This is a genomic window from Pseudomonas sp. NPDC088890 (genome assembly GCF_044900155.1).
Classification (GTDB): Bacteria; Pseudomonadota; Gammaproteobacteria; order Pseudomonadales; family Pseudomonadaceae; genus Aquipseudomonas; species Aquipseudomonas urmiensis.
In genome coordinates this window covers 289,398-347,068 of record NZ_JBJDNG010000005.1, presented here as the reverse complement: position 1 = coordinate 347,068, position 57,671 = coordinate 289,398, and the positions used below count along the sequence as shown (strand labels likewise).

Sequence of the window (57,671 nt, the reverse complement as noted above, 5' to 3'; positions counted from 1 at the left end):
ACACCTGTTCAACGTCGGCCCTGGGGCGTTCAACCCGCCGCCGAAAGTCGACTCGGCCATCGTGCGCCTGGTCCCGCATGAAGTGCTGCCGTTCCCCGCCAAGGATCCGCTGCTGCTTGAGCGGGTGGTGCGCGAAGCCTTCAACCAGCGCCGCAAGACCTTGCGCAACACCCTCAAGGGCCTGCTCGACAGCCAGGCCATCGAAGCCGCTGGGGTAGACGGCAGCCTGCGTCCCGAGCAGCTCGACCTGGCCGCGTTCGTGCGCCTGGCCGACAAGCTGGCTGAGCAACAGCCGAGCAACTGACCGCGACTGATCGCGGGGCAGCCCCTGCCCCGCGATCGACTGCCCAAGGGCAATAGTTCCACAACTGGCTTCCAGCCCCTCCAATGGCCTAGACTGCATCCATTGCCGCAATTGCGTGTTTGCTCAAGGCCCTTGCATGTCCGACCCCCGCTATCAGATCGACGTCAGCGTCGTCACCCGCTATCTCAAAGAACAATCCGATCCCGACAACGAGCGTTTCGCCTTCGCCTACACCATTACCGTACAGAACAACGGCACGGTATCCGCCAAGCTGATGTCCCGGCACTGGCTGATTACCAACGGTGATGGTGAAGTCGAAGAGGTTCGCGGCTCAGGCGTGGTTGGCCAGCAGCCGCTGATCGAGCCGGGCCAGAGCCATACCTACAGCAGTGGCGCTGTGATCAGCACCCGCGTCGGTACCATGCAGGGCAGCTACCAGATGTTCGCCGAAGACGGCAAACGCTTCGACGCCGCCATCGCGCCGTTCCGCCTAGCCGTACCCGGGGCCCTGCACTGATGGCTGTGTACGCCGTCGGTGACTTGCAAGGCTGCCTGCAACCGCTTAAATGCCTGCTCGAACGTGTGCACTTCAACCCCGCCGTCGACCGCCTGTGGTTGGTCGGTGACTTGGTCAATCGCGGCCCTGAGTCGCTGGAAACCCTGCGCTTTTTGTATTCGATCCGCCAATCGCTGGTGTGCGTGCTGGGTAATCACGACCTGCATCTGCTGGCCGCCTGGCACAATATCGAGCGCCTGAAGAAAAGCGATACCCTGCGCGAAATCATCGAAGCACCCGACGCCGACCAACTGCTCGACTGGTTGCGCCAGCAGAAGCTGTTGCATTACGACGAACCCCGCGGCGTTGCCCTGGTGCATGCTGGCATTCCGCCGCAATGGACCCTGGGCAAAGCCTTGGAGCTGGCCGCAGAAGTTGAAGAAGTGCTGCGTGACGATGCACGCCTGAAGCTCTACCTGGATGGCATGTACGGCAATGAGCCGAATAAGTGGAGCAACAAGCTGACCGGCGTCGAGCGCCTGCGGGTAATCACCAATTACTTCACCCGCATGCGCTTTTGTACCGCCGAAGGCAAGCTCGACCTCAAGAGCAAGGAAGGCCTGGACACCGCGCCCAAAGGTTACAAGCCCTGGTTCGCCCACAAGGACCGCCGCTCGCGCCACGTGAAGATCATCTTCGGTCACTGGGCGGCCCTCGAAGGGCGTGTTCATGCGCCCGGCGTGGTAGCCCTGGACACCGGCTGCGTATGGGGCGGTGCCTTGACCTTGTACAACGTCGACAGCGGCGAACTGCACCGCTGTGACTGCGCCGACGACGGCACTCCACGCCAGCCAGCACAACCCACTAGAATGAACGATCAGTCCTGAAGGAAACCGCCCCCATGAGCGAATTCAAGCGCATCCCTCCCGAGCAGGCCCAGACCCTGCGTGAGCAAGGTGCGGTGGTCGTCGACATTCGCGACCCGCAAGCCTTTGCCGCTGGCCATATCAGTGGTGCCACGCACCTGGATAATCACTCGGTCGCCGATTTCATCCGCAATGCCGACCTCGACAAGCCCACCGTGGTGGTCTGCTATCACGGCAATTCCAGCCAGAGCGCAGCCGCCTACCTGGTCGGCCAGGGCTTCTCCGAGGTCTATAGCCTCGATGGCGGCTTTGAGCTGTGGCGTGGCACTTATCCGGCCGAGATCGCCCAGGGCAGCGCCGAATAATTTTTTCATTTCCCTCGCAGCCCGCGTCCCGTGCGGGCTCGCGCCAGACCTGACGAACGGTCGTGGCAAACTTCTGGGCCTTGCGCCCTTGACCTCTCGTAGAACCAACTATCCTTAAGCCCAGGCCATCCAAAAAGGGGAGAGCCGGTACACCGGCGTGCGGGTCATCGGTAGCGTTTCAAGGGTGTTCTGGGGGGTATACAGCAATCGGCGAACCCGGTTGCATGCCAGCATCAGCTGACTGATCCGGCGTCGGCTCCACGTATCGAGCGAGGTGACGTCATGAGTATCTTTAGCCACTTCCAACAACGTTTCGAGTCAACCCGCCAGGAAGAACTCTCGCTGCAGGAGTACCTCGAGCTGTGCAAACAGGATCGCAGCGCCTACGCTTCGGCGGCCGAACGGCTGTTGATGGCCATCGGTGAGCCGGAACTGATCGACACCTCGAACAACTCCCGACTGTCGCGAATCTTCTCCAACAAAGTGATTCGCCGCTATCCAGCGTTTGAAGACTTCCATGGCATGGAAGAATGCATCGACCAGATCGTCTCGTACTTCCGGCATGCCGCGCAGGGCCTGGAAGAGAAGAAACAGATCCTCTATTTGCTGGGCCCGGTGGGCGGCGGTAAATCGTCGCTGGCGGAAAAACTCAAGCAACTGATGGAGAAAGTGCCTTTCTACGCGATCAAGGGCTCGCCGGTCTTCGAGTCGCCACTGGGGCTGTTCAACGCCACCGAAGATGGGGCCATTCTCGAAGAAGATTTCGGCATCCCGCGACGCTACCTCAATACCATCATGTCGCCTTGGGCGACCAAACGACTGGCCGAATTCGGGGGCGATATCAGCCAGTTCAAAGTGGTCAAGCTGTACCCTTCGATCCTCAACCAGATTGCCGTGGCCAAGACCGAGCCGGGCGATGAGAACAACCAGGATATCTCCGCGCTGGTGGGCAAGGTGGATATTCGCAAGCTCGAGGAATTTCCGCAGAACGACGCCGACGCCTACAGCTACTCAGGTGCGCTGTGCCGGGCCAACCAGGGCCTGATGGAATTCGTCGAGATGTTCAAGGCGCCGATCAAGGTGCTCCACCCACTGCTGACCGCCACCCAGGAAGGCAACTACAACAGTACCGAAGGCCTCGGTGCGATCCCCTACTCCGGGATCCTGCTGGCCCACTCCAACGAGTCGGAGTGGCACACCTTCCGCAACAACAAGAACAACGAGGCGTTCATCGACCGGATCTACATCGTCAAGGTCCCGTACTGCCTGCGCGTCAGTGACGAGATCAAGATCTACGACAAGCTGCTGTTCAATAGCTCCCTGGCCAAGGCCCATTGCGCGCCTGACACCCTGAAGATGCTTGCCCAGTTCACTGTGCTGTCGCGCCTCAAGGAGCCGGAAAACTCGAATATCTATTCGAAGATGCGCGTGTATGACGGGGAAAACCTCAAGGACACCGATCCGAAGGCCAAGTCGATCCAGGAATACCGCGACTCAGCCGGCGTCGATGAGGGCATGACCGGCCTGTCGACCCGCTTCGCGTTCAAGATCCTCTCCAAGGTGTTCAACTTCGACCCCCATGAAGTGGCTGCCAACCCGGTGCACCTGCTGTATGTGCTGGAACAGCAGATCGAGCAGGAGCAATTCCCGGCCGAGGTGCGCGAACGCTACCTGCGCTTCCTCAAGGAATACCTGGCACCGCGCTACATCGAGTTCATCGGCAAGGAGATCCAGACCGCTTACCTGGAGTCCTACAGCGAGTACGGCCAGAACATCTTCGACCGCTACGTGCTGTACGCCGACTTCTGGATCCAGGACCAGGAATACCGCGACCCGGAAACCGGCGAGATCCTCAACCGCATCGCCCTCAACGAGGAGCTGGAGAAGATCGAGAAGCCTGCCGGCATCAGCAACCCGAAAGATTTCCGCAACGAGATCGTCAACTTCGTCCTGCGTGCCCGCGCCAACAACAATGGCAAGAACCCGACCTGGCTGAGCTACGAGAAGCTGCGGGTGGTGATCGAGAAGAAAATGTTCTCCAACACCGAAGACCTGCTGCCGGTCATCAGCTTCAACGCCAAGGCCAGCAAAGAGGATCAACAGAAGCACAACGACTTCGTTACCCGGATGGTGGAACGTGGCTATACCGACAAGCAGGTGCGCTTGCTGTCGGAATGGTACCTGCGAGTCAGGAAATCGCAATAAAGCGGCAAGCTGCACGCCGCAAGCCGCGGGCTGTTCAGCGCAACGTTACGACGATGCGCCACAGCTTGCGGTGGTGGGGGCTGCTGTTTCTTGCAGCTTGATGCTTGACGCTTGCAGCTGTTTTTAGCGGAGAGACCATGAGCTACGTTATCGACCGACGCCTGAACGGCAAGAACAAGAGCACGGTCAACCGCCAGCGCTTTTTGCGCCGGTACCGTGACCACATCAAAAAGGCCGTCGAAGAGGCCGTAAGTCGCCGCTCCATCATGGACATGGAGCACGGCGAACAGATCAGCATTCCCGGCCGCGATATCGACGAGCCGGTGTTGCACCATGGCCGCGGCGGCAAACAGACCATCGTTCACCCAGGCAACAAGGAGTTCACCGCCGGCGAACACATCGCCCGCCCGCAAGGTGGCGCGGGTGGCGGAGGTGGCCGCGGCAAGGCCGGTAATTCCGGCGAGGGCATGGACGATTTCGTATTCCAGATCACCCAGGAAGAATTCCTCGAATTCATGTTCGAAGACCTGGAGCTGCCCAACCTGGTCAAGCGTCACCTGGCCGGCACCGACACCTTCAAGACCGTGCGCGCCGGGATTGCCAACGAAGGCAACCCTTCGCGCATCAATATCATCCGCACCCTGCGCTCGGCCCATGCCCGGCGCATCGCGCTGACCGGCAGTAGCCGCGCACTGCTGCGCGAGGCCAAGGCCGAGCTGGCTCGACTGAAAGTCGAAGAGCCTGATAACTTCACCGACATTCAAGCCGTAGAGGCCGAGATCGAGCGCCTCAGCGCCCGCATCAACCGCCTGCCGTTCCTCGACACCTTCGACCTCAAGTACAACCTGTTGGTCAAACAACCCAATCCCAGCTCCAAGGCGGTGATGTTCTGCCTGATGGACGTGTCCGGCTCGATGACCCAGGCCACCAAGGACATCGCCAAGCGCTTCTTCATCCTCTTGTACCTGTTCCTCAAGCGCAATTACGACCGCATCGAAGTGGTGTTCATCCGCCACCACACCAGCGCCCGCGAGGTCGACGAGGAGGAATTCTTCTATTCCCGCGAGACCGGCGGCACCATCGTCTCCAGCGCGCTGAAACTGATGCAGGAGATCATGGCCGAGCGCTACCCGACCAACGATTGGAACATCTACGCGGCGCAAGCATCGGACGGTGACAACTGGAACGACGACTCACCGATCTGCCGCGAGATCCTCTCCAAACAGATCATGCCGCATGTGCAGTACTACACTTACGTGGAGATCACCCCACGCGAACACCAAGCGCTGTGGTACGAGTACGAGCGCATCGGCGAGTCTTTCCCTGACACCTTCGCCCAGCAGCAGTTGGTTTCGGCCGGCGATATCTATCCGGTCTTCCGTGAACTCTTCCAGCGCAGGTTAGCCACATGACCGCCAGAGCACAGAGACGCCAACCCATATCCACCGGGTCCGAGTGGACGTTCGACCTGATCCAGACCTACGACCGGGAAATCAGCCGGCTGGCCGAGCGTTACGCGCTGGACACCTACCCCAACCAAATCGAAGTGATTACCGCCGAGCAGATGATGGATGCCTACGCCTCCGTCGGTATGCCGTTGGGTTATCACCACTGGTCCTACGGCAAGCAGTTCCTCAGTACCGAAAAATCCTACAGCCGCGGCCAGATGGGCCTGGCCTACGAGATCGTGATCAACTCCGATCCGTGCATCGCCTACCTGATGGAAGAGAACACCATGTGCATGCAGGCACTGGTGATTGCCCATGCCTGCTATGGGCACAACAGTTTCTTCAAGGGCAACTACCTGTTCCGCACCTGGACCGACGCCAGCTCGATCATCGACTACCTGGTGTTCGCCAAGCAGTACATCGCCCAGTGCGAAGAGCGCCACGGTATCGATGCCGTGGAAGACCTGATCGACTCTTGCCATGCCCTGATGAATTACGGCGTAGATCGCTACAAGCGGCCTTACCCGATTTCCGCCGAAGAGGAACGGCGCCGGCAGAAAGAGCGTGAAGAACACCTGCAGAAGCAGATCAACGACCTGTGGCGAACCATCCCCAAAGGGGCGGAGAAGGGCAGCGACCGCGACGATGCACGCTTCCCCGCCGAACCGCAGGAGAACATCCTCTACTTCATTGAAAAACACGCTCCGCTGCTCGAACCCTGGCAGCGCGAGGTAGTGCGCATCGTGCGCAAGATCGCCCAATACTTCTATCCACAGCGCCAGACCCAGGTGATGAACGAAGGCTGGGCCACCTTCTGGCACTACACGCTGATGAACGACCTCTACGACGAGGGCCTGGTAACCGAAGGCTTCATGATGGAGTTCCTCCAGTCGCATACCAGCGTGGTGTTCCAACCCGGCTTCGACAGCCCGTACTACAGCGGCATCAACCCCTATGCCCTGGGCTTTGCCATGTACACCGACATTCGCCGCATCTGTGAACATCCAACCGAGGAAGATCGCCGCTGGTTCCCCGACATTGCCGGCAGTGATTGGCTTTCTACCATCAAGTTCGCCATGAGCAGCTTCAAGGACGAGAGCTTCATCCTGCAGTACCTGTCACCCAAGGTGATCCGCGATCTGAAGCTGTTCAGCATCCTCGATGACGATCAACGCGACGACTTGCTGGTGCCAGCGATCCACGACGAATCCGGTTATCGAGTCATCCGCGAGCAATTGGCTGCGCAATACAACCTGGGCAACCGCGAACCCAACGTGCAGATCTGGAGTATCGACCGCCGAGGCGACCGCTCGCTGACCCTGCGCCACCAGCAGCACAACCGCAAACCGCTGGGCGACTCCACCGATGAGGTGCTCAAGCACCTGCACCGTTTGTGGGGCTTCGACATCCATCTGGAAACCGTACAGGGCGACCAGATCATGAAAACCCATCATATGCCGCCACGCGGCGAGCATGGCGAGGCCGGCGACTACGGACGCATGGACCTGGCCGTGGTTCATCACCTCTAGCCAAGCCCCTCCCTTGCTGTCGACAGGTTATCCTGTGGGCAGCAACGGAGATTTCACATGCAGATTTACAAAGTTGGCGGCGCAGTGCGTGACCGCCTGCTCGGGCGTCCTGTCAGCGATGTTGACTGGCTGGTGGTGGGTGCCACTGTTGAACAGATGCAAGCCTTGGGTTATCGCCCGGTCGGAGCCGACTTCCCGGTCTTCATTCATCCCAAAACTGGCGAGGAATATGCGCTGGCGCGCACCGAGCGCAAGAGCGGGCGTGGCTATGGCGGTTTTACCTTCCATGCCAGCCCTGAGGTCACCCTTGAACAAGACCTGATTCGCCGCGACCTGACCATCAATGCCATGGCCGAGGATGAGCACGGCAGCCTGTGCGATCCCTACCACGGCAAGGCCGATCTGGATAAGCGCATACTGCGCCACGTTTCCCCTGCGTTTGCCGAAGATCCCCTCAGGGTTCTGCGTGTCGCCCGCTTCGCCGCTCGCTATGCCACGCTGGGGTTCAAGGTGGCTGAAGAAACCCTTGAGCTGATGCGACAGATCAGCGATTCGGGTGAATTGCAGGCTTTGACTGCCGAGCGTAGCTGGAAAGAGATCGAGCGCGCGTTGATGGAAGATCAGCCGCAGGTGTTCATTCAGGTGCTGCGTGATTGTGCTGCGCTAAAACAGCTGATGCCGGAGCTAGATACCCTGTTAGAAAGCGACCAACAAACCTTGACTGTGCTCGAACAGGCCGCCCTGCATCAGCAGCCCCTGCATGTGCGTTGGGCCTGCTTGACGCATGACCTGGGTGGAGCGATCAAAGCCATCAACCAACGCTTCAAAGCGCCGCGAGAATGCCAGGAGCTGGCCTTGCTCGTGGGCGAATGCCACGGCTATTGCCAACAGGCCTACACGCTCAGCGCATCGAAGCTGCTCGAGTTGCTGCAGAAGTTTGATGTGTATCGAAGGCCGCAGCGCTTCGAAGACTACATCGCGGCGTGCGAGATGATTGCCCGTGGGCGGCAACTGCTACAGGAACAGGGCTATCCACAGGGCGCCTACCTACGTGCAGCAGCGCAGGCAGCCAAGGCGGTGGATGTGAAGGGCTTGGTGGAACGAGGCCTGACCGGGCAGGCATTAGGTGAGGCGCTCAAGGCTGAGCGACTGGCGGCGCTAGAGCGCTTTACCCAGGCTTGAGAATGCTATCGCGGGGCAAGCCCGCTCCCACGCAGTCCCCTCCAACGCCAACTTATCGCTGAAGCACACGCAGGAAGCGCCTGCGCTAGTGTCATCGCTGAAGCATACGCAGGAAGCGGCTGCGCAGGAGCAACTACGTGGGAGCGGGCTTGCCCCGCGATAGCGCCAGTACAAGCCCAGAACAACTCCAGCTCAGCTCACGGACGGGTCAGCTGCAACCCACGCCACTCAAACGGCACTGGCGCCAATACCTGGTCGATGCTCGCCTCCTGCCACAGCTGCGCCATGCGCTTGCCTGCCCCCGGATGCAGCAATGTCGGCGCGATCAGCGACAACGGCCACAGCACGAACGCATTCTTCAGAATCTCCGCCCGCGGCAATACCAAGCCATCGAATGTGCCATGCAGATCGTCATACATCAGCACATCGATATCCAACGGCAAGCCCTTGCGATCCGGCGCATAGCGGCCATTTTCCGCCTCGATGAACTTGAGCCGGCGATCCAGCTCCAGCAGCGGCAGGTCAGTTTGGCCAGTCACCACCAGATTGAAGAACGGGCCGCTCTTGATCCCGACCGCCTGGCTTTCGAATACCGGCGAGCAGCGCATGTCTCGCAGAAAACCCGCCAAGGCATCGAGCCCGGCGCACAGGTGCGTCTCACGCTCGATGTTACTGCCCAGCCCTAGGTAAACCGTGCTCAAAGACATCCGCGCTCGATCTCCACGCCAACACCACCACGGGCTGCCGGGACGGCGCCCGGCTTGGTCAGCTTCAGTCTCACCCAGGGAATGTGGAACTCTGCCATCAGCACCGCGACCAGCCGCTCGGCGAAGGTCTCGACCAACTCGAAGCGCGCCTGCTCGGCAAACGCCTGCACCCGCGCCGACACACTGGCGTAGTCCAGCGCCAGGCTCAGGTCGTCACCGGCCGCCGCTGGGCGGTTATCCCAGGCGAAGCTCAAGTCCAGGCGCAGGCACTGGCGAATATCCCGTTCCCAGTCATAAGCACCGATCACGGTATCGACTTCCAGGCCTTCGATGAACACTCTGTCCAAGCACTTCTCTCCACAGCACGACAAGGGCGACTGGCGCCGTTAGAATCAGGGCGTCCTCGCCCGGAATAGTTAGCATGTTTTGGTTATTGGCGCTGCTCGCCTACCTGCTCGGCTCTCTGTCCTTCGCCATCGTCCTGAGCCGCCTCAGCGGCAGCCCCGACCCTCGCTCAAGCGGTTCGGGCAATGCCGGGGCGACCAACATGCTGCGTTTGGCAGGTCGCAAAATGGCGATCCTGACCCTGCTGGGCGACCTGTGCAAGGGCATGTTGCCAGTGCTGCTGGCCGACCTGGCCGGTTTGGGCTTGCAACAGCAAGCCTGGATTGGCCTATGCGCGGTGATTGGCCATCTGCTTCCGGTGTATTTCCGCTTCAAGGGAGGCAAAGGCGTAGCAACGGCGGCCGGCATGCTCATGGCGCTGTACTTTCCTGCCGCCCTGCTGGCCATCGTCGCCTGGGGCCTGACCTTCTACCTCACCCGCACCAGCTCGCTCGCCGCGTTGATCGCCACCCCGCTGACCCTACCACTGCTGGCCTGGCGCGAGCCGGAAGCACTGCTGCCCATGACCGTACTCACGATACTGATCGTCTGGCGTCATCGCAGCAATCTACGCGACCTGTTCGCCGGACGCGAACGACATTTCTGAGCCATGCGCGTGAGCCGTATTCAGCTTCAAACCGGCGGCAACTGCTCCATCGGCCAGCGTGCCTGAACACTGATGGCCAGATCCTGTTTCTGTCCGGCCAACAGCCGCTGGCAACCTGCGTAGGCGATCATCGCACCGTTATCGGTGCAGAACCTGGGGCGCGCGTAGTAGACGTTGCCTTTGATCCCGGCAAGCATGCTTTCCAGCGATTCGCGCAGCGCCTTGTTGGCACTCACGCCACCAGCGATGACCAGACGCTTGAGGCCAGTCTGCTTGAGCGCGCGCTTGCACTTGATGGTCAGAGTCTCAACCACCGCCTGCTGGAACGCCAGGGACACGTCGCAACGGGTTTGCTCGTTGTCGTCTCCAGCATCGCGGCACTTCTGCCAGGTATTGAGGGCGAAAGTCTTCAGGCCACTGAAGCTGAATTCAAGGCCAGGCCGATCAGTCATCGGCCGTGGGAAGACAAAGCGTCCAGGCACGCCCTGCTCGGCCAGCCGAGCGATTTCCGGGCCGCCTGGATAATTCAGGCCAATCAGCTTGGCGGTCTTGTCGAACGCCTCGCCTGCCGCATCGTCCAGGCTCTCGCCCAGCAGCTGGTACTGGCCGATGCCATCGACCCGCACCAGCTGGGTGTGACCACCGGACACCAACAAAGCGACGAACGGGAACTCCGGTGGCTGCTCTTCGAGCATCGGCGCCAGCAGATGGCCTTCCATATGGTGCACGCCGATCGCCGGGATATCCCAGGCAAACGCCATAGCCTGGGCGCAGGAAGCGCCCACCAGCAAGGCGCCCACCAGCCCAGGGCCTGCGGTGTAGGCAATGGCATCGATCTCGGTGGCGACTGCCCCGGCTTCGTCCAGCACCTGGCGGATCAACGGCAACATACGCTTGACGTGATCACGCGAGGCGAGTTCGGGCACAACGCCGCCATAGGCGCGGTGCAGGTCGATCTGGCTGAACAGCGCGTCGGCCAGCAGGCCGCGTTCACTGTCGTATAATGCGACGCCAGTTTCGTCGCAGGATGTTTCCAATCCCAGTACTAGCATGGGTCCGTGCCTTGTGGAGGCTGAATTCGAAGGCGCGCATGATAGTCCCCGTGCCCAGTGCCGACCAGCGGTTTTCGATCAGAGGCTTTGCATTCCGGCTAGCTAAGCGTTAACATCCGCAACCCTTGAAAACCGACGTTCTCCAGCGCATCTTTGTTTTGTCAGGAGTACGTCTACCCCGGTAACGAATGAAGGTAGCCCTGGATGCCAGCCGTCAAAGTAAAAGAGAACGAACCCTTCGACGTAGCTCTGCGTCGTTTCAAGCGCTCCTGCGAAAAAGCCGGTGTACTGGCTGAAGTGCGTAGCCGCGAGTTTTACGAGAAGCCGACTTCCGAGCGTAAGCGCAAGGCTGCAGCCGCAGTTAAGCGTCACGCTAAGAAAGTCCAGCGCGAACAGCGCCGCGCCGTTCGTCTGTACTAATACAGACGTTCAACGCAAAGCTTCTGCCCTGCCCGGCTAACCGCCGGGCCGATGGCAGCGGTTGTTTCAAACCTTAAGCGTCAGCTTGAGGCGCTCTCTGCGACTTGCAGTAGAGCAAGCAGCTTGAACACGTCAGAGCTGGTCCTAGACCAGTCGTGCCGTCCCTGTCTGGCGAGCCCTTGTGGCTGGCGACGAGCACACCTCCCTCGCTTTTCCCGTACCGCTGCACTCTCTCCCGCATACTTGCGTTAGCGATTAGACTTGCCAGTTGCCAGATGACGAGACTGTTATGGCCGGGCTGATTCCCCAGACTTTCATTGACGACCTTCTCAACCGCACCGACATCGTCGACGTGGTGAGTTCGCGCGTCCAACTGAAAAAGACCGGCAAGAACTACTCCGCCTGCTGCCCGTTCCACAAGGAAAAGACGCCCTCCTTCACCGTCAGCCCCGACAAGCAGTTCTACTACTGCTTCGGCTGCGGCGCCGGCGGCAACGCCTTGGGCTTCGTCATGGACCACGACAACCTGGATTTCCCCCAGGCAGTCGAGGAACTGGCCCGCAGCGCGGGCATGGAAGTGCCGCGCGAAGAAGGCCGACGTGGGCACAAGCCACGCCAGCCCACCGATTCGCCCCTTTATCCGCTGCTGGAAGCGGCTGCCGAGTTCTACCGTCAGGCACTGCGTAGCCATCAGACCCGCAAGGCGGCGGTGGACTACCTCAAAGGCCGCGGCCTGTCGGGTGAGATTGCCCGCGACTTCGGCTTGGGTTTCGCCCCGCCAGGTTGGGATAACCTGATGAAGCACCTGGGCGCCGACAGCTTGCAGCAAAAGGTGATGATCGACGCCGGCCTACTGATCGAGAACGCCGAGAGCGGCAAGCGCTACGACCGCTTCCGCGACCGGGTGATGTTCCCAATCCGCGACAGCCGTGGCCGAGTGATCGCCTTCGGCGGTCGGGTGCTGGGCGACGACAAGCCCAAGTACCTGAACTCGCCGGAAACCCCGGTGTTCCACAAGGGCCAGGAGCTGTACGGCCTGTTCGAGGCACGCAAGCACAACCGCAGCCTCGATGAGATCATCGTCGTCGAAGGCTACATGGATGTCATCGCCCTGGCCCAGCAAGGCTTGCGCAACGCGGTGGCGACGCTGGGCACAGCAACCAGCGAAGAACACCTCAAGCGCCTGTTCCGGGTCGTGCCTAGCGTGCTGTTCTGTTTTGACGGCGACCAGGCTGGGCGCAAGGCGGCCTGGCGCGCCCTGGAGTCGACCCTGTCGAGCCTTCAGGACGGGCGCCGTGCACGCTTCCTGTTCCTGCCCGAGGGGGAAGACCCAGACACCCTGGTACGCGCCGAAGGCACTGACGCCTTCCAGGCCCGCATTAACCAGCATGCGCAACCGCTGGCCGACTACTTCTTCGAGCAATTGAGCAACGAAGCCGACCCGCGCTCGCTCGAAGGCAAGGCGCACATGGCCACTCTGGCTGCGCCGTTGATCGAAAAAATCCCCGGCGCCAACCTGCGCCAGCTAATGCGCAATCGCCTGCGGGAAATCACCGGGCTCGATCCGCAGCAGATGGAGCAATTGGCGCAAAGCGCACCAGCACCCAGCGTGCCGGACTACGACCCTGGCTACGACTACGACGCCATGGCCAGCTACACCCCGGACTACGGCGATCAGCATCAGCCCGACTATGGCCTAGCTCATCAAGGCCATCAGGAACAACGGCCATGGACGCCTAAACAGGGCGGCGGCAAGAAACAGTGGGACAACAAACCCTGGGACAAGAAGGGTGGCAAACCCTGGCAACGCGATGGCCAACGCGATGCGCCGCCGCGAGTGCCGGCACCGGTTGAACCGCCGATGTTGTCGGCCCTGCGCACGCTACTGCACTACCCGCTGCTGGCCGGCAAAGTGGAAGACGCCAGCCATTTCGCCGACGAAGAACATGTTTACAACCAGTTGCTGGTGGCCCTGATCGAAGCCGCGCAGAAGAATCCTAAGCTAAGCTCAATGCAGCTGATTGCACGCTGGCACGGCACTGACCAAGGCCGCCTGCTGCGCGCCTTGGCAGAAAAGGAATGGTTGATCGATGCCGACAACCTTGAACAACAGTTTTTCGACACCATTACTAGTTTATCCGCCCGCCAACGCGAGCGCAGCCTGGAACATCTGATGCGCAAAGCACGTCAAAGTGAGTTGAGCACAGAGGAAAAATCTCAGCTTTTAGCCCTGCTGAGCCGCAATGTTCCCGCACAAAACCCGACCTCATCTGGCGCGTGAGGTCCTAGCTCGGGTATAATCCTCGGCTTGTTTTTTGCCCGCCAAGACCTTCAGTGGATAGGGTGTTATGTCCGGAAAAGCGCAACAGCAATCTCGTATCAAAGAGTTGATCACCCGCGGTCGTGAGCAGGGTTACCTGACTTACGCGGAGGTCAACGACCACCTGCCTGAGGATATTTCAGATCCTGAACAGGTGGAAGACATCATCCGCATGATCAACGACATGGGGATCAACGTATTCGAGACTGCTCCGGATGCGGATGCCCTGTTGTTGGCGGAAGCCGACACTGACGAAGCCGCAGCCGAAGAGGCCGCCGCAGCGTTGGCCGCCGTTGAGACCGATATCGGCCGCACGACCGACCCGGTGCGCATGTACATGCGTGAAATGGGTACTGTCGAGCTGCTGACCCGCGAAGGCGAGATCGAAATCGCCAAGCGTATCGAGGAAGGCATCCGTGAAGTCATGGGCGCTATCGCTCACTTCCCGGGTACTGTCGACTACATCCTTAGCGAATACGACCGCGTCACCACCGAAGGTGGCCGCCTGTCCGACGTTCTCAGTGGTTACATCGACCCTGATGACAATATCGCCGCACCGACCGAAGAAGTGCCGATTCCTGGCGCCAAGGCCGCTGCTGCGAAGGAAGAGGCAGACGACGAGGAAGAGGAAAAGGACGGCGATGACGAAGAGGAAGAGGCCGAAAGCGGTCCCGATCCGGTCATTGCTGCCCAGCGTTTCGGCGCGGTTTCCGACCAGCTCGTCATCACCCTCAAGGCGCTGAAAAAGCACGGCCGTACCCATGCCGAAAGCATCGGTGCCATGCAGGCCCTGGCTGATCTGTTCATGCCGATCAAGCTGGTGCCCAAGCAGTTCGAAGTGCTCGTCGAGCGCGTTCGTGGTGCCCTGGATCGCCTGCGTCAGCAAGAGCGCGCGATCATGCAACTGTGTGTTCGTGACGCTCGCATGCCGCGTGCCGACTTCCTGCGCCTGTTCCCAGGCAACGAAGTCGACCAGACCTGGAGCGGTGACCTGTCCAAGCGCAGCACCAAGTGGGCCGCCGCGCTGGGCGAGAAGAACGACGCGATCGTTGCCTGCCAGCAGAAGCTGGTCGACCTTGAAACCGAGACTGGCCTGACCGTCGCCGAGATCAAGGAAATCAACCGTCGCATGTCGATCGGCGAGGCCAAGGCCCGTCGCGCGAAAAAGGAAATGGTCGAGGCCAACCTGCGTCTGGTGATCTCGATCGCCAAGAAGTACACCAACCGTGGTCTGCAGTTCCTCGATCTGATCCAGGAAGGCAACATCGGCTTGATGAAGGCGGTGGACAAGTTCGAATACCGTCGCGGCTACAAGTTCTCGACCTACGCCACCTGGTGGATTCGCCAGGCGATCACCCGCTCGATCGCCGACCAGGCGCGCACCATCCGTATCCCGGTGCACATGATCGAGACGATCAACAAGCTCAACCGTATTTCCCGCCAGATGTTGCAGGAAATGGGTCGCGAACCGACCCCGGAAGAGCTCGGTGAGCGCATGGAGATGCCTGAGGACAAGATCCGCAAGGTGCTCAAAATCGCCAAAGAGCCAATCTCCATGGAGACGCCGATTGGTGATGATGAAGATTCGCACCTGGGCGACTTCATCGAGGACTCGACCATGCAGTCCCCGATCGATGTAGCCACGGTCGAAAGCCTCAAGGAAGCCACCCGTGACGTGCTCGGCGGCCTGACCGCACGCGAAGCCAAAGTGCTGCGCATGCGTTTCGGTATCGACATGAACACCGACCACACCCTCGAAGAGGTCGGCAAACAGTTCGACGTGACCCGTGAGCGGATCCGTCAGATTGAAGCCAAGGCGCTGCGCAAGCTGCGCCATCCGACCCGAAGCGAGCACCTGCGCTCCTTCCTCGACGAGTGATGACGAACCCCGGCCCAGGCCGGGGTTTTTCTTGGGCGCAACACTGCAAGTGCGATCAAACTTAAATCACCTCCCCCGCCACTGCCCGCACGATGCCCGTCTACACTCGAATTCAGACCATCTGACCGAGAGGCAGCCATGCCGATAATGCCGGCCATTCTGTTGCTGATCCTGTCCATTTGGAGCGCAACGGCCGGCGCCCTTACCCTGACCGACGAAGAGAAAGCCTGGCTCAGCGAACACCCACAGCTGCGGCTGGGTGTCGACGCTTCCTGGCCCCCGTTCGAGTTCCGCGATCAGGAGGGCCGCTACCAGGGATTGGCCGCCGATTACATCGCCCTGATCCAGGAGCGCCTGGGTGTGACGCTCAAGCCGATCGAGCCCACCAATTGGAGTCGGGTCCTGGAACAGGCGCGGCATAACCAGCTCGACCTGCTGCCCGGCATCATGTCGACTCCGGAACGGCAGAATTACCTATCGTTCACCCGCCCGTACCTGGACTTCCCGATTGTCATCCTCGCCCATGAGGGCGGCCCGCAACCGCGCACCCTCAAGGACCTGTACGGCCTGAAAATCGCCGTGGTGCAAGACTACGCCCCCCACGAACTACTGCGCACTCACCATCCCGACCTCAACCTGGTGGCCCTGCCCAATGTCAGCTCGGCTCTGCAAGCGCTAGCCACTGATGAAGTCGACGCGGTGGTCGGTGATCTCGCTTCAAGTATCTGGAGCTTGCGCCAGCTCAAACTCGATGGTCTGTACGTCAGCGGCGAAACGCCCTATCGCTATCAGCTGGCCATGGCTGTGCCACGCGAGAACAAGCAATTGGTCGGCATTCTGGACAAGGTCCTGGCCGACATGAGCAGTGCGGAAATCAGCCACATCCAGCAGCGCTGGGTAGGTAACGTGGTCGACCAGAGAAGCTTCTGGCACGACATGCTCCTGTATGGCCTGCCGGGCGTACTGCTGCTGGTAGCGATCCTCGCTGCGATGATCCGTGTCAACCGCCGCCTGAGCTCGGAAATCTCGCGGCGCATCGCCCTGGAGCAAGAACTGCGCAGCAGCGAGTACCACTACCGCAGCCTGGTGGAGAGCCTGTCGGCGATCGCCTGGGAGGCAGATGCCAACGACTTCACGTACAGCTATGTTTCTCCGCATGCCGAAGACCTACTCGGTTTTGCCACCAATGAGTGGCTCAAGCCTGGCTTCTGGCGCAGCATCCTGCACCCTGAGGACGCGCTATGGGCGCAGGCCTACTGCGAAAGCGAGACCGCAGCGGGACGCGATCACAGCCTCGATTACCGGGTGATCCGCGCCGATGGCCATACCCTGTGGGTGCGCAACATCGTCAGCATGATCGAACACGGCCACCGACCGCTGATGCGCGGCTTGATGATCGACATCAGCGAGGCCAAACACACCGAAGATGCCCTGCGCCTGTCGGAGCAGAAGTTCGCTTCGGTATTCCAGCAATGCCCCGACATCCTACTGATCGCCAGGCACAGCGACGGCTGCCTGCTTGAGGTCAATGAGGCCTTCGAGGAGCAAATCGGCTTGAGCCCCAGCGAAGTCGTCGGCCGCACAGCGACCGAGCTTGGCTTGTGGGGCGTCAGTGGCAGCGGTCCGGCCTTGCTTGAACGCCTGCATCGCGGCGGCATTCGCAACCTGGAAATGAGTTTCCGCCGAAGCAACGGCCAATTGTTCACCGGCCTGACCTCGGCCGAGACCTTTGATTTGGACGGCATTCCCGCCCTGGTGGTGGCGGTGCGCGATATCAGCCAGTTGAAAGAAACCCAGCAACAGCTGCAAACCTCCGAAGAAAAATTTGCCAAAGCCTTCCACGCCTCACCGGACGGTCTTTTGCTGTCGCGCCAGAGCGATGGCCTGCTGATCGAGGTCAACGAAGGCTTCTGCCGCCTGACCGGCTACGACCTCAACCCAACCATTGACCAAACCTCGCTGGACCTGGGCATCTGGGTCGACCTCAACGAGCGCAAGCGCATGGTCGACCAGCTCCAGCGTGATGGCTTCGTACGCGACTTCAGCTGCCATATCCGCCGCAGCGACGGTCAGATCCGCCTGTGCGAGCTGTCTGCGCGGCCCCTGCCGATTGGCGGCATCGACTGCATGCTGACCATCGCCCGCGACATCACCGAACGCCACCTGATGCAGGAGAAACTGCAGTTGGCAGCCACGGTGTTCGAGAACACCGCCGAAGGCGTGTTGATCACCGATACCGACCAGCGCATCAGCGCGGTCAACCGCGCCTTCAGCGAGATTACCGGCTACAGCGAGATCGAAGCCCTGGGCCAGACACCCCGCCTGCTTGCCTCAGGCCAGCACGACAGCGCGTTCTACGCGGCGATGTGGCACCAGCTGACAGCTGAAGGCCACTGGCAAGGCGAGATCCAGAACAAGCGCAAGAACAGCGAGCTCTACCCCAGCTGGCTGACCATCAGCGCGGTACGCAATAGCGACAGGGAAATAACCCATTTCGTTGCCGTCTTTGCCGATATCTCCAGCCTCAAGCACGCTCAAGCCAAGCTCGACTACCAAGCCCACCACGACCCACTGACCGGCCTGCCCAACCGCGCCTTGTTCGAAAACCGCTTGCAGGCCGCCCTCACCTGCGCGCAGATCTCCAACCGCCAGGGGGCGGTGCTGTTCCTCGACCTGGACCGCTTCAAGCACATCAACGACAGCCTCGGTCACCCGGTTGGCGATCTGCTGCTCAAAGGCATTGCCCAGCGCCTCAAGGAACAAGTACGCGATGTCGACACCGTGGCCCGCCTGGGCGGCGACGAGTTCATCATTCTTCTACCTGGCCTGCACAAGCCCAGTGACGCCAGCAGCATTGCCAACAAGTTGCTGGCCTGCTTCCACGCCCCCTTCCAGGCCGGCGAACATGAGTTTTTCACCAGCGCCAGCATCGGCATCAGCCTCTATCCGCAAGATGGCAGCGACGTCGCCAGCCTGATCCGCAATGCCGATGCCGCCATGTACCGCTCCAAAGCCAAAGGCCGCAACCGGGTCGAAGCCTACACCCGCGATCTCACCGCCCAGGCCAGTGAACGCATTGCCCTGGAGCACGAACTGCGCCGGGCCATCGAACGCAACGAGCTCAGCCTGTATTACCAACCCAAGTTCAGCCTCAAGACCCAGAACCTGGTCGGTGCCGAAGCGCTGATCCGCTGGAGCCACCCGACCCTGGGCGAAGTCCCGCCTGAGCACTTCATTCACCTGGCCGAAGAGAATGGCACCATCCTCCAGCTCGGCGATTGGGTGCTGGAACAAGCCTGCCGGCAGATGCACGACTGGAAGACCAGCTACCAGCCCTTCGGCCCCCTGTCGATCAACCTGGCCGGTGCGCAGTTGCGCCAGCCAAACCTGGCCAAGCGCATTGAAAGCCTGCTCAAGACCTATCAGTTGCAAGCGGGAGACTTGCAGCTGGAAATCACCGAAAACTTCATCATGAGCCAGGCCGAAGAAGCCCTGAGCGTGCTGCATCAGCTCAAGCAACTGGGTGTGCAATTGGCAATCGACGACTTTGGTACCGGCTACTCCTCGCTCAGTTACCTCAAGCGCTTGCCCCTGGATATCCTCAAGATCGACCAATCGTTCATCCGCGGCCTGCCGGAAGACCCCCACGACGCCGCAATCGCCCGAGCCATCATCGCCCTGGGACGCAGTATGCAGTTGACCATCATTGCCGAAGGCGTGGAAAACCAAGCCCAGCAGTACTTCCTTGCAGCTGAAGGTTGCGAGCAAATCCAGGGCTACATCGTCAGCCTGCCGCTACCGCCAGAGAAGTTCGCAGAGACCTTTCTTCGTATAGCACTATCGGATCTTTCGGATGGCACCCATTCAAATCCCTCGCTATAATCCCGGCACCTTCTGGGGCCTATAGCTCAGTTGGTTAGAGCAGAGGACTCATAATCCTTTGGTCCACGGTTCGAGTCCGTGTGGGCCCACCAAACAAACGACAAAGCCGCGCAAATGCGCGGCTTTGTCGTTTGTTGCGATCAATCAATCTCCTCACAAGCGCCCATTGATCCTTCACTGATGGACGATGAGCCGAATAACGCACACAATCGGCTCACATAATGAGCCGATTAGCATAGGTAATCGGCTCGCTCACCTAGCAGGAGCTGCCTGATGACCCTACCTTACTGGGTATGGCAACACGCCAACTGGCCACACTTCCACTGGCAAGCCGCGTCTTTGGCTCCGCTCCTGCGCGCCTGCTCCAACGCTCAAGGTCGTTTGGTTGGGATGGCTGGTGTGGTGGATAGCGATACTCAAGCCCAAAACACCCTCGATGCACTCCTGCAGAACATCGTCACCAGTTCGGCGATCGAAGGTGAGCAGCTTAATGTGGAATCTGTTCGCTCGTCCCTGGCGCGGAGGCTGGGGCTGGATGTACAAGGTCGCAGCAGCGTGCGCAGTGATGGCTTGGCTGAACTCATGCTTGACGCCACCCAAGAACATGCCAAACCGCTAACGCTGGAGCGGCTTTTGTATTGGCATCAACTGCTGTTTCCCGCCAATGCACATGGCCTATCGACCCCGATTCAGATTGGTCGTTTGCGCGGCGATGAACCTATGCAAGTTGTGTCCGGTCGCATCGACCGCCCCAAGGTGCACTTCGAGGCGCCCCCTCGCCAGGGACTGGAAGCACAGCTGTTGGCCTTCCTGACCTGGTTTGCAGAAAGCGCACACGACCCTGGCCTCGACCCGCTTATACGTGCAGGTATTGCTCACTTCTGGTTCGTCACGCTTCACCCTTTCGATGACGGCAATGGTCGCCTTACTCGCGCCATTACCGACTTGGCATTGGCCCAGGCGGAGCAGCAGGCTATTCGTTTTTACGCCATGTCAGCGAGCATCCTGGAAGACCGTCGCGGCTACTACGAGGTACTGGAAAACAGCCAAAAAGATGGGCTCGATATTACGCCGTGGCTGACTTGGTTCCTGCAAACATTGCTGCGCAGCCTAGAGCAGGCCCTGGCACGGATAGATCGAGTACTTGGCAAAGCGCGGTTCTGGCAACAGCATCGCCAGCAAGTGCTTTCCAGCGAACAGATCAAAGTGCTCAACCGCATGCTCGATGGCGATCTGTTCAACGAACGAGGTGGCTTCGCGGGAGGTATCAACGCTGGCCAGTACCAAGCTGTCGCCAAAGTCTCAAAGGCCACCGCTACCCGTCATTTAAGCGACCTCCTGGAAAAGGGCTACATCGTCCGCCTGCCCAGTGGCGGACGCAGCACTCGCTATCAAATCAAGTGGCCTGAGGGAGCCTCTCCAAACGGCAAGACTGAATAACCATGGCTGCCATTTGAGTGCCTGATACCCCCTCAAAGATCGCGCAACAACAGCGTCTTGCCAAAGTTACGCAGTGCCTGGCTGTACTGCCGGCGCCAGTTATCCCGCCAATACGCCGCATCGGGGTATTTGCCATCCAGACAGCGCACCGCAATGATGTCGCTGGAGGCGATTTCTTCAGGCTGCTGCTGGCTGAGCATGGGGAAGGCCATATAGGCTTTGAAGCGTTTGGACAGCACGCGGTCGATAGCGACGTTATTGAACGGCGCCTCTTCAAGCAGACGCTCGCAGCCACGGGCAGAGAGGATATAGGCGTGGGTGCCCCTGGCGCGTACGCGGGCGATGCCGCGGGTCCAGGTTAGCCAGACCTTGCCCAGGTTGGCGCCGAGGTAGAACAGCTCAGGGTCGCGGCGCTGGAAAAACTTGTTGATCTGCTCGACCTGGATCGGGTCGAAGTTGAGCAGGGTGGCGTCATCTTCAAGAATCAGGATGCGCCGGTAGCCGCGGTCGAGCGCCGCTCTGGCGCATTTCATGTGAGAGTCGAAACAGCCGCGCTCGGGACTGTATTGGTCGCGATCCACCAGCATGAACTCGATATCCAGCCCACTGGCAGCAAACTCGCGTTGCAATAACTCGCGACGGTCGCTGCGTTCCTTGAGGCTGATGCAGAAAACGCCGTCGATCTGCAGACGGCTCAGGTCCTTGTGTTTGGTCATCCCTTCCATCTCTCGAACAGGTGAATCTTTGCCGACGCTAAAGCGCCTCGGGCCACGATTTGCTCCAGTCGACCTGCTCACTGTATTGCTTAACTTCAGGCCTGCCGGCGTCGTTTCACTCCATCTGTGACGCCTGCAACATTGCGACGACTTCCCTGGCTAAGACCTGTGTGGCAAACAGGCCTACCTTCTGAGCTTAGACCTGAAAGCAACTTTTCTCGTTGGATAGGCCAACTCATGCGGTATAAGCGCGGTTCAACCGCCTTGCTCTAGGTGCGAAGGGCTGACTAGTCTATGGCCTTCTGAACAGAGAGCCGTCATGCCAGACTCCCGCCAAATCGCCCTCGATGAAATCGACCGCCAGCTAATCGCGTTACTGCAAATTAACGCCCGTGAAAGCGTCGCCACCCTCGCTCGCCACCTGGGCATTGCCCGCACCACGGTCAATTCGCGCCTGGCGCGGCTGGAGAAGAGCAAGGTTATAACCGGTTATGGCGTGCGCTTGGGCCAGCGCCTGATAGGCGGTGGTCTGCAGGCCTATGTCGGGATCAAGGTGCAGCCGCGTTCGGGTAAGGATGTGGTGCGGCGCATGAGCGCCATGAGCCAGGTGCAACAGCTGTGCGCGGTGAGTGGTGAGTTCGACTATGTGGCGTGGCTGCACAGCGATTCTCCCGAGCAACTGGACCAACTGCTCGATCAGATCGGCAGCCTTGAGGGCGTGGAGAAAACCACCACCTCGATCATCCTCAGCAGCAAAGTGGACCGCGGGCAGCCGGGCTGACTACTTGCGCCTGGGCTTCAACGCTCCATCGCGTCGAGCACCGCGTCAGTCAGGGCTTTGATCGCCTCGGCTGAATGATGGATCGTCCAGATCAGGCCGCTGTGTGATTCCGAAGCATGGTGTTGGGCGTAATCATCGGCGATCTGGCGGATACCGTTGGCCAACAGACTGGCGTGGACCAAGGCGTCAGCGGCGTCGATACCCGAGCTTACGTGGAACACTGGCGGATGGCTGGATTCGCAGGTGCTGAAAGGTTGTTCGGTGGTCGGGTTGAGTTTGAGGGGTGGATCGGGAACGATCTTTTTCACTATTCAGCTTCCAAGTTGGCTCTGGAAAACTGCCCCTATTTTCTTTCTCACAGGAAAAGGGTGGCAGCCATGGGCGGGGTGAGAAACCGGCCAACTTGGAAATCCGGCCAGGCAAAAGCCTGCCCGCGCACAGCTGCCATGAAACAAGCCTGGTGCGAAGTTGGGGGATGGGTTTCTCACGCCCAGTCACCGAATTTGCGGTGACTGCAGGAAGTTAGCGATGAACCATTTCCCGCACAGCCAGACCGAGGCGATAGCGCGCGTAGGATACGTCCTGAATTTTTTGCAGTCTGTAAGACGCTTCCTAGGTGAGTGCGTTTCACCACTAAGGCACAGCTGGGCAACAGGAAATTTTTCGAGGCCCTTTTGCCGTTACGCCTGCCCCCTCTGCACACGAGGACGTAGCAATGCGAATCGCAAAGAGAAGGTGCAATCCAAAGGTAAACCCTCCCCATCAAGACCCTCATCCACATTCGTCATTAAAACCAATTCCACGTCTAAATGACGATAAATCAATCATATCGACATCATGTTGAGTCTTAATTACGAACTACCTCCCCTCTAAAATCACCTCCAGGCATTTCCTATACTCAGGCTCCGCCCCTCGCGCAGCCCCTGGCAAGGTCATCACATGAACAACAAAAATCGCCACCCCGCCGACGGTAAAAAGCCGATCACCATCTTCGGCCCGGACTTCCCTTTTGCCTTCGATGATTGGCTGGAACACCCGGCTGGCCTGGGTAGCATCCCGGCCGCGCGTCATGGTGAAGAAGTGGCGATCGTGGGCGCCGGCATCGCCGGGCTGGTGGCGGCCTACGAGCTGATGAAGCTGGGCCTCAAACCGGTGGTCTACGAAGCGTCGAAGATGGGCGGGCGGCTGCGCTCGCAGGCCTTCAACGGCACCGACGGGATCATCGCCGAGTTGGGCGGAATGCGCTTTCCGGTGTCATCCACGGCGTTCTACCACTACGTCGACAAGCTGGGCCTGGAAACCAAACCCTTCCCCAACCCGCTCACCCCTGCCTCGCGTAGCACCGTGATCGATCTGGAAGGCCAGACCTACTACGCGGAAAAAGCCGCCGACTTGCCGGCCCTGTTCCAGGAAGTTGCCGATGCCTGGGCCGATGCCCTGGAAAGCGGTGCGCGCTTTGGTGACATCCAGCAGGCTATCCGTGACCGCGACGTGCCTCGCTTGAAAGAACTGTGGAACACCCTGGTGCCGCTGTGGGACGACCGCACTTTCTACGACTTCGTCGCCACCTCCAAAGCCTTCGCCAAACTGAGTTTCCAGCACCGCGAAGTGTTCGGCCAGGTGGGCTTCGGCACCGGTGGTTGGGACTCGGACTTCCCCAATTCGATGCTGGAAATCTTCCGTGTGGTGATGACCAACTGCGACGACCACCAACACCTGGTGGTCGGCGGCGTCGAGCAAGTGCCGCAGGGCATCTGGCGCCATGTGCCGGAGCGTTGTGCGCACTGGCCCGAAGGCACCAGCCTGAGCTCGCTGCACGGCGGTGCTCCGCGCACCGGCGTCAAGCGCATTGCCCGCGCCAGCGACGGCCGCCTGGCAGTCACCGACAACTGGGGCGACTGCCGCCATTACGCGGCGGTGCTGACGACCTGCCAGAGCTGGCTGCTGACCACCCAGATCGACTGTGAAGAGTCGTTGTTCTCGCAGAAGATGTGGATGGCCCTGGACCGCACCCGCTACATGCAGTCGTCGAAAACCTTCGTCATGGTCGACCGGCCGTTCTGGAAAGACAAAGACCCAGAAACCGGTCGCGACCTGATGAGCATGACCCTCACCGACCGGCTGACCCGTGGTACCTACCTGTTCGATAACGGCGACGATAAACCAGGGGTGATCTGCCTATCCTATGCGTGGATGAGCGATGCGCTGAAGATGCTCCCGCACCCGGTGGAAAAACGCGTACAGCTGGCACTCGATGCATTGAAAAAGATCTACCCGAAAACCGATATCGCCGGGCATATCATCGGCGATCCGATCACCATTTCCTGGGAAGCCGACCCGCACTTCCTCGGTGCGTTCAAAGGCGCGCTGCCAGGCCACTACCGCTACAACCAGCGGATGTACGCGCACTTCATGCAGGCGCAGATGCCCGTCGAGCAGCGCGGTATTTTCATTGCCGGCGACGACGTGTCGTGGACCCCGGCCTGGGTGGAAGGCGCGGTGCAGACCTCGCTCAATGCCGTGTGGGGTATCATGAATCACTTTGGTGGCAAGACCCACGCGGACAACCCCGGCCCTGGCGACGTGTTCGATGAAATCGGGCCGATCGCCCTGGCCGACTGAGACAAGGAGGCAGCATGCGCATCGCCCTGTTCCAGGGGCCACCCAGACCACTGGACGTGCCCGGCAACCTGCAGCGCCTGCAACACCAGGCGCAACTGGCAGCAGCTCGCGGCGCGCAGTTGCTGGTGTGCCCGGAGATGTACCTGACCGGCTACAACATCGGCAGCGAGCACGTCGAACGCCTGGCGGAGGCCGATGACGGCCCATCAGCCATGGCCGTGGTCGAGATCGCCCAGGCCCATCGCATCGCCATCGCCTATGGCTACCCAGAGCGCGGCGAAGACGGCGCGGTCTACAACAGCGTGCAGTTGATCAACGCCCATGGCAGCAGCCTGTGCAACTACCGCAAGACTCATCTGTTCGGTGAGCTGGATCGGGCCATGTTCAGCCCCGGTGCGGATCATTTTCCGGTGGTCGAGCTCGACGGCTGGAAGGTCGGCATGCTGATCTGCTACGACATCGAGTTTCCGGAGAATGCCCGGCGCTTGGCGCTCGATGGCGCCGAATTGATCCTGGTGCCGACAGCCAACATGACGCCTTACGATTTCGTCTGCCAGGTGACCGTGCGTTCGCGTGCGCAGGAGAACCAGTGCTATCTGGTCTACGCCAACTACTGCGGTGCCGAGGATGAAATCCACTACTGTGGACAGAGCAGCATCATTGGCCCCGATGGCAGCTTGCTGGCGATGGCCGGGCGCGATGAGTGCCAGCTGCTGGCAGAGCTGGAGCGCGAGCGAGTGGTGCAGGGGCGCGAGGCGTTTCCCTACCTGGCCGATCTGCGTCGGGAGTTGCATCTGCCTCGACAGGGTTGACGGGAAATCACCCTGCCCATCGCAGGCTGCGCCAGCTCCCACAGGGCCTCGCTCCCGGCCCTCTGCTGATCAACGACTTGGATATGCGCTAGCATGATGCTTCGCCACCGGAGCCCGCATGCCTGACGCCACCCGCCACCTGACCCTTACCAACGGCCTGCAGCTGACCCTGCGCCACGCCCCGCGCCTCAAGCGTGCGGCCGCTGCGGTGCGGGTGCATGCGGGCAGCCATGACGCACCTTCACGATGGCCTGGTTTGGCGCACTTTCTCGAACACTTGTTCTTTCTCGGCACCGCCCGCTTTGCGCTGCAAGACGGCCTGATGCGCTACGTCCAGCGTGTCAGCGGCCAGGTCAACGCCAGTACCCGCGAGCGCACCACCGACTTCTTCTTCGAGGTGCCGCCCGCTGCACTGTCTGGCGGCCTGGAGCGTCTGTGCCAGATGCTGGCCGAGCCCGACCTGAGCATCGAGCGCCAGCGCCGTGAGCGCGAAGTGATCCATGCCGAGTTCATTGCCTGGTCACGCAACCCTGAAGCTCAGCAGCAATTCGCCCTGCTCCAGGCAGTGTCTGCGCAGCATCCCCTGAGTGGTTTCCACGCAGGCAACCGGCATAGCCTGGCCTTGCAGGATCCGGCCTTTCAGCAGGCGCTCAGCAATTTTCACGCGACCTTCTATCAGGCTGGCCAGATTGTCTTGAGCCTGAGCGGCCCGCAGCCGCTGGATGAGCTGGAAGCGCTCGGCCGCCAGTTCGGCAGCCTGTTTGCCAGCGGCCAGCGGGTCGCCCAAGCCCTGCCGCCACCCTTGCTCAATGGGCCACTGCGACAGCCGCCTGCCAGCGCCGGTCAAATGGATCTGCTGTTTGCTCACCAGAATCTACCTGCGGGCGCGGAACACGCAGTTGAGCTATTACTCGCCTGCCTGAGCGATAGTCGGGAGGGCGGCTGGCTAGCGCAGCTGCGTAAGCGCGGCTGGTTACAGGCATGCAAAGTCGACACCCTGCACGCCTTCGCCGGTCAATTGCTCTGGCATGTGCGTCTGCACCTAAGCGAGGACGCGGATCAGGATGAGGTGCGAGCCTTACTCAATGGCTGGTTGAAGTTCATCCGCGAAGCAGACACGCAGCCATTGAATGAAGCATTCGCTGACTTGCAACGCAGCCGAGAACAAGCCGCCGGTGCCCTGGAACTGGCACGCCGAGACAGTACCGGCCGCGCTTTCCAGGCACTCGATGGGCAAGGCCTGAAAGCCTTCGCCGCTCTACTGGATAGCCTGCCCCTGCACAGCCACGCAGACTGGCAACTGCCGGGCGCCGATCCACTCCTGCAAGACGAACTTCCTGCCGCCAGCGCGCCTCTGCCTGATGGCCTGAGCGTCAGTGACAGTCTGCCAAGCGATCGCCAATTCGCAGCGCTGTATCTGCGCTGGCAGATCGTCTCGCCGGTGCGAACACGCTTGCATGCAGTACTCGAACACGCCTTGCGGCCTTTGACGGAACGCGCCGAGCGCGCATCTGTGCAGCTGGATTTCAGCGTCAGTCAACGCTACTGGCAACTGCGCTGCGCCGGGCTGCCAGCGGCGGTGATTCGAACCGTTGGCGAGGCGTTGCAGGTGTTGCACCGCCCACCTCAAAGCAGCTGGCAAGCGCCAGCCCCGGATGAACCCGCCTTGATACCGATCAGGGCCCTGCTCAAGCGACTGCCTGATGCCTTGACGCTAGCGCAGCCGGAGCCGATTCCCGCCTGTGCGGCGAATCAGGCCATGCTCGACCAGATTTGGCATTCGGCGCAGTGGCAGGGTTTGGCAGTAGGGTTTGGCGCTGCTGAGCAGGCGGCCTTGGGCGCGGTGTTGCAACACACATCCTGGGGCCGCCCTGCGTCCGCACCTACCGGAGGCGAGCGTGGCCGGCGCTGGGTGCCGGTCGAGGTTGCCGGGAGTGAGCACGCACTGCTGCTGTTCTGCCCGTTGCCCGCTGCCTTGCAAGGTGCTGGCCGACTGCTTGCGCAATTGCTGCAAGGCCCGGTGTACCAGCGCCTGCGCGTCGAACTGCAGCTGGGTTATGCCGTATTCAGTGCCTTTCGTCAGTTCGATGGGGTCGGCGGGCTGCTGTTCGGCGTGCAATCGCCCCACGCCACGCCAACGCAGATACTCGAGCACCTGCTAGCGCTGCTGCATCAAGAGGTGATGCTCGATGGCCCTGCGCAACAGGCCCTGGCCGACAGTTTCGCAGAAACTGCCATGCCCAACGCTGATGTCGCGCACTGGGCATGGCAGACATATCTGGCGACAGAAGCGCCCGACCTTTGTGCAATCCGCAGGTCTATTCTCAGCACCACTCAAGCGCAACTGGATGAGTTGCGCCAAGCGCTGCTTGCGGTCGATCACGGCTGGTTGTGCTTGGCCAACGCTGCGGCGCCAAGCGCACAGTGGGATTAACGACAGGCCGATTGTTACCTAAGCCGCAAGGGCGCTTTTCAAAGAATTAACCTTTCGGTACAAATTTTTCTTGTAAGATAGCGCAATCCCAGCCAATGGAACCTCCTGCGCAAGGCGGCACCAAATAAGTAGCTGACAACCCCCCAGACCCATCCGGAAGGAGTAATCCCATGTGGACCAAACCTGCTTACACTGACCTGCGTATCGGATTCGAAGTGACCATGTACTTCGCCAACCGCTAAGCCCTGCTTGCGGTTCGACGCCTCGGTCCGCCGGGGCGTTCGCGTTTTTTCACTACAGGTTTTTCCGCAAGTTCGGATAGAGAGCAGCCATGTACATCCAGATTCTCGGCTCCGCCGCCGGTGGCGGATTCCCCCAGTGGAACTGCAACTGCGTCAACTGCAAGGGTTTTCGTGACGGCTCGCTGCGTGCCACGGCGCGCACCCAGTCATCGATTGCCCTGTCCGATGACGGCGAGCACTGGATCCTGTGCAACGCCTCGCCGGACATCCGCGCCCAGCTGCAAGCCTTCGCCCCGATGCAACCGGCGCGCGCCCTGCGCGACACCGGGATCAACGCGATCGTCCTGCTCGACAGCCAGATCGACCACACCACTGGCCTGCTCAGCCTGCGCGAAGGTTGCCCGCATCAAGTCTGGTGCACCGACATGGTCCACCAGGACCTGACCACCGGCTTCCCGCTGTTCAACATGCTCAGCCACTGGAACGGCGGCCTGGTGTGGAACCGCATCGAGCTCGAAGGCAGCTTCGTCATCGACGCCTGCCCCAACCTCACGTTCACCCCGTTCCCGCTGCGCAGCGCCGCCCCGCCCTACTCGCCGCATCGCTTCGACCCGCACCCCGGCGACAACCTCGGCCTGCTGGTCGAAGACCGGCGCACCGGCGGCAAGCTGTTCTACGCCCCGGGGCTGGGACAGGTCGACGCCAAGCTGCTGGAGATGATGCACGGCGCCGACTGCCTGCTGGTCGACGGCACGCTGTGGGAGGATGATGAAATGCAGCGCCGCGGTGTCGGCACACGCACCGGTCGCGAGATGGGCCACCTGGCGCAAAACGGCCCCGGCGGCATGCTCGAGGTGCTCGATGGCTTCGCCCGCCAGCGCAAGGTACTTATCCACATCAACAACACCAACCCGATTCTCGATGAAGACTCGCCCGAGCGGGCCGAGGTGGTCCGCCGGGGCGTTGAAGTCGCCTTCGACGGTATGAGCATCGAGCTGTAGGAGGCCCTGATGAGCGACGCAACGCCGATGTCCCCTGCCGAGTTCGAGCAGGCCCTGCGCGCCAAGGGCGCCTACTACCACATTCATCACCCCTACCACGTGGCGATGTATGAAGGCCGCGCCAGCCGCGAGCAGATCCAGGGTTGGGTGGCCAACCGTTTCTACTACCAGGTCAACATCCCGATGAAGGATGCGGCGATCCTGGCCAACTGCCCAGACCGCGAAGTACGCCGCGAGTGGATCCAGCGCCTGCTCGACCACGACGGCGCTCCGGGTGAAGACGGTGGCATCGAGGCCTGGCTGCGACTAGGTCAGGCGGTCGGGCTCGACCCAGATCAGTTGCGCTCCCAGGAGCTGGTGCTGCCGGGCGTGCGCTTCGCGGTCGACGCCTATGTCAACTTTGCCCGCCGCGCCAGCTGGCAGGAAGCGGCCAGCAGTTCGCTGACCGAGCTGTTCGCCCCGCAGATCCACCAGTCACGCCTGGACAGCTGGCCACAGCACTACCCGTGGATCGATCCTGCCGGCTATGAGTACTTCCGCACACGCCTGGGCCAGGCGCGCCGCGATGTCGAGCACGGCTTGGCGATCACCTTGCAGCACTACACCACCCGCGCAGGTCAGGAGCGCATGCTGGAGATCCTGCAGTTCAAGCTGGATATCCTCTGGAGCATGCTCGATGCCATGAGCATGGCCTACGAACTGCACCGTCCGCCTTATCACTCCGTCACCCGCGAGCGGGTCTGGCACAAGGGGATTGCCCTATGAGCTTCAATCGCCAACTGGTTCCCAACTGGCGCCCTGGCTATCGTTATCAGTACGAGCCGGCGCAAAAAGGCCATGTCCTGCTATACCCCGAGGGCATGATCAAGCTCAACGAAAGCGCCGCGCTGATCGGCGGGCTGATCGATGGCCAACGGGATGTGGCGGCGATCATCGCCGAGCTTTCGCAGCAGTTCCCCGACGTGCCCGAAGTCGCCGATGACATCGAGCAGTTCATGGAGGTGGCCCGTGCCGAACACTGGATCGTCCTCGCCTGAGGTGCCGGCGAAACCGCCCGTCGGCCTGCCGCTGTGGCTACTGGCCGAGCTGACCTACCGCTGCCCGCTGCAATGCCCGTACTGCTCCAACCCCCTGGACTTCGCTGCCCAGGGCCAGGAGCTGAGCACCGAACAGTGGTTCAAGGTGATGGCCGAGGCGCGCGAAATGGGCGCCGCTCAGTTGGGCTTTTCCGGCGGTGAGCCGCTGGTGCGCCAGGATCTGGCCGAACTGATCGGCGAGGCGCGGCGCCTGGGCTACTACACCAACCTGATCACCTCTGGTATCGGCCTGACCGAGCAGCGTATCGCTGAATTCAAGCAAGCCGGGCTGGACCATATCCAGATCAGTTTCCAGGCCAGCGACGAACAGGTGAACAACCTGCTGGCCGGCTCGAAGAAGGCCTTCGCGCAAAAGCTGGAGATGGCCCGGGCAGTCAAAGCCCACGGCTACCCGATGGTGCTCAACTTCGTCACCCATCGGCATAACATCGACAAGATCGACCGCATCATCGAACTGTGCATTGCCCTGGAGGCCGACTTCGTCGAGCTCGCTACCTGCCAGTTCTACGGCTGGGCCCACCTCAACCGGGTTGGCCTGCTGCCCACTCGCGCGCAGCTGGAGCGGGCCGAGCGCATCACCAATCAATACCGCGACCAGCTCAAGGCTGCCGGCAACCCGTGCAAGCTGATCTTCGTCACCCCCGATTACTACGAAGAACGCCCCAAGGGCTGCATGAACGGCTGGGGGAGCATCTTCCTCACCGTCACCCCGGACGGCACCGCCCTGCCCTGTCACGGCGCGCGCCAGTTGCCGGTGCAGTTCCCCAACGTGCGCGATCATGACCTCAGGCACATCTGGTACGACTCGTTCGGTTTCAACCGCTTTCGTGGCTACGACTGGATGCCCGAGCCGTGCCGCTCGTGCGATGAAAAGGAAAAGGACTTCGGCGGCTGCCGCTGCCAGGCCTTCATGCTCACAGGTGATGCCAGCAACGCCGACCCGGTGTGTGCCAAGTCAGCTGATCACGGCATCATCCTCAAGGCACGCGAAGACGCCGAGCACGCCCAACTGGCCATTGAAGAGCTGACTTTCCGCAATGAGCGCAACTCACGTGTCATCGTCCGCGGCTGACTTCAGCGCCGCCCAGGCCGTAGCGGCCGGTACCGACTTCGCTGACCTCAAGGTCGGCGCCGCCGGCTTGTTCTGGAACGAGTTTCGCCCCGCAGATGGTGCATGCCGGCTGTGGCACTGGCGCAATCGACAGGCTCACTGCCTGACTCCGGATGGTTTCAGCGTGCGCAGCCGGGTCTACGAGTATGGCGGCGGCAGCTTCTGCCTGGGTGGCGATGGGCTGGTGTTCGTCAACGAGGCCGATCAACAGGTCTACACCCAGGCGCTCGATGGCTCAGCGCCCAGAGCACTCACTCAAGCGGCGGACTGTCGCTATGGTGATGTACTGTGGCGCGATGATCGCCTGCTGGCAGTCGAGGAGTTGCACGCGGCAAGCGTCGAGCATCGCCTGGTTAGCCTCGATGGCGAAGCGCGACACGTGCTGGCAGAGGGCGCCGACTTCTACGCCTCGCCGACCTTGAGCGACGATGGCCAGCGCCTGGCCTGGATTGAATGGGATCGCCCCGCCCAGCCTTGGACCCGCACCCGGCTAATGTGCCGTGAGCGCGATAGCCAGGGTGGCTGGGGTTCGACGCGTTGCGTAGCCGGTGATGGCGACCAAGACCTGTCACTGCAGCAACCGCGCTTCGATGGGCAAGGCCAGCTCTATTGCCTGTGTGATCGTAATGGTTTCTGGCAACCCTGGGCTGAGCTCGACGGCCAATGGCAAGCCTTGCCCGCCAAGGCTGCCGACCACGCTGCCGCGCCCTGGCAGCTGGGCGCCAGCACCTGGATAGCGCTCGGCCCTGAGGCCTACCTGGCCACCTGGTTGGAAGAAGGCTTCGGTCACCTTGGGTTGCGCACAGATGGCCATCAGGTACAGCGCTACGCCAGCGACTACACACGCTTTCGCAGCCTGGCGATGGATGAGAGTTACCTTTATGCCATCGCGGCATCGCCAATCAGTCCGCCTGCGGTCATCGCGATCGAGCGGGCTAGCCAACAGATTCGCGTCCTCGCTGGCGGCGGTTTGCCGCTGCCTGCCGAACGGGTCAGCCGTCCTCAGCCACTCCGCTATCCCAGCGGCGATAGCCAGGCCCATGGCTTTTTCTATCCTGCCATGCGTGGCGAAGGCGCCGCGCCGTTGGTGCTGTTCATCCATGGCGGCCCGACTTCAGCGTGCTACCCCGTGCTGGATGCGCGCATCCAGTACTGGACCCAGCGCGGCTTTGCCGTGGCCGATCTCAACTATCGCGGTAGCAGTGGCTATGGGCGGGTGTATCGCCAGGCCCTGCACCTGCGCTGGGGCGAGATCGATGTGGAGGATGCCTGTGCGGCGGTGGCTCACCTTGCAGGGCTAGGCCTGATCGATCCGCACAAGGCGTTCATTCGTGGCGGCAGCGCCGGCGGCTACACGACCCTGTGCGCCCTGGCCTTCCACGATGTATTCCGCGCCGGTGCCAGCCTGTACGGGGTCAGCGATCCGCTGGCATTGGGGCGGGCGACGCACAAGTTCGAAGGGGATTATCTGGACTGGCTGATTGGTGATCCTCAAATCGATGCCGAGCGCTACCGGCAACGCACGCCTTTGTTGCATGCCGATCAGATCAAGGCGCCGGTGATCTTCTTCCAGGGCGAGCTGGATGCGGTCGTAGTGCCCACCCAGACCCGGGATATGTTGGCGGCGCTCAAGGCCAATGGGGTTGAGGCTGAAGGGCATTTTTATGCTGGGGAGCGACACGGGTTCCGTAAGGCCGAGAACCTGGCGCATGCCTTGGAAGAGGAGTGGAAGTTTTATTGCCGGGTGTTGGGCTTGTAGGTTTTGCAGTGGCTGCACAGCCGCTCGCAGGCAAGCCAGCCCCTCCGGGAACCGCGCTGTGCCTGCGAAGTCACGCGTGCTGACTCAGCGCTTGGCGATGATGTACACCGCGTGCACGATGCCCGGAATGTAACCCAACAGGGTCAGCAAGATATTCAGCCAGAACGCCCCGGCAAACCCAACCTGAAGGAACACCCCCAGCGGCGGCAGAAGAATCGCGATGATGATGCGAATGAAGTCCATGCAGGTCTCTCCGTGAAAGGGTTTAAACAGAGACTAGCCGCGCTGCCCAGAGGTTCCACACACAATCGACAGGCAAAAAAACGCCCCGGGCCAAATGAAGCAGGCCAAGGGCGATGCGCAGGAACGCGAGACGGTTCGTTGAAATTCTGTATGTCCGGGTGGCCGGTCAGGCCGGCACCTCGCGGCGGTTATGCTGCTGCGCATGCAGGCGGGCGAAAGCCCGAGCCAGGCGCAGCAGCATCTCGTCAATATTGCCTTTGCTCACGGTCAGCGCCGGTGAGAAGCGCACCACGTCCGCCTGCGGCGCATTGAGCAACAAGCCTTCGTGCAGCGCCGCCTCGACCAGCTCCTGAGCCAGGTCTTCTTGCAGCTGCAACGCCCACAGCAAGCCTTGCCCGCGTACCTCGCCCTGGCCATAACGGCCGGCCAGGCGGCTCAAGCCCTCGCGCAGGTGCCGGCCACTGTCCTGGACGTGCTCGAAAAACCCCGGTTCGAGCACCGTGCGCAATACCGCCAGGCCCGCGGCGCTCATCAGCGCATTGCCATGGTGGCTGCCTTCCAGCTCGCCAGGTTCGGCGCAGCAGGCAGTACCCCGGGCCAGCAAGGCCGCCAGCGGCACGCCGCCACCCAGGCCTTTGCCGAGGGTGATGATGTCGGCACGCACCTCGTAGGTTTGCTCGGCCAGCAAGGCGCCGCAACGGCCAATGCCGGTCTGCACTTCGTCGAGGATCAGCAGGATGCCCAGCTCGCGGCACAGCTGTTCGACCCCCTTGAGGTACTCACGGGTGGCCGGGATGACCCCAGCCTCGCCCTGGATCGGCTCCAACATGATCGCCACGGTGCGCGAGTCGACGGCCGCATGCAGCGCTGCCAGGTCGTTGAACGGCACCTTGCTAAAGCCCGGCAGACCGGGTTCGCAGCGGTTGCAGGGCAGTGGGTCGGACGCCGACAGCGCGCCCAGACTGCGACCATGACAGCCCTGGCTGGCAGTGATGATGTGGTAGGCGCCGTTACGATGCAGCTGGCCCCACTTACGCGCCAGCTTGATCGCGCCCTCGCAAGCCTCGGCGCCACTGTTGAGCAGGTAGGCTTGATCGCTGCCGGTGCTCTGGCACAGGCGATTGACCAGTTCCAGCAAACCTCGGCTGTGAAAGCCCGCACCGGGATTGATCAACGCTTGGGCCTGGTTGCCCAGTGCCTTGACCAACACGCTAGGGCTATGGCCGAGGCTGTTGACCGCGCAGCCCTGGGTGAAATCCAGATAGGCATGGCCGTCGTCGTCCCACAGCCAGGAACCCTGCCCACGCACGAACACCTGCGGCGCGCGCTCGGCGCTCGGCATCAACCGCTCGCGAGACAGCGTTGCCGCCTGCGGCTCGATTGCCGCTGCACGCTTGGGCTCGGCAACGACAGCGGCCGAGCGGCGCAGGTTGAACAGGTTCATCAGGGCTCCAACTCATCACGCAAGATGGCGGTCAAGGTCCGGTCATTTGCCGGAAAGTATGATCAGGTCAAAAACCGATCTTTTAGCCTTGCCTATCAAAAGTGTTTTTCATCAGCGGTAACAATCGATCAAATGATCGCTGTGTAGCGCTTGAATACGGCGATAGACTAGGGGCTTAGCGGCCAAGCGGCCATTTCGTTTTTCCAGCTTTTTCGATAAGTGTTACTTATGGATTTTCGCCAACTGCGCTATTTCGTCGCGGTGTATGAGGAAGGCCACGTAGGCCGTGCCGCCGAGCGCCTGTCGCTGTCGCAACCCGCCCTGTCGCAACAGATCCGCCAGCTGGAACACAGCCTCGACCTGAGCCTGTTCGAGCGCAGTAACAAGCGCCTGTTGCCGACCCTTGCCGCGCACACCCTGTACAACCATGCGCAGCCGCTGCTCGATGGCTTGCAGCGGGCGCATGAGGCCATGCGCAACTTCAAGGGCCAGTCGCTGCGCACCCTGGCCATCGGCGTGCTGCAGACCGTGCGGCCAAGCCTGGTGCCGCAGTTGCTGGAGCGGGTGCGCAAGGCCCAGCCGCATTTGGTCGTGCAGATCTATGAACTGTCGGGGCTGGAGATCGAACGGCGCTTGCTCAATGGCAACCTGGATATCGGCATCAGCTACCTGCCACCACGGCAGCCAGGCTTGCATGGCTTGATGCTGTACGAAGATGAGCTGCAGCTGGTCATTCCCAATACCCATCCCTTGAAAGACTTCAAGAAGGTCTCGATCAGACAAGCCGCCGAATTGCCCATGCTGATGCTGGGCGAGGAGTTTCAAATCCGGCAGATCTGGAAAGAGCAGTTGGCCAACCAGGGGCGGCGGCCACAGGTGCAGGCCGAGATGAACAACATGGGCGGGATTCTCGACAGCCTGGCGCACACTTCGCTGGCGACCATTCTGCCGGGGCGCGCCAAGGATGCTGCCGAAGACGATCAGGAGCTGCTGTGGAAGCCGTTGAGCGAGCCACGAGTACCGCTCAAGGTTGGCTTGGTGTTTCGCGATGCCCAGCGCCAGCAGGCTTCTGTGGAGCTGCTGCGCACGCTGCTGGAGGAAGAAACCGACGCCCGCGCGCTGGGCGTTTCACCATTGGACGTGCTGGGATAAAAACACGCGCACAAAGAAAACCCCGCCGAAGCGGGGTTTTCCAGACTGTTTCCCTGACATCCCTATCGTCCCGCCATCCTGGCAGGAATTCCTACGTGTCCCTGTTCTGTCCTTTGCGCTTCCTACGCTCCGTCCATGTAAGAAAGATTAACCGTGGATCCAATCTTAAGAAAGAGGCGAAAAGTCACCACGTTGCGTAAGAGAATGCTTACAAATGTAAGTCAGTTGTTGTCAGTCCTGATGTTGGGTCCGCTGCGCGGCCCTTCGCGGGACAAGCCCGCTCCCACAGGGATAGGGCCGCTCTGACGGTCGCCGCTGTACCTGTGGGAGCGGGCTTGTCCCGCGAAGGGCCGCGCAGCGGACCCAGAATTATCAAAACTGCGCAGCATCCAGCAGGTACAGCGACTCACTCCCGGCCTTCACCGAAGCCACCAGCGAATCCACCCGCGGCAGCAATCGGGCAAAGTAGAACCGCGCAGTGCCAAGCTTGGCGCCATAGAACGCTTCATCCCCCTCACCCGCCTTGGCAGCCCGCGCCATCAACGCCCACATGTAGGCGTAAGCGAGATAGCCAAAGGCGTGCAGGTACTCCACCGACGCCGCACCAATCTCGTTTGGATTAGCCTTGGCCTGCTCCAGTACCCACTCAGTCAGCCCATCGAGCTGTTCCAAGGCAGCGCCCAACGGCTGAGTGAACTCGCCCAGATCTGCCCCGGCAGTACCGATGAACTGACGAATCTCGTCAGCGAACAGGCGATAGAACGCGCCGCCGCTGCCCACCACCTTGCGCCCCATCAGGTCGAGCGCCTGAATGCCATTGGTACCTTCGTAGATCTGCGTGATGCGCACATCGCGCACCAGCTGCTCCTGGCCCCATTCACGAATGTAGCCGTGCCCGCCGAACACCTGCTGGCCGTGCACCGTGCACTCCAGGCCCAGGTCGGTGAGGAAGGCCTTGGCCACCGGGGTCAGCAACGCAACCAGCTCCTCGCTGCGTTTGCGGGTAACGGGGTCTTCACTGTATTTGGCGCTGTCCAACTGCATCGCGACATAGGTGGAGAACGCTCGGCCACCTTCGATCTGTGCCTTCATGGTCAGCAGCATGCGCCGCACATCCGGATGGACGATGATCGGATCGGCCACCTTGTCCTTGGCTTGCGGGCCCGTGGGCGAGCGGCTTTGCAGGCGGTCGCGGGCATACTCGACGGCGTTCTGGTAAGAGCGCTCGGCCGAAGCCAGGCCCTGAATGCCAACACCCAGGCGCTCGTAGTTCATCATGGTGAACATCGCCGCCAGGCCTTTGTTGGGCTCACCCACCAGGTAACCGACCGCCTCGTCGAAGTTCATCACGCAGGTAGCCGAGCCCTGGATACCCATCTTGTGTTCGATCGAGCCACAGGTGGCCGGGTTGCGCGCGCCCAGGCTGCCATCCTGATTGACCAGGAACTTCGGCACCAGGAACAGCGAGATGCCCTTGGGCCCGGCCGGGGCGTCTGGCAGCTTGGCCAGCACCAGGTGAATGATGTTCTCGGTCAGGTCGTGCTCGCCGCCGGTGATGAAGATCTTGGTGCCGCTGACCTTGTAGCTGCCGTCGGCCTGGGGCTCGGCTTTGGTGCGGATAATCCCCAGATCGGTGCCCGCGTGGGGCTCGGTCAGGCACATGGAGCCAGCCCAAACGCCGGCATACATGTTGGGCAGGTACTGCTCTTTCAGCGCTTCACTGGCATGAGCATTGATCGACAGGCATGCGCCAGCCGTCAGCATCGGGTACAGGCCGAAGGCCAGGCTGGAGGCGTTGACCATTTCTTCGACCTGGGCCGAGATCGCCTTGGGCATGCCCATGCCGCCAAACTGCGGGTCGCCGCCGACGCCGACCCAACCGCCTTCGGCGTAGGTCTTGTAGGCATCGATGAAACCGGCTGGGGTGCGCACTGCGCCGTTGTCCCAATGGCAGCCCTCTTCATCGCCAGAGCGGCTCAAGGGCGCGATGGACTTGCTGGTGACCTTGCCCGCTTCTTCCAGCACGGCCATGGCCGTGTCTTGATCGACCGCCTCGGCAAGTTCGGGCAGCTGCGACCAGAGCTTGGCCACTTCGAAGACTTCATTGAGAACGAAGCGCATATCGCGCAGGGGCGCTTTATAGTCAGCCATGACAACCTCTCGCTAGTAGGGTCGGGGCGGTCACGCAGGACCGCGGCACTGGGTTGAAAGCAGTGTAACCGAACAACTTTTGCGAGACATAGGGTCATCACATGACCCATAAGTCAGCCGTAGTCACGCCATTCGCACGGCTCCGCGCCGCGATTGCTGACCGAACATCATCACGCAATTGCGCCCCGCCCCCTTGGCGCTGTAGAGCGCTTCATCCGCCGATTTGAGCACCGCTTCTGGGTTGCGGTGATCGACCAGGCGTTCGGCGACACCAATACTGATGGTCACCGACACTGTGCTGTTGGCCCCACCAGCACGGCGCTGGCGCCCTGCCGAATCATCCTGCGGGCGATTGTTCTGGTCACGCAGCTGGATAGCATAGTTGGCGATCATCTCGCGCACCGCTTCCAGATGCGGCATGCACTCCTCAGCAGTCTTGCCAGCGAACACCAAGGCAAACTCCTCGCCCCCGTAGCGATAAGCCCTACCGCCGCCGGTGACTTTCGACAAACGGCTGGCGACCAGGCGCAGCACCTGGTCACCGACATCGTGGCCATGGGTGTCGTTGAATTTCTTGAAGTGGTCGACGTCGGTCATGGCGATCACATAGTTGCGGCCAAGACGTTGCATACGTTCGTTAAGCGCGCGACGACCCGGCAGGCCGGTCAACTCGTCACGGAAGGCCATCTGGTATGCCTCGTGGGAAACCGCCGCAGCGATCATCAGCATCACCTGGCTGCACATGATGTTCAGGGTGAACGCCAGGATGAAGGTCTTGGGCAGCATCCAGAAAATGCCGATCAGGCCAATGATCTGCGCCGCATGCAGTGGCCGCGGCTGGCGCAGGTACTGCACCACCAACAAGATGAACACGCCGAAGAACAGTGGGTAGGCCAGCTGGATCAGACTCATCCACTGACCATGCAGCGAGGGCCAGCGAATCTCTGCCAGCCAGGCCAGCAGGGCGTCCGGAAAGCTCTGCTCAAGCGCCACCGCTACACTGCCGACCGCGAACAGCACGGCAAACCGGGCCAGCATGTCCTGAGCCAGATGGGTGCGCTCTTGCCAGGCAGCAAACAGCCCGAACAATGCGGGCAACAACAAGCAGACCAAGTGGAAGATGACGGCGGCGTCTTCACGTACCCGGCCGTTATCGCGGTAGAAGTCGGTCTGGGTATCGAGCAAGAAGTAAGCGATGTACACCGTGACCATCAGGAACAGTTCCCGCTGGCGGCGGTACACCGCGCAGTAGGCACCGCCCAGCAACAGGACCAAGGTGGGCAGGACATTGAACAGCGACGTGAAAAAGACGCTGAGGTCTCGCACGTAAGCCGCCGCGAGCCCCGACACCAGCAACACCAGCGACGGTAGGAAATGGCTCACGCGTACAGCGGATAGTTGAAACAAGGGTAATCTCCGACCCGGCAGATCAATAATGGCATTGTGCCTTTAGTTCATCGGCAGCGCACATGAATAGATGAATACACCGGGTGTTTAACGGCAGATTGGCCCTACTCCTTGAGGTTTTCTCGTTACCAGATACAACAGCGGCCGCAGGCCTGAAAGCAAAAAACCGCCTGCCGGTGAGGGCAGGCGGTTTTTCGTACAGCCGCTGGGCTTAGATCGACAGGCCGAAATGCTCTTCGTCCATCGCCATCAGGTTGCCAGCGCCGGACAGCATGGCTGCGACGTGGGTGCGGGTACGCGGCAGGATGCGCTGGAAGTAGAAGCGCGCAGTCTGCAGCTTGGCGGTGTAGAACGCCTCTTCGCTGGTACCAGCAGCCAGTTTCTCAGCGGCCAAGCGGGCGATGTCGGCCCAGAAGTACGCAAGGCAGGCATAGCCGGAGTACATCAGGTAGTCGACCGAAGCGGCACCGACTTCTTCACGGTCCTTCATGGCGGCCATGCCGATCTTCATGGTCAGCTCGCCCCATTCCTTGTTGATCGCCGCCAGTGGCTCGACGAACTCCTTGACCGACTCGTTGCCTTCTTGAGCCTGGCAGAACTTGTGGACGATCTTGGTGAAGCCCTTGAGCGCTTCGCCTTGGGTCATCAGAACTTTACGGCCGAGCAGGTCCAGGGCCTGGATGCCGGTGGTGCCTTCGTACAGCATCGAGATACGGCTGTCGCGCACGTTCTGCTCCATGCCCCACTCGGCGATGAAGCCATGGCCACCGTAGATCTGCACACCGTGGTTGGCGGCTTCGAAACCGACTTCGGTCATGAACGCCTTGGCGATCGGAGTCAGGAACGCCAGCAGGGCGTCGGCCTTTTTCTTGGCCTCTTCATCCTGGCTGTACTTGACGATATCGACCTGCTGGGCGGTGAAGTAGACCATCGCCCGGTTGCCTTCGGCGAAGGCCTTCATGGTCAGCAGCATACGCCGCACGTCTGGGTGGACGATGATCGGGTCAGCGGCCTTGTCCGGAGCCTTGGGGCCAGTCAACGAGCGCATTTGCAGGCGGTCACGGGCGTACTTCAGGCCACCCTGGAACGCCACTTCAGCGTGGGCCAGGCCTTGCAGCGCGGTACCCAGGCGAGCGGTGTTCATGAAGGTGAACATGCAATTGAGGCCCTTGTTGGCTGGGCCAATCAGGTAGCCGGTGGCGCTGTCGAAGTTCATTACGCAGGTGGCATTACCGTGGATGCCCATCTTGTGCTCGAGCGAACCACAGCTGACGCCATTGCGCTCGCCCACGCCACCATCGGCGGTCGGCAGGAACTTGGGCACGATGAACAGCGAGATACCTTTGGTGCCCGCTGGGGCATCGGGCAGGCGGGCCAGGACGATGTGGACGATGTTATCGGCCATGTCGTGCTCGCCAGCAGAAATGAAGATCTTGGTGCCGGACACTTTGTAGGAGCCATCAGCCTGTGGCTCGGCTTTAGTCCGCAGCATGCCCAGGTCGGTACCGCAGTGTGGCTCGGTCAGGCACATGGTGCCGGTCCATTCGCCAGTCACCAGCTTGGTCAGGTAGGTCTCTTGTTGCTCGGCGGTGCCGTGCTCGGAAATGGTGTTCATGGCGCCATGCGACAGGCCTGGGTACATGCCCCACGACCAGTTCGACTCACCGACCATCTCGCTCACCGCCAGGCCCAGCGACTCAGGCAAGCCTTGGCCGCCATGGTCGACGTCATGGGCCAGGCTCGGCCAGCCACCTTCGACGAACTGCTTGTAGGCCTCCTTGAAGCCGGTCGGGGTTTTGACGCCCGACTCGCTCCAGGTGCAGCCTTCCAGGTCACCCACGCGGTTCAGCGGGGCCAGCACCTGCTCACAGAATTTCGCGCCTTCCTCAAGAATCGCGTTGACCATATCGGGCGTGGCGTCCTCGCAACCCGGCAGGCTTTGATAGTGCGCTTCATAGCCGAGCAGCTCGTCGCGAACGAAGCGAATATCACGCAAGGGGGCTTTGTATTCAGGCATTGCGATGAACCTCTTGAGGAGTCCGGTGGGGTGACCGCTGATACCGACCAGCTCTTGGTGGCTTTCGGTCAAACAGTTGTTTGAAACTTACGTTTAGGGGCCGGTAATGTCAAGGAGGGACTATGGTGCCATTTGCGTCGCGAAACAGGGCATTTATGCCACGACCAAACAAACATGGGAGCGGGCTTGGCTCGCGATGACATCCGAGCCTTCGACCACGTGATCGGGGCTGGCGCAATCGCGGGACAAGCCCGCTCCCACGAGAACGTTTCCCACGAGAAAGTTGTGGTATCTGCAATCAGGCGTAGGTGTCGATGAACCTACCGAGCATTTCATCGGAAGCCTTGGCGACTTTGACGCCCAGTTCGACTTCGTTTTTGCCCAGCGCCAGTTGCACGGTGCTGGTGGCCAGATCCATTTGCTGACTGCGATCGACAGCGCGCAGGCGCTCGGCTTGATAGTCGCTGGACTGGCTGGTGGCGTTGCGTTCAACGCTTTGGTTGGCGATCTGGCTGGCGGCCTGATCGACGCGGTTCTGCCCGGCCTGGATGGCGCCGAGACCCGCGTAGTAGGCAGAGCTACCGGTGATTTCCATGTCAAAACTCCAATGACGCTGGATAACGAACAGGCTTCATTAAAGCAGCCCTAGGGCGAAAAGGCCCGTTTAAATCCCTAATAGCCTAGTGCCAGCTGATAGACCCGAGGCATATCCGCCAAACTCCGCAGCCTAGCCTTGCCCAAGCTAATCCAGCAAATCCAACTGCAGGTATTCAGCCACCGCAGCACCACTGGCCTGCTTAAGCTTGGGCACCCGCCCCAGACAAGGCGCCGGCAACCGCTCGGCCAGGCTGGCAAGATTCTCTTCCAAGCGTGAAGTCCGCGGCTCGATGATGTTCGCCACCCACCCGGCCAGTTGCAGCCCATCCCGAGCAATCGCCTCGGCACTGAGCAGCGCATGGTTGATGCAGCCCAAACGCACCCCCACCACCAAAATCACTGGCAGCTTCAGGGCAATCGCCAGGTCGGACAGATTGGCGTGATCAGACAATGGCACTCGCCAGCCGCCCGCGCCCTCGATCAGGGTGAAGTCTGCACCCTGCTTGAGCACCGTTTGCATAGGCGCCAGCAGCGCAGGTACGCCAAGCGCGATTCCAGCTTCCCGTGCCGCCAGGTGAGGAGCAATGGCCGGCTCGAAAGCAAACGGGTTGACCAGCTCATAGGCCAGCTTGAACGTGCTTTCGTCGATCAGCGCCTGCGCATCGGCATTGCGCAACCCTTTGGCAGTCACCGCACACCCGGACGCCACCGGCTTGGCACCCAGGGTACTCAGCCCTTGCAACCGGGCCGCATGCAAAAGGCCGGCGGCGATGGTGGTCTTGCCGACGTCGGTGTCGGTTCCGGCAATGAAATAGGCCTTGCTCATGTCACTCCCCAGGCTGCAATGGCTTGCGCAGCACACCATAAACCACTTGATAGGTGGCAGGCAGGCCCTGTGCCTGGCGGAACTGCTCGTAGGCCTGCAACAAACCCTGCATGCGCGCCCGCCCAGTCAATCCCGAGGGGCGGCCAGGGTTGAGGTTGTGCGCGCCGAGGGCTTTGAGCTCATGGGTCAAACTGCGTACATCCGGGTAATGCAGGACATGGGCGCGGCGCTCAAGGCCAAGCAGGTGCAGGCCACTCTCGCCGCACAAGCGCTGGTAGTCCTCAAAATGGCGGAAGCGGTTGACGTGGACCATGCCATCGACGGCCTGCCAGCTGGTGCGCAGCTCCTCCAGGGTGCCCACGCATAAACTGCTGAACGCCAGCACCCCGCCTGGGCGCAATACCCGCTGCGCTTCGCTGAGCACACTGGAGAACTGGCTGCACCACTGCACGGCAAGGCTGGTGAACACCAGGTCGACACTTTCTGCCTGCAAGGGCAGGCGCTCGGCATCGCCGGCCACATGAAACTGAGCACCGCCCTGGCCGCGCGCGTGGCCAAGCATGCCTTCGGCGATGTCCACCGCCACCCCCAGTGCTGCGGCAAAACGCTCGGCCAGGGCGCGACTGAAGTAGCCTGTTCCGCTGCCGAGGTCGAGCCAGCTCGACGGCGTCAGATCAGCGGGCAGCAGTTCCAGCAACGCCTCGCCGACCGCCCGCTGCAACGCCGCGACACTGTCATAGCTGGCTGCCGCCTTGGAAAACGATGCCGCCACCTGGCGCTTGTCGGGCAAGCTGCCGGGCAGGCTTGGCTGGGAAAGATCAGTCATCACCACTCTCATGCAAAAAACTCTTGATGCCCGCCGCAAGCTCCTGCGGGTATTCCAACAGGAAGGCGTGGGAGCTGTCTTCGACCAAACCGACCTCGACATCCGGCAACAACTCGCTCAAGGCTTTGGCCGCCGCTGCCGGCACCAGCGCATCGCTCCCGGCGAACAGGTGCAGCTGTGGGCCGGCGTACTGTTCCAGGGCTGTACGGGTATCGAGCTTGGCCAACACCTCAAGGCCGCTGGCCAGGTACAGCGGGTCGGTGTCCGGCAACCCAACGCCAAGTTGGCGCAACAGGGTGCGCGGCATCTGCGCGCCTTCGCTACACAGGCTGCGAAAGCGTTTAAGGGTCACCTGGTGATGGCTGCGGCAGCCATCGAGAAAGGTGCCGAAAGTGTCTGGCGCCATGCCGTGGGGCCAGTCCGCTCGGCTGATGAAGCTGGGGTTGCTGGCCAGGGTTAGCAACCCGCAGCAGTGGTCGCCACGCTTGTGCGCCAGCTCGCTGGCGAGCATGCCGCCGAGCGACCAGCCGCCCAGCCAGGTGTCAGTGGGCAGCTTGCGGTCCAGGTAGTCGATCCACGCCTGCACATCGCCCTCGGGCAACTCCGGCAGCGGCATCAATTCGACCTGTAGGCGTGAGTCTTGGGCGCGCAGGCTGGCAGCCAGCGGCTCCAGTGCAGCAGTGCCCAGGCCCCAGCCGGGCAAGAGAATCAGTCGGTTACGCATCGGCGGACTCCAGCTGTGGATAACACTCGGCCAATGCATTCAACAATAGCTGCACCTGGGCCTCACTGTGCGCGGCGCTCAAGGTAACGCGCAGACGCGCGCTGCCGGCCGGCACGGTCGGCGGACGAATGGCCGTCACCAGCAGCCCGCGCTCACGCAGCATGCGCGACAGGCGCAAGGCCCGCGCGCTGTCGCCAATCAGGATCGGCTGGATCGGGGTTGGGCTGTCCATCAGCTGCAGGCCGATCTGCTCGGCGCCTTGACGGAACTGGCGGACCAGCGCAGCCAGATGCTCCCGGCGCCAGCTTTCGCGGCGCAGCAACTCCAGGCTCTTGAGCGTGGCACAAGCCAGGGCTGGTGGCTGGCTGGTGGTATAGATGTAGGGCCGGGCGAACTGCACCAGCGCCTCGATCAGTTCTTCACTGCCAGCGACAAAAGCCCCAGCCGTGCCGCAAGCCTTGCCCAGGGTTCCGATCAGCACCGGCACGTCGTCCAGGCCCAAACCGAAGTGCTCGACGATGCCGCCACCGGTGGCGCCCAGCGTGCCCAGGCCATGGGCATCATCGACCATCAACCAGGCGCCGCGCGCCCGAGCGGTCTCGGCCAGTGCAGGCAGGTCGGCGAGGTCGCCATCCATGCTGAACACGCCATCGGTGACCACCAGGGTGTTGCCGGTAGCTTTGTCCAGGCGCTTGGCCAGGCTGTCAGCGTCGTTGTGCAGATAGCGATTGAAGCGCGCCCCACTGAGCAGCCCGCCATCGAGCAGCGAGGCGTGGTTGAGGCGGTCTTGCAAAATGGTATCGCCCTGCCCTACCAGCGCGGTAATCGCACCGAGGTTGGCCATGTAGCCGGTGGAAAACAGCAGCGCGCGCGGGCGCCCGGTGAGTTCGGCCAAGGCTTCTTCGAGCTGGTGGTGCGGGGTACTGTGGCCAATGACCAAGTGCGAAGCACCGCCGCCGACACCCCAGCGCTCGGCACCGGCGCGCCAGGCGGCGATCACCTCCGGGTGATTGGCCAGGCCCAGGTAGTCATTGTTACAGAAGGCCAGCAGCGGTTGGCCATCGACCACCACCTCCGGTCCCTGCGGGCTTTGCAGCAGCGGGCGCTGCCGATACAGGTCGGCTGCGCGCCGTTCGGCCAGGCGCGCCGTCAGGTCGAAGGCCATATTCAGGCAGACGCTGCGTCGTAGAACATCTCGCTGCTGCGCTGCTCGACCAGGGCTTGTTCGATGGCCGCCTGGTGCACTTCGTCGGCGTGCTCTTCGCGCGCTTCGGGCTTGATCCCCAGGCGGGCGAACAGTTGCATGTCTCTGTCGGCCTGCGGGTTGGCAGTGGTCAACAACTTCTCGCCATAGAAAATCGAGTTGGCACCGGCCATGAAGGCCAGGGCCTGCATCTGCTCGTTCATCTGCTCGCGGCCAGCCGACAGACGCACATGGGATTTAGGCATGAGGATGCGCGCCACCGCCAGCATGCGGATGAAGTCGAACGGGTCGACATCTTCTTCTTCGGCCAGCGGGGTCCCGGCGACTTTGACCAGCATGTTGATCGGCACCGACTCCGGGTGCTCCGGCAGGTTGGCCAGCTGGATCAGCAGGCCGGCGCGGTCGTCGAGCGACTCGCCCATGCCGAGGATGCCGCCCGAGCAGATCTTCATCCCGGCGTCACGCACGTAGGCCAAAGTCTGCAAGCGCTCGCTGTAGGTACGGGTGGTGATGATGCTGGTGTAGAACTCCGGCGAGGTGTCGAGGTTGTGGTTGTAGTAGTCCAGGCCCGCCTGGGCCAGCGCTGCGGTCTGCTCCTGATCGAGGCGACCGAGGGTCATGCAGGTTTCCAGGCCCATGGCCTTGACCCCTTTGACCATCTCCAGCACATACGGCATGTCCTTGGCCGACGGGTGCTTCCAGGCCGCGCCCATGCAGAAGCGGGTCGAGCCGATGGCCTTGGCCCGGGCAGCCTCCTCCAGCACCTTCTGCACTTCCATCAGCTTCTGTTTTTCCAGGCCGGTGTTGTAGTGACCGGACTGCGGACAATATTTGCAATCTTCCGGGCAGGCGCCGGTTTTGATCGACAGCAGCGTCGAGACTTGCACGCGGTTCGGGTCGAAGTGCGCGCGGTGTACGGTCTGCGCCTGGAACAGCAGGTCATTGAACGGTTGCTGGAACAGTGCCTTCACTTCGGCCAAGGCCCAGTCGTGACGTGTTGTTGCAGTTGTGCTGGCGCTCATCGGCGTTTCCTTATCTAGGCTCTGACTGGCGCGGGGACAGCAAAGCCGCCAGCGCATCACGGATAGCGGCAATAGTTACGGAAGGCCTATGGACTGTCAACCACTCATAAGACAGCTGGTTTACAAGTGTACAAATATTGATCATAGCTGTTTACTGTGCGATGAACCGGCGCATCAAACCTATCCACTGTGCACCAGCTGCGAGCACGAGCTGCCTTGGTTGGAGGAACAGTGTCTGCGCTGCGCCTTGCCGCTAGCAATGGCGGACTTGACCTGCGCCCAGTGCAGCCGGCACGCGCCCGCCTTTACCCAAGTCGTGGCGCCTTGGCACTTCGGCTTTCCGATCGACACGCTGATCAGCCGATTCAAGCACCGCAGCCAATGGCCACTGGGGCGGCTAATGGCGCAACTGCTGGGGCATGAGCTGCAGCATCGCTTCGCCGAAGGGCTGGCAAAGCCTGACCAATTGTTGCCTGTACCATTGGCCGCACGTCGACTGCGCCAGCGGGGGTTCAATCAGGCGGGGATGTTGGCGCGCTGGCTGTCGAAGCAGTTGGGTATCCCTTGCAATGAACGACTCCTGCAACGAACGCGGGATACCCCAGCGCAACAGCTACTCAGCGCGCGCGTGCGCCGGCGCAATCTGCGCCAGGCGTTCTGCCTGGCAGCGAAGGCAGACGTCGAAGGCCAACACCTGGCGCTGATCGATGATGTGTTGACCACCGGCGCCACCGCCCAAGCGCTGGCCCAGCTATTGCGCCAGGCCGGAGCGCGGCAGGTGGATATCTACTGCTTGGCGCGTACCCCCAAACCTGGCCAGGCTTGACTCGGCAAGGCGTGGCCGGCAACGTCGCAGCAACTTTGTGTACCTCTGGCAGCCCCCATGTCGTTACCCACCGTGCTCACCCAACACATCGCCCGTCGACCGCAACGTATTGCGCTGTTGCAGCATGTCGCCGAACAGGGCTCGATCACCCGCGCTGCCAAGGCCGCCGGGATTAGCTACAAGGCCGCCTGGGATGCCATCGACGAGCTCAATAACCTCGCCAGGCGGCCGCTGGTGGAGCGCAGCACGGGCGGACGCGGCGGTGGCGGCGCTCGGTTGTCCGAGGAAGGCGAGCGGGTGCTGCGCCTGTACCAACGCCTGCAAGGGTTGCAGGCGCAAATCCTGGAAGCGGCCGAACAAACCAGCGACCTCGACTTGCTTGGCCGGCTGATGTTGCGCACCAGTGCGCGCAATCAGTTGCAAGGCGAAGTCAGCGGGTTGCGCCGAGAAGGCCGGCACGATCGCGTCAGCCTGGCCTTGGGTGGCGGGCTGGAGATCGAGGCATTGATTACCCGCGACAGCACTGAGCGGCTGGAGTTGGCCTTGGGCAGCATGGTGGTGGCGTTGCTCAAAGCCGGTTGGGTGCAGCTGCTTGGCGATGAAGAACCGCCTGAGCCAGGGAGTAATTGCCTGCGCGCCAGGATTGAGGAAGTGCTGGTCGACGAGGTCGGCAGCAGTGAGGTCCGCCTGGCATTGGGCAACGGGCAGACGCTGTGTGCGTTTGCTGAGGCTCAATGGCTGCAGCAGCGCAAGGTTGGGCCGGGCAGTGAGCTGCGGGTGCAGTTTCATCCCTCCTTCGTTTTGCTCGGAGTGCCGGTTTAGCCTGGCCGAGCGCTGCGCGCCCGGTTCGCGGGGCAAGCCCGCTCCCACACTCCACACAACAGCGTGGGAGCGGGCTTGCTCCGCGATGGGGCCGGCGCTGATTACCGATGTGTCGCAGGTGAATGCGATACCATGGTCGCCACGACGCCGCCCCTCTGGAGCTCCAATGTCCCACCCTTTCGACACCCTCACCCCCGACCTGGTCCTGGATGCCGTAGAAAGCCTCGGCTTTCTCAGCGACGCGCGGGTATTGGCGCTCAACAGCTACGAGAACCGTGTCTATCAGGTGGGTATCGAAGACCAGCAGCCCCTGATCGCCAAGTTCTACCGCCCAGGCCGTTGGAGCGATGCGCAGATTCATGAGGAGCACAGCTTCACTGCGGAACTGGCTGATTGCGAAGTGCCGGTGGTCGCCCCCATCGAGCACCAAGGGCGTAGCCTGTTCGAGCACGGTGGTTTTCGCTTTGCGCTGTTCCCGCGGCGTGGTGGCCATGCCCCGGAGCCGGGCAATCTCGACCAGCTGTATCGTCTCGGGCAGTTGCTCGGCCGCCTGCACAAGGTTGGCGCCACCCGGCCTTTCGAACACCGCGAAACCCTGGCTGTGGACAACTTCGGCCACGCTTCGCTGAACACCCTGCTCGAAGGCAACTTCGTCCCCAAGGAACTGCTGCCCGCCTTCGAATCGGTCGCCCGCGACCTGCTCAAGCGCGTCGAGGCGATCTACGCGCGTACCCCCCATCAGCTGATCCGCCTACACGGTGACTGCCACCCGGGCAACCTGATGCACCGCGACGAGGCCTACCATGTGGTCGATCTGGACGACTGCCGCATGGGCCCGGCCGTGCAGGATCTGTGGATGATGCTTGCCGGCAGCCGCGAAGAGCGCCTTGGGCAGTTGGCCGAGCTGATCGACGGCTACAACGAGTTCCATGACTTCGACCCCCGCGAACTGCCCCTGATCGAACCGCTGCGCGCCCTGCGCCAGCTGCACTACAGCGCGTGGCTGGCGCGGCGCTGGGACGACCCGGCGTTCCCGCGCAGCTTCCCTTGGTTTGGCCAGCCGCGTTATTGGGGCGACCAGATTCTCGCCTTGCGTGAGCAGATTGCCGCCCTGGATGAACAACCACTGAAATTGTTCTAGAACCCTGTGAGGGTCTGTCTACAATAGGCGTCGCTTTATTTAGCTACCTAAGCAAGGATTCTGCATGCACGCCGCCAACCCGCGCCGCGGGTACATCCTGGGCCTCACCGCCTACATCATCTGGGGGCTGTTCCCCCTGTACTTCAAAGCTATCCAGAGCGTGCCGGCGGTCGAGATCATCGTCCACCGGGTGCTCTGGTCGGCGCTGTTCGGCTCGCTGTTGCTGCTGGTGTGGAAACATCCTGGCTGGTGGCGCGAGCTGCGCGACAACCCCCGCCGACTGGCGATTCTGGCGCTCAGCGGCGCGTTGATCGCCGGTAACTGGCTGACCTATGTCTGGTCGGTGAACAACGGCCGCATGCTCGAAGCCAGCCTGGGTTATTACATCAACCCGCTGGTCAACGTATTGCTCGGCATGCTGCTCCTGGGCGAGCGTCTGCGCCGCCTGCAATGGTTGGCGGTGGGGCTGGCGGCGGTGGGCGTGGCACAGCAGGTGTGGCAGGTCGGCAGCCTGCCGTGGGTGTCGCTGGTTCTGGCGCTGTCGTTTGGTTTCTATGGCCTGATCCGCAAGCAGGCGCCGGTAGCGGCGCTGCCGGGGCTGGTGGTGGAAACCTGGATGCTGGTGCCGTCGGCGATTGGCTGGCTGCTCCTGCACCCGGCTGCGAGCAGTGTGCAAGGCGACTTCTTCAGCACCAGCCAAGCGCTCTGGTTGATTGCCGCAGGCCCGGTGACGCTGGTGCCGCTGGTGTGCTTCAACGCCGCTGCCCGCCATCTGCCGTACACCACCTTGGGCTTCCTGCAGTACCTGGCGCCAACCCTGGTGTTGCTGCAGGCAGTACTGCTGTTCGATGAGCATTTATCGTCGAGCAGCTTGTTGGCGTTCGTGTTCATTTGGGCAGGGTTGGCGCTGTACAGCGTCGATGCCTGGCTGTCGCTGCGCAAACGCAGCTGATCAATTATTGATCGAATCCCTGTAGGCCAGGTTTGGCGTGGCCTACAGCGACATCTCCAGAGGTTATCCACACCCTCGTCCCCGTGGTTTGTGCACAAGCGTCTGATTTTTGGATGTTTTTTGTGCAGATGGCTGGAGGCTGCGACGCTCGTGGGCTGGCGGGGTGAACCCCCAGGTTATCCACAGGGCCGTCCCCTTAAATCAGGGATAACCTCTGAGCGTCGCAGCCGCGAAGCGGCGCTAATGAGCACTAATCCTCCGGCCGCAGCTTGAGCTCGACCATCAAATCATCCGCCAGCGCCTCCAAGCGCCCCTGCAAGTCATCCAGGGACAAGGTCAACGGCAACGCCAGCAACGCATCGGCATGAAACAACGGCTCGCTACTCATCGGCGCTGGTCGTACTTCAGTGGTGAAACGCTCCAGGTTCACCCCAAGCTCGGCCAGCAATCGGGTAATGTCACGCACGATCCCAGGCCGATCATTACCCACCAACTCCATGGCAATCGGCTTCCAGGTGCACGATGGCTCGATGCCGCTCTCGGCAATCAACACGCGGATGTCGTACTTGCCCAGCGCTTGCAGCGACTCGACCAACTCGTCGTAGGATTCTGCCGGCACCGCCACGCGCAGAATGCCGGCGAATTGCCCCGCCATGCGCGACATGCGACTCTCCAACCAGTTGCCATTATGTTCGGCGATGCACTGGGCGATGCGCTCGACCTGCCCAGCCTTGTCGGGGGCGATCACTGTCAATACGAGGTGGTCCACTGCGCGTTCCTCTGCTGAATGCCACGCCGCACGCGGCGTGAAACCTGGGGATCGAATCAGTATAGGCAAGGCGCGGCAACCTGCCGCAGGGCAATCCGCACGACCAATCGTGTACTGTTTCAAGATTTATCTGGAACAATCTACCGATAATTTGCGAACATACAGGCTCCCAGCGTGACCCTATGCGACCAATTGGTCGCGCAGCGACGCTTTTGGTCTGATGTTCACTCGCCTGCTGCTTCATGTAGTATGCCCCGACGCGGACTACAAAACGTCGTTTGGATGTCTGCCATGGCGCCTGTGAAAATACGCAAATTGCCCGCCGGCTGGTCTGGCAGGCCGCACCCAGCCGCCCTCGGGCATGAACTGGTGCGTGTTTAGAGAAGCGCTACAGGCTTAATACGATGAGCGAAATAGCTGAGCAGAGTGAGGCAAGCAATGACTGAACACGTTCAAGTCGGTGGCCTTCAGGTCGCCAAGGTCCTGTACGACTTCGTCAACAACGAAGCCATTCCGGGGACCGGCATCGTCGCCGAGCAGTTCTGGGCCGGTGCAGAGAAGATCATCAACGACCTCGCTCCAAAGAACAAAAACCTGCTCGCCAAGCGCGACGAGTTGCAAGCCAAGATCGACGCCTGGCACCAGGCGCGCCAAGGCCAGGCCCACGACGCCGCAGCCTACAAAGCATTCCTCCAGGAAATCGGTTACCTGCTGCCACAAGCCGACGATTTCCAGGCCACCACGCAGAACGTGGACGAAGAGATCGCCCGCATGGCCGGCCCGCAGCTGGTGGTGCCGGTGATGAACGCCCGCTTCGCCCTGAACGCCGCCAACGCCCGCTGGGGCTCGCTGTATGACGCGCTGTATGGCACCGACGCCATCAGCGAGGAAGGCGGCGCCGAGAAAGGCCAGGGCTACAACAAGGTCCGCGGCGACAAGGTCATTGCCTTCGCCCGTGCCTTCCTCGACGAAGCCGCGCCACTGGCCGCTGGCTCCCACGTCGACTCCACCGCCTACCGCATCGAAGCCGGCAAGCTCGTGGTCGCGCTCAAAGGCGGCAGCAACAGCGGCCTGCGTGACGACTCGCAACTGATCGGCTTCCAGGGCGACGCCAAGGCCCCGACCGCCGTGCTGCTCAAGCACAACGGCCTGCACTTCGAAATCCAGGTCGATGCCAGCACCCCAGTTGGCAGCACCGACGCCGCTGGCGTCAAAGACATCCTGATGGAGTCGGCGCTGACCACCATCATGGACTGTGAAGACTCGGTCGCTGCCGTCGATGCCGACGACAAAGTCGTGGTCTACCGCAACTGGCTGGGCCTGATGAAGGGCGATCTGGCCGAAAGCGTGAGCAAGGGCGGCAAGACCTTCACCCGCACCATGAATCCAGACCGCGAATACGCCGCGCCTAACGGCGGCAGCGTAACCCTGCACGGTCGCTCGTTGCTGTTCGTGCGTAACGTTGGCCACCTGATGACCAACCCGGCGATCCTCGATGCTCAGGGCAACGAAATCCCGGAAGGTATCCAGGACGGCCTGTTCACCGGCCTGATCGCCCTGCACAACCTCAACGGCAACACCAGCCGCAAGAACAGCCGCACCGGCAGCCTGTACATCGTCAAGCCGAAGATGCACGGCCCTGAAGAAGTGGCGTTCGCCGCAGAAATCTTCAGCCGCGTCGAAGACGTGCTGAACATGCCGCGCAATACCATGAAGGTCGGCATCATGGACGAGGAACGCCGCACCACGGTCAACCTCAAGTCCTGCATCAAGGCTGCCGCCGAGCGCGTGGTGTTCATCAACACAGGCTTCCTCGACCGCACCGGCGATGAAATCCACACCTCGATGGAAGCCGGCGCCGTTGTGCGCAAAGGCGCCATGAAGAACGAGAAGTGGATCGGCGCCTACGAGAACAACAACGTCGACGTCGGCCTTGCCACTGGCCTGCAAGGCCGGGCACAGATCGGCAAAGGCATGTGGGCCATGCCCGACCTGATGGCGGCAATGCTCGAACAGAAGATCGCCCACCCACTGGCCGGCGCCAACACCGCCTGGGTGCCGTCGCCGACCGCCGCCGTGCTGCACGCGCTGCATTACCACAAAGTCGACGTGCAAGCGCGTCAGGCAGAACTGGCCAAGCGTACCCCGGCTTCGGTGGACGACATCCTGACCATCCCGCTGGCGGCTGATACCAACTGGTCTGCCGAAGAGATCCGCAACGAGCTGGACAACAACGCCCAGGGCATCCTCGGCTACGTTGTGCGCTGGATCGACCACGGTGTGGGCTGCTCGAAGGTGCCGGACATCAACAACGTCGGTCTGATGGAAGACCGCGCCACCCTGCGTATTTCCGCCCAGTTGCTGGCCAACTGGCTGCGCCATGGCATCGTCAGCCAGGAGCAGGTGGTGGAAAGCCTCAAGCGCATGGCGGCGGTGGTAGACAAGCAGAACGCCAGCGATGCCCAGTACCGCCCAATGGCGCCGAACTTCGACGACAACGTCGCCTTCCAGGCGGCGGTGGAGTTGGTGGTCGAAGGCGCCAAGCAGCCGAACGGCTACACCGAGCCAGTACTGCACCGTCGTCGCCGCGAGTTCAAGGCGCGTAACGGGTTGTAAGCCAAAAGATCGCGGGGCAAGCCCGCTCCCACGCTACCTCTATAGGCCTGCCTATGTAGGCCAGCGTGGGAGCGGGCTTGCCCCGCGATAGCGTTCAAACAGCCCCCCCATCACTCGATCCGCAACTCCTTGCGTACTAGCTCCAGCAAGTGCCCCAAATCCACCGGCTTGAGCAGAACATCCACCACCGAAAGGTGCATAGCCTTCACAGCCTCGTTCACATCGGTGTCGCCGGACACGACGATGATCGATAGCGTTGCCCGATCCGCCCAACCACGAATCTCCTGGATCAACTCCAGACCACCCTTGGGCTCCATGCGCAGATCAGTAATCATCAGGCCGATACGTGGCTCTTTCTTGAGTCCCTCTATCGCCGCCTGCGCGCCATCAGCGATAACGCATTCGATCCCCTTGGTTTTCAGATAAAGCGCCAACGCCTCGCTGTTCAGCGGGTCGTCATCCACTACCAGTACCAGCTGCGGTTCAGCCGGGGGTGCAGTCACCATGGCCAACGCCTCTTTCTCGGCGTCACTCAGGATCTGGTCATGCTCAGCCATGGTCATCTCGTCAAAAAAATCTCGTGCCCCAGTTAGGACCGCAAAACCGCCGCCATGCAGCCTGCCTTTCGTCGGATCCTTGACACGTGTCAACGGCCCAATGCCCTCATAGACTTACGTCCAATGGGCACAACCTGGCCGCCAGCCGACCATGGGGACCGAGAACAACAAAGTCCGATATCACTATATATAGATAGAGATATATAGATCGGCATAGCGATGCGGTCAGTTCATGAGTAAAAAGGACGCCTACAGCCAGGCTGGCAGAACTGCGGTTCTGCAGAATATCCAAGGCACCCTGCAGTTCCTGCAGCGCTTCCCACCGTTCAACCAGATGGAACACAGCCATCTGGCCTACCTGGTGGAGCAGTGTCAGCTGCGCTTCCACGCCAGCGGCGAGAGCATCATCAAGCCCGCCGATGGCCCGGTCGAGCACTTCTACATCGTCAAGCAAGGGCGGGTGGTCGGCGAACGCCAGCACGTCACCAAGCCGGGGGTGGAAACCACTTTCGAGATTACCAGCGGCGAGTGCTTCCCACTGGCTGCCCTGCTCGGAGAGCGGGCGACCCGCACTGAACACGTGGCCGGCGAAGACACCTTCTGCCTGCAACTGAACAAGGCTGCGTTCATCCGCCTGTTCTCGATGTCCGAAGCGTTTCGCGACTTCGCCCTGCGCGGGGTCAGCAGCCTGCTCGATCAGGTCAACCAGCAGGTGCGCCAGCGCGCCGTGGAAACCCTGGGCACCCAGTATTCGCTGAACACGCCCCTCGGTGAGCTGGCCATGCGTCATCCGGTGGTCTGCACTGCGGACACGCCACTGCGTGATGCCGTGCGGCAGATGCACGACCAGCAAGTCGGCAGCATCGTCATCATCGACCCACAGCGCTTTCCGATCGGCATCTTCACCTTGCGCGACCTGCGCCAGGTGGTGGCCGATGCCAGCGCTGAGCTGAGCGCGCCGATCGCGCAGTACATGACCCCTGCGCCGTTCTACCTGGCGCCCGAGGCGAGCGCCTTCGATGCGGCCATGGCCATGACCGAGCGGCACATCGCCCACGTCTGCCTGGTGGACAACCAGCGCTTGTGTGGGGTGGTCTCCGAGCGCGACCTGTTCTCCCTGCAACGGGTCGACCTGGTGCATCTGGCACGGACGATCCGCCACGCGCCGCGCCTGGAAACGCTGGTATCTCTGCGCGGCGAAATCGGCCAACTGGTCGAACGCATGCTCGCCCATGGCGCCTCCTCTACCCAGATCACCCAAATCATCACCCTGCTCAACGACCACACCGTATGCCGGGTGATCGAACTGGCCCTGGCCGAGCGCGGCGATCCGGGGGTGGCGTTCAGCTGGCTGTGCTTTGGCAGCGAGGGCCGCCGCGAACAGACCCTGCACACCGACCAGGACAACGGCATCCTGTTCGAAGCTGCCGACAGCGCAGAAGCCGAGGCGATCCGTCAGAAGCTGCTGCCCCTGGCCCAGTACATCAATCAGTGCCTGGCGCAATGTGGCTTCAGCCTGTGCAAGGGCAACATCATGGCCGGCAACCCTGAGCTGTGCCTGTCGCGCAGTGAATGGGCGCGGCGCTTCGCCGGCTTCGTAAGGGAGGCCAGCCCGGAGAATCTGCTGGGCTCGACCATCTACTTCGACCTGCGCGTGGTCTGGGGCGATGAACAGGCCTGCGAGCAATTGCGCCAGGGCATGCTCGCCCAGGTTCAGGACAACCGCATCTTCCAGCGCATGATGGCCGATAACGCCCTGCGCCAACGCCCGCCCGTGGGCCGCCTGCGCGAGTTCGTCCTGACGCGCCAGGGCAACGACAAGGCTGCCACCCTCGACCTCAAGGTCCAGGGCCTGACGCCCTTCGTCGACGGCGCACGGCTGTTGGCCCTGGCCAATGGCATTGGCGCCTGCAACACCCTCGAGCGTCTGCGTCAGCTGGTGGCCAAGGGCATCATCGATGAACTCGATGGCGCAGCGTTCGAAGAGGCCTACCACTTCATCCAGCAGACCCGTATGCAACAGCACCAGCGCCAGAGCCGAGATAACTTGCCCTACTCCAACCGGGTTGACCCGGACAGCCTCAATCACCTGGACCGACGCATCCTGCGCGAGTCGCTGCGCCAGGCTCAGCGCCTGCAAAGCAGCCTGGCCCTGCGGTATCAACTATGAGCCTGTTCGCCTGGCTACGCCCAGCCCTGCCGGCACTGGACGACGACCTGCGCCTGCGTTTGGCCAACCTGGCCAAACCCAGCGGCCTGAGTGTGCTGTCGCTGCGCGAACAGCGCTGGGTAGTGCTCGACCTGGAAACCAGTGGCCTGAACCTCAACCGCGACCAGGTGTTGTCGATCGGCGCGGTAGCCATTGAAGATGGCGCGATCGATTTCAGCCAGCAGTTCGAACGTACCCTGCACCGGCCTGCGCAGAAGACTACCCCCAGCGTGCTGATCCATGGCCTGGGACCAGACGCACTGGCCGCAGGCTGCGATCCGGCCGGGGCGCTGCTGGACTTGATGGAGTTCATCGGCGACAGCCCGGTGCTGGCCTTCCACGCCCCCTTCGACCAGCGCATGCTGGCCAGGGCGCTGAAAGACAGCCTCGGCTACCGCCTCCAGCATCCGTTCTTCGACGTCGCTGAGCTGGCGCCAATGCTCAACCCCGACACGGTGTTGCGCGAAGCCAGCCTGGACGACTGGGTGGCACGTTTCGGCTTGCA

The 57,671-nt window shown here is 61.7% G+C and carries 50 protein-coding genes and 1 tRNA gene (2 of these 51 cut by a window edge); 33 read left to right on the top strand and 18 right to left on the bottom strand.

The window, feature by feature from the left end:
• From rsmA to ACI2JX_RS13920, 8 genes are all read left to right on the top strand, one after another.
• Positions 1-304 carry the end of a 16S rRNA (adenine(1518)-N(6)/adenine(1519)-N(6))-dimethyltransferase RsmA gene (gene rsmA, locus ACI2JX_RS13955; RefSeq protein ID WP_186552681.1) on the top strand. It extends 503 nt beyond the left edge of the window, so the window shows 304 of its 807 coding nt (coding positions 504-807); its start codon lies off the left edge, out of view; its stop codon occupies positions 302-304.
• Positions 305-440: 136 nt separating this feature from the next.
• Complete coding sequence (gene apaG / locus ACI2JX_RS13950) at positions 441-821, top strand: Co2+/Mg2+ efflux protein ApaG (RefSeq protein WP_264235351.1); 381 nt, start codon at positions 441-443, stop codon at positions 819-821.
• A complete protein-coding gene (locus ACI2JX_RS13945; protein ID WP_186552683.1) occupies positions 821-1,687 on the top strand; it encodes a symmetrical bis(5'-nucleosyl)-tetraphosphatase in 867 nt (288 codons plus the stop codon). The genes apaG and ACI2JX_RS13945 overlap by 1 nt, the downstream gene beginning before the upstream one ends.
• A 14-nt stretch (positions 1,688-1,701) precedes the next feature.
• Entirely contained in the window at positions 1,702-2,031 is a 330-nt protein-coding gene (gene glpE / locus ACI2JX_RS13940; protein WP_404690300.1) for a thiosulfate sulfurtransferase GlpE, read from the top strand.
• A gap of 282 nt (positions 2,032-2,313) precedes the next feature.
• Positions 2,314-4,236, top strand: coding sequence for a PrkA family serine protein kinase (locus ACI2JX_RS13935; RefSeq protein ID WP_264235349.1), 1,923 nt, complete (start codon positions 2,314-2,316; stop codon positions 4,234-4,236).
• A gap of 137 nt (positions 4,237-4,373) precedes the next feature.
• The gene (locus tag ACI2JX_RS13930; protein WP_186552686.1) at positions 4,374-5,648 is read left to right on the top strand and encodes a YeaH/YhbH family protein; all 1,275 of its coding nucleotides are present in this window, start codon (positions 4,374-4,376) and stop codon (positions 5,646-5,648) included.
• Positions 5,645-7,213, top strand: coding sequence for a SpoVR family protein (locus ACI2JX_RS13925; protein ID WP_186552687.1), 1,569 nt, complete (start codon positions 5,645-5,647; stop codon positions 7,211-7,213). The genes ACI2JX_RS13930 and ACI2JX_RS13925 overlap by 4 nt, the downstream gene beginning before the upstream one ends.
• Before the next feature lie 57 nt (positions 7,214-7,270).
• Positions 7,271-8,395, top strand: coding sequence for a multifunctional CCA addition/repair protein (locus tag ACI2JX_RS13920; RefSeq protein ID WP_404690299.1), 1,125 nt, complete (start codon positions 7,271-7,273; stop codon positions 8,393-8,395).
• A 197-nt stretch (positions 8,396-8,592) separates the two neighbouring features.
• Here the strand turns inward: ACI2JX_RS13920 and folK are convergent, their stop codons facing one another.
• Both folK and folB read right to left on the bottom strand, forming a co-directional pair.
• Complete coding sequence (folK, locus tag ACI2JX_RS13915) at positions 8,593-9,102, bottom strand: 2-amino-4-hydroxy-6-hydroxymethyldihydropteridine diphosphokinase (protein ID WP_404690298.1); 510 nt, start codon at positions 9,100-9,102, stop codon at positions 8,593-8,595.
• A complete protein-coding gene (folB, locus tag ACI2JX_RS13910) occupies positions 9,093-9,449 on the bottom strand; it encodes a dihydroneopterin aldolase (RefSeq protein WP_217850776.1) in 357 nt (118 codons plus the stop codon). Before folB ends, folK begins: the two co-directional genes overlap by 10 nt.
• Positions 9,450-9,523: 74 nt before the next feature.
• Here folB and plsY point away from each other — a divergent pair, with 74 nt between their 5' ends.
• The gene (gene plsY / locus ACI2JX_RS13905) at positions 9,524-10,093 is read left to right on the top strand and encodes a glycerol-3-phosphate 1-O-acyltransferase PlsY (protein ID WP_404690297.1); all 570 of its coding nucleotides are present in this window, start codon (positions 9,524-9,526) and stop codon (positions 10,091-10,093) included.
• Between the two features lie 26 nt (positions 10,094-10,119).
• Here plsY and tsaD read toward each other — a convergent pair whose 3' ends face one another.
• Positions 10,120-11,145 carry a tRNA (adenosine(37)-N6)-threonylcarbamoyltransferase complex transferase subunit TsaD gene (gene tsaD / locus ACI2JX_RS13900; RefSeq protein ID WP_186552692.1) on the bottom strand — a complete coding sequence of 342 codons (1,026 nt, stop codon included), beginning with the start codon at positions 11,143-11,145 and terminating at the stop codon, positions 10,120-10,122.
• 204 nt (positions 11,146-11,349) lie between these two features.
• On the opposite strand from tsaD, the gene rpsU reads away from it, so the two are divergent.
• The 6 genes from rpsU to ACI2JX_RS13870 all read left to right on the top strand — a co-directional run bounded on the left by rpsU (position 11,350) and on the right by ACI2JX_RS13870 (position 21,086).
• A complete protein-coding gene (gene rpsU / locus ACI2JX_RS13895) occupies positions 11,350-11,565 on the top strand; it encodes a 30S ribosomal protein S21 (protein ID WP_002551877.1) in 216 nt (71 codons plus the stop codon).
• Between the two features lie 289 nt (positions 11,566-11,854).
• Positions 11,855-13,846 (top strand): DNA primase, encoded by a 1,992-nt coding sequence (dnaG, locus tag ACI2JX_RS13890; RefSeq protein ID WP_264235344.1) that lies wholly within the window; start codon positions 11,855-11,857, stop codon positions 13,844-13,846.
• Between the two features lie 67 nt (positions 13,847-13,913).
• Positions 13,914-15,764 (top strand): RNA polymerase sigma factor RpoD, encoded by a 1,851-nt coding sequence (rpoD, locus tag ACI2JX_RS13885; RefSeq protein ID WP_186552694.1) that lies wholly within the window; start codon positions 13,914-13,916, stop codon positions 15,762-15,764.
• A gap of 138 nt (positions 15,765-15,902) precedes the next feature.
• Positions 15,903-19,646, top strand: coding sequence for an EAL domain-containing protein (locus ACI2JX_RS13880; protein WP_404690296.1), 3,744 nt, complete (start codon positions 15,903-15,905; stop codon positions 19,644-19,646).
• Between the two features lie 15 nt (positions 19,647-19,661).
• Positions 19,662-19,738: transfer RNA gene (locus ACI2JX_RS13875), tRNA-Ile, on the top strand.
• A gap of 181 nt (positions 19,739-19,919) precedes the next feature.
• The gene (locus ACI2JX_RS13870; RefSeq protein ID WP_404690295.1) at positions 19,920-21,086 is read left to right on the top strand and encodes a Fic family protein; all 1,167 of its coding nucleotides are present in this window, start codon (positions 19,920-19,922) and stop codon (positions 21,084-21,086) included.
• Between the two features lie 32 nt (positions 21,087-21,118).
• On the opposite strand, the gene ACI2JX_RS13865 is transcribed toward ACI2JX_RS13870, so the two are convergent.
• Positions 21,119-21,802 (bottom strand): glycosyltransferase family 25 protein, encoded by a 684-nt coding sequence (locus ACI2JX_RS13865; RefSeq protein ID WP_368972985.1) that lies wholly within the window; start codon positions 21,800-21,802, stop codon positions 21,119-21,121.
• A gap of 319 nt (positions 21,803-22,121) precedes the next feature.
• Between ACI2JX_RS13865 and ACI2JX_RS13860 the strand changes: the two genes are divergently transcribed.
• Positions 22,122-22,583 (top strand): Lrp/AsnC family transcriptional regulator, encoded by a 462-nt coding sequence (locus tag ACI2JX_RS13860; RefSeq protein WP_404690294.1) that lies wholly within the window; start codon positions 22,122-22,124, stop codon positions 22,581-22,583.
• Positions 22,584-22,600: 17 nt separating this feature from the next.
• Here the strand turns inward: ACI2JX_RS13860 and ACI2JX_RS13855 are convergent, their stop codons facing one another.
• Complete coding sequence (locus tag ACI2JX_RS13855; protein ID WP_186552698.1) at positions 22,601-22,891, bottom strand: DUF3077 domain-containing protein; 291 nt, start codon at positions 22,889-22,891, stop codon at positions 22,601-22,603.
• A 631-nt stretch (positions 22,892-23,522) separates the two neighbouring features.
• On the opposite strand from ACI2JX_RS13855, the gene ACI2JX_RS13850 reads away from it, so the two are divergent.
• The 9 genes from ACI2JX_RS13850 to ACI2JX_RS13810 all read left to right on the top strand — a co-directional run bounded on the left by ACI2JX_RS13850 (position 23,523) and on the right by ACI2JX_RS13810 (position 33,661).
• Positions 23,523-25,205, top strand: a complete 1,683-nt coding sequence (locus ACI2JX_RS13850) for a flavin monoamine oxidase family protein (RefSeq protein WP_404690293.1) — start codon at positions 23,523-23,525, stop codon at positions 25,203-25,205.
• Positions 25,206-25,219: 14 nt separating this feature from the next.
• The gene (locus ACI2JX_RS13845) at positions 25,220-26,017 is read left to right on the top strand and encodes a carbon-nitrogen hydrolase family protein (protein ID WP_368972986.1); all 798 of its coding nucleotides are present in this window, start codon (positions 25,220-25,222) and stop codon (positions 26,015-26,017) included.
• 118 nt (positions 26,018-26,135) lie between these two features.
• Positions 26,136-28,451, top strand: coding sequence for a pyrroloquinoline quinone biosynthesis protein PqqF (gene pqqF, locus ACI2JX_RS13840; protein ID WP_404690292.1), 2,316 nt, complete (start codon positions 26,136-26,138; stop codon positions 28,449-28,451).
• Positions 28,452-28,621: 170 nt separating this feature from the next.
• Positions 28,622-28,693 carry a pyrroloquinoline quinone precursor peptide PqqA gene (gene pqqA / locus ACI2JX_RS13835; RefSeq protein ID WP_003243383.1) on the top strand — a complete coding sequence of 24 codons (72 nt, stop codon included), beginning with the start codon at positions 28,622-28,624 and terminating at the stop codon, positions 28,691-28,693.
• A gap of 89 nt (positions 28,694-28,782) precedes the next feature.
• Complete coding sequence (gene pqqB / locus ACI2JX_RS13830; RefSeq protein WP_264235337.1) at positions 28,783-29,694, top strand: pyrroloquinoline quinone biosynthesis protein PqqB; 912 nt, start codon at positions 28,783-28,785, stop codon at positions 29,692-29,694.
• A 9-nt stretch (positions 29,695-29,703) separates the two neighbouring features.
• The gene (gene pqqC / locus ACI2JX_RS13825) at positions 29,704-30,459 is read left to right on the top strand and encodes a pyrroloquinoline-quinone synthase PqqC (RefSeq protein WP_404690291.1); all 756 of its coding nucleotides are present in this window, start codon (positions 29,704-29,706) and stop codon (positions 30,457-30,459) included.
• Positions 30,456-30,731, top strand: a complete 276-nt coding sequence (gene pqqD / locus ACI2JX_RS13820) for a pyrroloquinoline quinone biosynthesis peptide chaperone PqqD (protein ID WP_186552704.1) — start codon at positions 30,456-30,458, stop codon at positions 30,729-30,731. Before pqqC ends, pqqD begins: the two co-directional genes overlap by 4 nt.
• Positions 30,703-31,863 carry a pyrroloquinoline quinone biosynthesis protein PqqE gene (gene pqqE / locus ACI2JX_RS13815; protein WP_368972988.1) on the top strand — a complete coding sequence of 387 codons (1,161 nt, stop codon included), beginning with the start codon at positions 30,703-30,705 and terminating at the stop codon, positions 31,861-31,863. Before pqqD ends, pqqE begins: the two co-directional genes overlap by 29 nt.
• Positions 31,829-33,661, top strand: a complete 1,833-nt coding sequence (locus tag ACI2JX_RS13810; protein WP_404690290.1) for a prolyl oligopeptidase family serine peptidase — start codon at positions 31,829-31,831, stop codon at positions 33,659-33,661. Before pqqE ends, ACI2JX_RS13810 begins: the two co-directional genes overlap by 35 nt.
• Positions 33,662-33,745: 84 nt before the next feature.
• On the opposite strand, the gene ACI2JX_RS13805 is transcribed toward ACI2JX_RS13810, so the two are convergent.
• Positions 33,746-33,904 (bottom strand): YqaE/Pmp3 family membrane protein, encoded by a 159-nt coding sequence (locus ACI2JX_RS13805; protein WP_033727371.1) that lies wholly within the window; start codon positions 33,902-33,904, stop codon positions 33,746-33,748.
• A 166-nt stretch (positions 33,905-34,070) separates the two neighbouring features.
• On the bottom strand, positions 34,071-35,348 hold the full coding sequence (locus ACI2JX_RS13800; protein WP_264235333.1) for an aspartate aminotransferase family protein: 1,278 nt from the start codon (positions 35,346-35,348) through the stop codon (positions 34,071-34,073).
• A 228-nt stretch (positions 35,349-35,576) separates the two neighbouring features.
• Between ACI2JX_RS13800 and ACI2JX_RS13795 the strand changes: the two genes are divergently transcribed.
• Complete coding sequence (locus tag ACI2JX_RS13795) at positions 35,577-36,500, top strand: LysR family transcriptional regulator (protein ID WP_264235332.1); 924 nt, start codon at positions 35,577-35,579, stop codon at positions 36,498-36,500.
• Between the two features lie 372 nt (positions 36,501-36,872).
• On the opposite strand, the gene ACI2JX_RS13790 is transcribed toward ACI2JX_RS13795, so the two are convergent.
• The 9 genes from ACI2JX_RS13790 to bioB all read right to left on the bottom strand — a co-directional run bounded on the left by ACI2JX_RS13790 (position 36,873) and on the right by bioB (position 47,274).
• Positions 36,873-38,651 carry an acyl-CoA dehydrogenase C-terminal domain-containing protein gene (locus ACI2JX_RS13790; protein WP_404690289.1) on the bottom strand — a complete coding sequence of 593 codons (1,779 nt, stop codon included), beginning with the start codon at positions 38,649-38,651 and terminating at the stop codon, positions 36,873-36,875.
• A gap of 123 nt (positions 38,652-38,774) precedes the next feature.
• A complete protein-coding gene (locus ACI2JX_RS13785) occupies positions 38,775-40,058 on the bottom strand; it encodes a diguanylate cyclase (protein WP_404690288.1) in 1,284 nt (427 codons plus the stop codon).
• A 211-nt stretch (positions 40,059-40,269) separates the two neighbouring features.
• Entirely contained in the window at positions 40,270-42,075 is a 1,806-nt protein-coding gene (locus ACI2JX_RS13780) for a phenylacyl-CoA dehydrogenase (RefSeq protein ID WP_186552711.1), read from the bottom strand.
• A 298-nt stretch (positions 42,076-42,373) separates the two neighbouring features.
• Positions 42,374-42,670: a pyrroloquinoline quinone biosynthesis protein PqqE gene (locus ACI2JX_RS13775; RefSeq protein ID WP_186552712.1), complete on the bottom strand. Its 297-nt coding sequence runs from the start codon at positions 42,668-42,670 to the stop codon at positions 42,374-42,376.
• A gap of 147 nt (positions 42,671-42,817) precedes the next feature.
• The gene (gene bioD / locus ACI2JX_RS13770; RefSeq protein WP_264235329.1) at positions 42,818-43,498 is read right to left on the bottom strand and encodes a dethiobiotin synthase; all 681 of its coding nucleotides are present in this window, start codon (positions 43,496-43,498) and stop codon (positions 42,818-42,820) included.
• Position 43,499: 1 nt separating this feature from the next.
• The gene (gene bioC, locus ACI2JX_RS13765) at positions 43,500-44,324 is read right to left on the bottom strand and encodes a malonyl-ACP O-methyltransferase BioC (protein WP_368973647.1); all 825 of its coding nucleotides are present in this window, start codon (positions 44,322-44,324) and stop codon (positions 43,500-43,502) included.
• Positions 44,317-45,048 carry an alpha/beta fold hydrolase gene (locus tag ACI2JX_RS13760; protein WP_264235326.1) on the bottom strand — a complete coding sequence of 244 codons (732 nt, stop codon included), beginning with the start codon at positions 45,046-45,048 and terminating at the stop codon, positions 44,317-44,319. The genes bioC and ACI2JX_RS13760 overlap by 8 nt, the downstream gene beginning before the upstream one ends.
• The gene (gene bioF, locus ACI2JX_RS13755) at positions 45,041-46,213 is read right to left on the bottom strand and encodes an 8-amino-7-oxononanoate synthase (RefSeq protein ID WP_264235325.1); all 1,173 of its coding nucleotides are present in this window, start codon (positions 46,211-46,213) and stop codon (positions 45,041-45,043) included. Before bioF ends, ACI2JX_RS13760 begins: the two co-directional genes overlap by 8 nt.
• A 2-nt stretch (positions 46,214-46,215) precedes the next feature.
• The gene (gene bioB / locus ACI2JX_RS13750) at positions 46,216-47,274 is read right to left on the bottom strand and encodes a biotin synthase BioB (protein ID WP_404690287.1); all 1,059 of its coding nucleotides are present in this window, start codon (positions 47,272-47,274) and stop codon (positions 46,216-46,218) included.
• Between the two features lie 88 nt (positions 47,275-47,362).
• Between bioB and ACI2JX_RS13745 the strand changes: the two genes are divergently transcribed.
• The 4 genes from ACI2JX_RS13745 (at position 47,363) to rarD (ending at position 51,015) form a co-directional block, all read left to right on the top strand.
• Positions 47,363-48,100, top strand: coding sequence for a phosphoribosyltransferase family protein (locus ACI2JX_RS13745; RefSeq protein WP_404690286.1), 738 nt, complete (start codon positions 47,363-47,365; stop codon positions 48,098-48,100).
• A 57-nt stretch (positions 48,101-48,157) separates the two neighbouring features.
• Complete coding sequence (locus ACI2JX_RS13740) at positions 48,158-48,922, top strand: TOBE domain-containing protein (protein ID WP_404690285.1); 765 nt, start codon at positions 48,158-48,160, stop codon at positions 48,920-48,922.
• Between the two features lie 166 nt (positions 48,923-49,088).
• A complete protein-coding gene (locus ACI2JX_RS13735) occupies positions 49,089-50,063 on the top strand; it encodes a serine/threonine protein kinase (protein WP_404690284.1) in 975 nt (324 codons plus the stop codon).
• 64 nt (positions 50,064-50,127) lie between these two features.
• Positions 50,128-51,015: an EamA family transporter RarD gene (gene rarD / locus ACI2JX_RS13730; RefSeq protein WP_404690283.1), complete on the top strand. Its 888-nt coding sequence runs from the start codon at positions 50,128-50,130 to the stop codon at positions 51,013-51,015.
• A gap of 250 nt (positions 51,016-51,265) precedes the next feature.
• Here rarD and ACI2JX_RS13725 read toward each other — a convergent pair whose 3' ends face one another.
• Complete coding sequence (locus tag ACI2JX_RS13725) at positions 51,266-51,784, bottom strand: glycine cleavage system protein R (protein ID WP_186552722.1); 519 nt, start codon at positions 51,782-51,784, stop codon at positions 51,266-51,268.
• Between the two features lie 438 nt (positions 51,785-52,222).
• On the opposite strand from ACI2JX_RS13725, the gene ACI2JX_RS13720 reads away from it, so the two are divergent.
• Positions 52,223-54,400, top strand: coding sequence for a malate synthase G (locus tag ACI2JX_RS13720; protein ID WP_404690282.1), 2,178 nt, complete (start codon positions 52,223-52,225; stop codon positions 54,398-54,400).
• A 110-nt stretch (positions 54,401-54,510) separates the two neighbouring features.
• On the opposite strand, the gene ACI2JX_RS13715 is transcribed toward ACI2JX_RS13720, so the two are convergent.
• Positions 54,511-54,957: a response regulator gene (locus ACI2JX_RS13715; protein ID WP_404690281.1), complete on the bottom strand. Its 447-nt coding sequence runs from the start codon at positions 54,955-54,957 to the stop codon at positions 54,511-54,513.
• Positions 54,958-55,189: 232 nt separating this feature from the next.
• Here ACI2JX_RS13715 and ACI2JX_RS13710 point away from each other — a divergent pair, with 232 nt between their 5' ends.
• Both ACI2JX_RS13710 and ACI2JX_RS13705 read left to right on the top strand, forming a co-directional pair.
• On the top strand, positions 55,190-57,127 hold the full coding sequence (locus ACI2JX_RS13710) for a putative nucleotidyltransferase substrate binding domain-containing protein (protein ID WP_368972224.1): 1,938 nt from the start codon (positions 55,190-55,192) through the stop codon (positions 57,125-57,127).
• Positions 57,124-57,671: the 5' portion of a PolC-type DNA polymerase III gene (locus ACI2JX_RS13705; RefSeq protein WP_404690280.1), read on the top strand. The gene runs 163 nt beyond the window's last position; 548 of the gene's 711 nt are visible here — the first part of the coding sequence; it begins with the start codon at positions 57,124-57,126; its stop codon lies off the right edge, out of view. Before ACI2JX_RS13710 ends, ACI2JX_RS13705 begins: the two co-directional genes overlap by 4 nt.

Coding starts and splice junctions, on each gene's coding strand:
- bioB (WP_404690287.1), bottom strand. CDS start 47,274: ATGAGCGCCAGCACAACTGCAACAACACGTCACGACTGGGCCTTGGCC.
- ACI2JX_RS13720 (WP_404690282.1), top strand. CDS start 52,223: ATGACTGAACACGTTCAAGTCGGTGGCCTTCAGGTCGCCAAGGTCCTG.
- ACI2JX_RS13810 (WP_404690290.1), top strand. CDS start 31,829: ATGAGCGCAACTCACGTGTCATCGTCCGCGGCTGACTTCAGCGCCGCC.
- glpE (WP_404690300.1), top strand. CDS start 1,702: ATGAGCGAATTCAAGCGCATCCCTCCCGAGCAGGCCCAGACCCTGCGT.
- ACI2JX_RS13945 (WP_186552683.1), top strand. CDS start 821: ATGGCTGTGTACGCCGTCGGTGACTTGCAAGGCTGCCTGCAACCGCTT.
- folK (WP_404690298.1), bottom strand. CDS start 9,102: ATGTCTTTGAGCACGGTTTACCTAGGGCTGGGCAGTAACATCGAGCGT.
- pqqC (WP_404690291.1), top strand. CDS start 29,704: ATGAGCGACGCAACGCCGATGTCCCCTGCCGAGTTCGAGCAGGCCCTG.
- rpoD (WP_186552694.1), top strand. CDS start 13,914: ATGTCCGGAAAAGCGCAACAGCAATCTCGTATCAAAGAGTTGATCACC.
- ACI2JX_RS13930 (WP_186552686.1), top strand. CDS start 4,374: ATGAGCTACGTTATCGACCGACGCCTGAACGGCAAGAACAAGAGCACG.
- ACI2JX_RS13800 (WP_264235333.1), bottom strand. CDS start 35,348: ATGAACCTGTTCAACCTGCGCCGCTCGGCCGCTGTCGTTGCCGAGCCC.
- ACI2JX_RS13870 (WP_404690295.1), top strand. CDS start 19,920: ATGACCCTACCTTACTGGGTATGGCAACACGCCAACTGGCCACACTTC.
- ACI2JX_RS13865 (WP_368972985.1), bottom strand. CDS start 21,802: ATGACCAAACACAAGGACCTGAGCCGTCTGCAGATCGACGGCGTTTTC.
- ACI2JX_RS13850 (WP_404690293.1), top strand. CDS start 23,523: ATGAACAACAAAAATCGCCACCCCGCCGACGGTAAAAAGCCGATCACC.
- ACI2JX_RS13715 (WP_404690281.1), bottom strand. CDS start 54,957: ATGGCTGAGCATGACCAGATCCTGAGTGACGCCGAGAAAGAGGCGTTG.
- ACI2JX_RS13925 (WP_186552687.1), top strand. CDS start 5,645: ATGACCGCCAGAGCACAGAGACGCCAACCCATATCCACCGGGTCCGAG.
- ACI2JX_RS13745 (WP_404690286.1), top strand. CDS start 47,363: ATGGACTGTCAACCACTCATAAGACAGCTGGTTTACAAGTGTACAAAT.
- rarD (WP_404690283.1), top strand. CDS start 50,128: ATGCACGCCGCCAACCCGCGCCGCGGGTACATCCTGGGCCTCACCGCC.
- pqqF (WP_404690292.1), top strand. CDS start 26,136: ATGCCTGACGCCACCCGCCACCTGACCCTTACCAACGGCCTGCAGCTG.
- ACI2JX_RS13805 (WP_033727371.1), bottom strand. CDS start 33,904: ATGGACTTCATTCGCATCATCATCGCGATTCTTCTGCCGCCGCTGGGG.
- ACI2JX_RS13735 (WP_404690284.1), top strand. CDS start 49,089: ATGTCCCACCCTTTCGACACCCTCACCCCCGACCTGGTCCTGGATGCC.
- bioC (WP_368973647.1), bottom strand. CDS start 44,324: ATGACTGATCTTTCCCAGCCAAGCCTGCCCGGCAGCTTGCCCGACAAG.
- ACI2JX_RS13710 (WP_368972224.1), top strand. CDS start 55,190: ATGAGTAAAAAGGACGCCTACAGCCAGGCTGGCAGAACTGCGGTTCTG.
- tsaD (WP_186552692.1), bottom strand. CDS start 11,145: ATGCTAGTACTGGGATTGGAAACATCCTGCGACGAAACTGGCGTCGCA.
- ACI2JX_RS13740 (WP_404690285.1), top strand. CDS start 48,158: ATGTCGTTACCCACCGTGCTCACCCAACACATCGCCCGTCGACCGCAA.
- ACI2JX_RS13775 (WP_186552712.1), bottom strand. CDS start 42,670: ATGGAAATCACCGGTAGCTCTGCCTACTACGCGGGTCTCGGCGCCATC.
- bioD (WP_264235329.1), bottom strand. CDS start 43,498: ATGAGCAAGGCCTATTTCATTGCCGGAACCGACACCGACGTCGGCAAG.
- ACI2JX_RS13760 (WP_264235326.1), bottom strand. CDS start 45,048: ATGCGTAACCGACTGATTCTCTTGCCCGGCTGGGGCCTGGGCACTGCT.
- ACI2JX_RS13795 (WP_264235332.1), top strand. CDS start 35,577: ATGGATTTTCGCCAACTGCGCTATTTCGTCGCGGTGTATGAGGAAGGC.
- pqqB (WP_264235337.1), top strand. CDS start 28,783: ATGTACATCCAGATTCTCGGCTCCGCCGCCGGTGGCGGATTCCCCCAG.
- ACI2JX_RS13860 (WP_404690294.1), top strand. CDS start 22,122: ATGCCAGACTCCCGCCAAATCGCCCTCGATGAAATCGACCGCCAGCTA.
- rpsU (WP_002551877.1), top strand. CDS start 11,350: ATGCCAGCCGTCAAAGTAAAAGAGAACGAACCCTTCGACGTAGCTCTG.
- plsY (WP_404690297.1), top strand. CDS start 9,524: ATGTTTTGGTTATTGGCGCTGCTCGCCTACCTGCTCGGCTCTCTGTCC.
- ACI2JX_RS13880 (WP_404690296.1), top strand. CDS start 15,903: ATGCCGATAATGCCGGCCATTCTGTTGCTGATCCTGTCCATTTGGAGC.
- pqqD (WP_186552704.1), top strand. CDS start 30,456: ATGAGCTTCAATCGCCAACTGGTTCCCAACTGGCGCCCTGGCTATCGT.
- apaG (WP_264235351.1), top strand. CDS start 441: ATGTCCGACCCCCGCTATCAGATCGACGTCAGCGTCGTCACCCGCTAT.
- ACI2JX_RS13920 (WP_404690299.1), top strand. CDS start 7,271: ATGCAGATTTACAAAGTTGGCGGCGCAGTGCGTGACCGCCTGCTCGGG.
- dnaG (WP_264235344.1), top strand. CDS start 11,855: ATGGCCGGGCTGATTCCCCAGACTTTCATTGACGACCTTCTCAACCGC.
- ACI2JX_RS13780 (WP_186552711.1), bottom strand. CDS start 42,075: ATGCCTGAATACAAAGCCCCCTTGCGTGATATTCGCTTCGTTCGCGAC.
- ACI2JX_RS13935 (WP_264235349.1), top strand. CDS start 2,314: ATGAGTATCTTTAGCCACTTCCAACAACGTTTCGAGTCAACCCGCCAG.
- ACI2JX_RS13845 (WP_368972986.1), top strand. CDS start 25,220: ATGCGCATCGCCCTGTTCCAGGGGCCACCCAGACCACTGGACGTGCCC.
- bioF (WP_264235325.1), bottom strand. CDS start 46,213: ATGGCCTTCGACCTGACGGCGCGCCTGGCCGAACGGCGCGCAGCCGAC.
- ACI2JX_RS13790 (WP_404690289.1), bottom strand. CDS start 38,651: ATGGCTGACTATAAAGCGCCCCTGCGCGATATGCGCTTCGTTCTCAAT.